Source organism: Streptomyces scopuliridis RB72 (assembly GCF_000718095.1).
Taxonomy (GTDB): domain Bacteria; phylum Actinomycetota; class Actinomycetes; order Streptomycetales; family Streptomycetaceae; genus Streptomyces; species Streptomyces scopuliridis.
Genome location: NZ_JOEI01000009.1, coordinates 346,029 through 403,146, shown reverse-complemented (window position 1 = coordinate 403,146; position 57,118 = coordinate 346,029). Strand labels below are relative to the sequence as shown.

The window sequence follows — 57,118 nt, the reverse complement described above, 5'->3', positions numbered from 1 at the left end:
GTTCCAGCCAAGTCGTTACGACGGGGCGTCGCCGGGTGATTCCCTCGTACGGGATGCCGCGAGGGAGCCATATCCCCTCGGCACGAGCCTACGCGTCCCGCTTCTTCATGACCGCGTATCCGCCCGCCAGCGCCGCCAGCACCCACAGCGCCATGATCCCGAGACCGGCCCACGGCCCGTAGGGGGCCGGACTGGAGTTCAGCGCGTTCGGGACGACCTGGGTGATCTGGCGGCCGGCCTGGTCGGGGAAGTACCGGGCGACCTCCTTGGCGCCGGGAACGGCCGCCAGGATCTGCGAGACCAGGAAGAAGAACGGCATCAGGATGCCGAGCGAGAGGATCGAGCTGCGCAGCATCGCCGCGATCCCCATCGAGAAGAGCGCGATCAGCGTCATGTACAGCCCGCTGCCGGTCACCGCGCGCAGCACGTTCGGCTCGCCGATGGTCGTACCGTGCTCGCCGAGCAGCGCCTGCCCGACGAAGAACGCGAGGAATCCGGTCAGCACCGCGACCACCAGCGCCAGCACCCCGGCCACCAGGATCTTGCAGAAGAGGAACGTGCCGCGCCGGGGTACGGCGGCCAGCGAGGTGCGGATCATGCCCGAGGTGTACTCGGAGCCGACCACCAGCACCCCGAAGACCACCATCGCCAGCTGGCCGAGGACCATCCCCGAGAAGCTGGTGTACGTCGGGTCGAAGGTGGCCCGCTCCTCCGGGGAGAGATCCCCGAACTGGGAGTTCACCACCGCGGACAGCGCGGCGCCCAGGGCCACGGTCACCACGAGGGCGCTGATCAGCGTCCAGGTCGTGGAGGAGACCGTACGGATCTTGGTCCACTCCGACTGGAGGACCGCCGGTACCGATGCCATGTCAGACCCCCTCGCCCCGCCGGTCCTCGCCCGGCTGGTCCATGCCCCATCGCGGCCCCGCGTGGGCGTGATACTCCACGGACTCCGCCGTCATCCGCATGAACGCCTCTTCGAGCGAGGCGCGCTCGGAACTGAGCTCGTGCAGCACGATCCCGTGCCGCGCGGCCAGTTCCCCCAACTCCTCGGTGGACGCCCCGTCGACCTCCAGCAGGCCGCCCTCCGCCTCGACCACGGTGAACCCCTCGTCGCGCAGGGCCTCTTCGAGCCGCGCGCGCTCCGGCGAGCGCAGCCGCGCGTAACTGCGGGAGTTCTCCTGGATGAAGTCGGCCATCGACGTGTTCGCCAGCAGCCGGCCCTGGCCGATCACGATCAAATGGTCGGCGGTCAGCGCCATTTCGCTCATCAGATGGCTGGAGACGAAGACCGTGCGTCCCTCGCGGGCCAGAGCCTTCATCAGATTGCGTACCCAGTGGATGCCTTCGGGGTCCAGACCATTCACCGGTTCGTCGAACATCAGGATCTCGGGATCGCCCAGCAGCGCAGAGGCGATCCCCAGCCGCTGCCCCATTCCGAGGGAGAAACCCTTCGGCTTCTTCTTCGCGACGGCACTCAGCCCGACCATGTCCAGCACCTCGGTCACCCGGCTCGCCGGGATGCGATTGCTCTGCGCCAGACAGAGGAGATTGTTGTACGCGGTGCGCCCGCCGTGCATCGCCCTGGCCTCCAGCAGCGCCCCGATGTGCTTGAGCGGCTCCGCCAGCTCGCGGTAGTGCCTGCCGTCGATCCGCACCGAACCGCTGGTCGGGTTGTCCAGATCGAGCATCATCCGCATCGTGGTCGACTTGCCCGCGCCGTTGGGGCCCAGAAAGCCCGTCACCACCCCCGGTCTCACCTGGAAGGAGAGCTGATCGACCGCCACCGTGCGGCCGAAGCGTTTGGTGAGCCCGTGGACCTCGATCATGCGGACCAACCTAAGACGGCACAAAGCCCCCCGCCACCGGAGTGGCGAGGGGCGTTGCGCGATCGTTGTCCGATCGGAAAGCGGTCTCCGACCGGGCGGTCGCCCTGGGTCAGCGGGACTGCTGGGCCGGGACGCCGCGCGAGATCGGCTCGTCGTCGGCCGGGGTGCCGGCGGCGGCCACCGCGGCACCGGTCAGCGTGGCCAGCATCTCGCGGACGTTGGTCAGCTGGGCGTTGATCGAGTCGCGGCGGTTGGTGAGCGCCGCCAGCTCGCGCTCCGACTCGCTGCGGATCCGGTCGGCCTTGGCGTTCGCGTCCGCCACGATGTCCTCGGACTGACGCTGGGCCGTCTCGACGGTCTGACGCGCCCGGCGCTCCGCGTCCGTACGCAGCTTCTCGGCCTCCAGACGCAGCTGCTCGGCGCGGTGCTCGATCTCGGCCAGACGCTTCTCGGCCTTCGCCTGACGCGACGCCAGATCGCGCTCCGACTGCTCACGCCGCTTGGCGAGGTTCGTCTCGAAGTCCGCGGCGGCCTGGGCGGCCTTGGCGCGGGTCTCCTCGAAGAGCGCGTCGGCCTCCTCGCGCTTGGACTGCGCGTCCTTCTGCGCCTCCGAGCGCAGCGTAGCGGCGTCACCCTTCGCCTTCTCGACGATACGGACGCCCTCGTCCTCGGCCTTGGCCTTGCGCTCCGAGGCGAACGACTCGGCGTCGTTGCGCACCTGCTGCGCCGCCGACTCGGCCAGCTCGCGGTGCTGTTCGGCCGCGCGGCGGGCCTCCTCGCGCAGGTCCTTCGCCTCCTCCTCGGCGAGGCGGAGGATCTTCTCGACGCGGGCGCCGAGGCCGGCGTACGACGGCTCCGCGTCGCTGACCTGGGCCTGGGCGTTCTGCGTTTCGAGGTGGAGCTCCTCGATGCGCTTTTCCAGAGAGGTGATGCGGGCCAGGGCACTGTCACGGTCGGCGACGAGTTTGGTAATGCGGTCGTCCACCTGACCGCGGTCGTAACCACGCCGCACGAGCTCGAAGCCGAATGGGGAGGAAGTGTCGCTCATGGGGTTCCTGTCGAATGAGACCGGTGAGGTGATAGGGGGAATCCTAGGGGCCGAAGCGGCGTGTCATCGAGCTGATGCAGGTTTGATATGGAGAATGTCCAGCCTTTTGAGTGGCAAGTGCGTCTCCGGGCCATGTCGGCCGCGTCACGGCACTAGCTGTCGGAAGATTTTCCACTCGAACGGGTGGTCCCCGCCGCCGCACCCGCCTTGACGGGGTTGTCCTTCGCGGGCACGGCAGGTGCCTCGAACGATTCCAGCGCTTCGAGCACGTCCTGAACACGGGAGATCTCGGCCTGGATGTCCTCCCGTCTGCGGACCAGCACATCGAGTTCGCGCTTGCCGTCGTCGACCGTCTGTTTGGCCTGCTGGGCGGCGTCCGCACGCAACTTCTCGGCTTCCCTGATGAGTTCGGCCTTCTTCAGCTCGGCTTCCTTGAGCAGCCCCTCGGCCTTCTTCACGGCGGCGATCCGGACCTTGCTCGCCTCCGAATTGGCCTCGGCCACCAGCGTCTTGGCCTTCGCATCGGCCTCCGCGCGCTGCTCGTTGGCCGCCTTCATCAGATTGTCGACGCGCTCTCCCGCGGTTCTCAGCTGCTCGGACGTCTCGCGCCTGGCCCGCTCGTGCAGTTGCTCGATCTCGCCCTCGACACGCACGCGCAGCTCCTCGGCCCGGTCCCGGACGGCCGTCGCGTCCCGGCGCGCGCCGACGAGCAGTTCGTCCGCGTCCGTACGGGCCCTCTCCACCAGGGAGTTGCCCTCGACGGTCGCCCCCGCGGTGATACGGCCCGCCTCCTTGCGGGCGGCCCCCACCATCGTATCGGCCTGCGTCTCGGCCTCGGTGGCGGCCCGAAGCGCCTCTTCCCGGGCCTTGTTGATGAGCTGGTCAGCCTGTTCGGCGGCGTCCGAGCGGCGCTTGGCCGCGTCCTTGCGCGCCTCGTCCAGGAGCCAGTCCGTCTCCTCCTGGGCCTCGTTCCTGAGCCGTTCCGAGGCGGCCTCGGTCTCCCGCTTGAACTGCTCGGCCTCGGCCCGCAGCCGCTCGGCGGCCTGCTGCGCGGCGCCCACCGTCTCGGCGGCCTCCGCGCGCATCCGCTCGGCCTCGCTGGTGGCCTCGCCGATGAGCCGGTCGGCCTGGCCCGCGGCGTCGCCGCGCATCCGGTTGGCGTCCTCGCGGGCCTCGGCACGGGCGCGGGCCGCGTCCTGCTCCGCCGAGGCGAGCGAGTCCGACGCCTCGGTCCGTACCCGCTGCGCGTACTCGGCGGTGTCGGCACGCAGCCGCTCCGCCTCCGCGATCGCCTCGCCGACGGTGCGTTCGGCGAGCGCCTGCGCGGCGTCCGCCTCCTCCTGGGCCCGCAGCCGGATCCGGTTGGCGTCCTCGGTGGCGCGCTCCCGCTCGGCGTACGCGTCCGCGCGTACCCGGTCGGCCTCCTCCCGCGCCTCCGTCTTCGTCCGCTCCGCCGCGTGCTCGGCGGCGGCCCGCAGTCCGGCGATCTCCTGCTCGGCCTGGTCCTGGAGACCGGCGACGGAGTCCCGTACCTGCTGGGCGGTCTGCTCGGCGGCGGCCACCAGTTCCGTGGCGCGGTAGTCCGCCTCCGAGACCAGCCGCTGCGCCTCGGTCTGCGCCTCCTCGACCCGGTTGCGGGCCGAGGCGAGCAGTTCCTCGCTCTGCTCGCGGGCCCGCTCGCGCTCCTGGTCCGCCTCCGCGCGGGCGGCTGTCAGCGTCTGCTCGGCCTCGCGGCGGCGGCGGGTCGCCTCCTCCTGCGCGGCGGCGAGCGCCTCGGCGGCCTCGGTGCCCACCCGCTCGGCCGCGGCGGCGGCCTCGCTCCTGATCCGGTCGGCGCTCTCCTGCGCCTCGTTCTTGAGCCGCTCCGCCTCCGTGGCGGCCTCGGAGCGCAGCCGTACGGCCGCGGTCTCCGCCTCGGCGCGGGACTGCGAGGCGTCGGCGGCGGCCTCGTCACGCAGCCGCTCCGCCTCCTGCTCGGCCTGCGCCTGGAGCGTACGGATCCGCTCGGCGGCCTCGGCACGCAGCCGGTCGGTCTCCTCGGCGGCCTCCCGCCGGATCCGCTCGCTCTCGGCGCGGGCGTCGGTGAGCGCCTCCTCGGCGGAGGACAGCCGCTGTTCGGCCTCCGTGTGCAGCCGCGTCAGCTCGCCGGCGGCCTCGGCCTTACGGGACTCGACGCCCCGCTCGGTCTCCTCGCGCAGCTCGGCCGCGGCCTGTTCGGCGGCGGCCTTGGTGGCCTCGGCCTGCTCCTCGCCCTCGGCGCGCAGCCGGTCGGCCTCGGCGCGGGTGCGCTCCAGGGTCTCCTCGGCCTGCCGGCGCAGCGTCGTGGCGCGCTCGATGGCTTCGGTGCGTACCCGCTCGCTCTCGGTGGTGGCGCCGGAGCGCAGCTCGTCGGCGTCCGCCTTGGCCTTCGTCAGCAGTTCCTCGGCGGACCTGGCCGCCTCCTCGATCTGCTGGACGGCCTCGCGGCGCGCCTCGCCGCGGATCCGCTCGCCCTCCGCGACCGCCTCGGACCGCAGCTGCTCGGCCTCGCCGCGCAGCCTGCGGGCCTCCTCCTGGAGCTCGACCGTCTTGGCGCGGTACTCCTTGGTGTCGTCCTTGGCCGCGCCCTTGAGCTGGTCGGCCTGTTCCGCCGCCTCGCCGCGCAGCCGGTCCGCCTCGGCCTCGGCCTCGCGGCGGATCCGCTCGGCCTCCTCGCTCGCGGACTTGGTGGTGGCCTTCGCGTCGGCGGACGCCTTGGTCAGCACCTCTTCGGCGGTACGGGCCGCCTTGGCCAGCTGGGCCGCGGTGTCCTCGGCGGCGACCGTACGGGCCTTCTCGGCGGCCTCCGCGACCAGCTTCTCGGCCTGCGCGCGGGCGTCGGCGAGCGCCTGCTCGGCCTCTTCCTTGGTGGCCTCGGCCTCCTTCGTCGCCTCGCCGACCAGCCGCGCGATCTCCGACTTGGCGGTACGCGTGCGCTGCTCGTTCTGCGACTCGGCGGCGGCCAGCCGCTTGACGGCGGTCTCCTTGGCCTCCGCGGCGACCTTCTCCGCCTCGGCGCGGGCCTCCCGCAGCCGCTCCTGCGCCTCCTGCATCCGCTGCTCGGCCGCGCGGCCCAGCTCGGCGGCCTGCTGGCGGGCCTGGTCGGCCTCGGCGGTCGTGGACGTACGCAGCTGCTCGGCGTGGGTGGTGGCCTCCTGCGCCTGCGAGGAGGCGGCGTTCAGCAGCCGCTCGGCGTCCCTGCGGGCCCGCAGCAGGATCGCTTCCGCTTCCGAACGGGCGGCCTCGGAATCGGCGCCCAGCCGCCGCCGCGCCTCCTCGGTGACCCGGGCGGCCTCCGCGCGGGCGGCGGCCAGGGACTGCTCCGCCTCGGCGCGGGACTCGTCGAGCAGCCGCCGGGCCTGGGATTCGGTACGGGCACGCAGCTGCTCGGCCCAGGCGACGTTCTCGTTGACATGCGACTCGACGGTCTGCCGGCGCTCCGCCAGCTCCTGGTCGAGCCGCTGCCTGCGCTGGACGGCCTCGGCGTGCAGCTCGGCCTGGAGCCTGGCCTGGTGCTCGGCGTGCTCCTGGAGGATGCGCTGCGTCTGGGCGCGCGCGTCCCGCAGCTCGCGCTCGGCGTCCGCGCGCATCTGCTCCGCCTGCATCTGGGCGTTGCGCAGGTGCTGTTCGGCCTGATAGCCGAGGTCCCCGCTGTCGTACGACGAGGGACGGGTCGCCAGCGTACGGCGCGCCTCGTGGAGCTTGGCGCGCAAGACCTCGACCTGGTAACCGAGGTCCTCGGCGTGCTGGACGGCCTTCTCCCGCGCGGTCTTCAGCCGGTCCATCTCGGCTTCGAACCGCGAGAGGTGGTCGTCGTCAGCTCGGTGGCTCTCCTGGCGTTCGTAGCCCCGCACTGCGCGGTCCCATCCGTCCCCTGGTCGCAACTGCCCAATTGAGCACCGTTCGCGGCGAACGGCCCCCCGGGGAATGGTGACAGATCTACGGCAGGGGCGCGGCCCCGGCCCGGCCCCGGCCCGGAGCGCCCCACTCTACCGGGCCGGGAATCCTTAAGGTCAGTGCTCCGGGCGGGAGGTGACCAGTTCTGTGAGTACGCCGTGGCAGTCCTTGGGGTGGAGGAACGTGATGCGGGAGCCCATGGAGCCGGTGCGCGGCTCGTCGTACAGAACGCGTACGCCCTTGTCACGGACCGACTGGGCGTCACCGTCGACATCCGCCGTACCGAACGCGATGTGGTGAACGCCCTCGCCGTTCTTCGCCAGCCATTTCCCGACGGCCGAATCCTCCCGGATGGATTCGAGGAGCTGGAGGTACGAAGCCCCGCCGTCGGACGTCTCGTTGATCTTGAGCATGGCCTCCCGGACGCCCTGCTCCTCGTTGACCTCGGTGTGGAAGACCTCGAAGCCGTAGGTCGCCCGGTAGAACTCGACGGTCTTGTCGAGGTCGAAGCAGGCGATTCCGATGTGGTCGATTCGCGTCAGCATGGGGACAGTGCAGCGGTACCGCGGTGATTACGCAACGTGCGCGCGATCACACGCGCTGCCTGATGACCCACGGGAGAACCGCTCAGTACATTGAAAGTAAACCCTCGTTCACTCCTCAGCTGTACGCAAAGGGGATCGCGTCTCATGTCGGATACGAACACCACCACGTCTGTGATCGTCGCGGGCGCCCGCACCCCCATGGGGCGGCTCCTGGGCTCGCTGAAGTCCTTCTCCGGCGCGGAGCTGGGCGGCTTCGCGATCAAGGCGGCGCTGGACCGGGCCGGGATCAGCGGCGACCAGGTGCAGTACGTGATCATGGGCCAGGTGCTGCAGGCCGGGGCAGGGCAGATCCCGGCACGTCAGGCCGCGGTCAAGGGCGGCATCCCGATGAGCGTCCCCGCGCTCACCGTCAACAAGGTCTGTCTCTCCGGACTCGACGCGATCGCGCTGGCCGACCAGCTGATCCGCGCCGGCGAGTTCGAGGTGGTGGTCGCGGGCGGCCAGGAGTCGATGACCAACGCCCCGCATCTGCTCCCCAAGTCCCGTGAGGGCTACAAGTACGGAGCGATGGAGATGCTCGACTCCATGGCGTACGACGGACTGACCGACTCGTTCGAGGAGATCGCCATGGGCGCCTCGACGGAGAAGCACAACACCCGGCTGGGCATCGCGCGCGCCCCGCAGGACGAGTTCGGCGCCCTCTCCCACCAGCGGGCCGCGGCGGCCCAGAAGAACGGGGTCTTCGAGGCCGAGATCACCCCCATCGAGATCCCGCAGCGCAAGGGCGATCCGGTGCTGTTCGCGCAGGACGAGGGCATCCGCGCCGAGACGACTGTGGAGTCCCTGGCCAGGCTGCGGCCCGCGTTCGCCAAGGACGGCACGATCACGGCCGGCACGTCCTCGCAGATCTCCGACGGCGCGGCGGCGGTCGTGGTGATGAGCAAGGCCAAGGCCCAGGAGCTGGGCCTTGAGTGGATCGCGGAGATCGGCGCGCACGGCAATGTGGCGGGCCCGGACAACTCGCTCCAGTCCCAGCCGTCGCACGCGATCCAGCACGCCCTGAAGAAGGAGGGCCTCGGCGTCGAGGACCTCGACCTCATTGAGATCAACGAGGCGTTCGCGGCCGTCGCGGTGCAGTCAATGAAGGACCTCGGGGTTTCCCCGGAAAAGGTGAATGTGAACGGCGGCGCGATCGCCCTCGGACACCCCATCGGCATGTCCGGCGCCCGGCTCGTCCTCCATCTCGCGCTGGAGCTTAAGCGGCGCGGCGGCGGGACCGGCGCGGCGGCGCTGTGCGGCGGCGGCGGCCAGGGCGACGCGCTGATCGTGCGCGTGGCCAAGTAGGAACCGAGCGGGACGAAGCGGTACCGGTGCGGATACCGACCGAAGGAACGGAGCTGTGATGCAGGACGTCCCCGAGCTGGTGGCTCAGGCACGGGAGGGCCGGCCGCGGGCCGTGGCCCGGCTGATCTCACTGGTCGAGGGGGCGTCCCCGCAGCTGCGCGAGGTGATGGCCGCGCTGGCACCGCTCGCGGGCAACGCGTACGTCATCGGCGTGACCGGATCGCCCGGTGTCGGCAAGTCGACCTCGACCTCCGCGCTGGTCTCCGCGTACCGCAAGGCGGGCAAGCGGGTCGCGGTCCTGGCCGTCGACCCCTCGTCCCCCTTCTCCGGCGGAGCGCTGCTCGGTGACCGCGTCCGGATGTCCGAGCACGCCTCCGACCCCGGTGTCTATATCCGCTCCATGGCCACCCGCGGCCATCTCGGCGGCCTGGCCTGGGCCGCCCCGCAGGCGATCCGGGTGCTGGACGCGGCGGGCTGTGACGTGATCCTGGTGGAGACCGTCGGGGTCGGCCAGTCGGAGGTCGAGATCGCCTCCCAGGCCGACACCTCCGTGGTGCTGCTCGCGCCCGGCATGGGCGACGGCATCCAGGCGGCGAAGGCCGGGATCCTGGAGATCGGCGATGTGTACGTGGTCAACAAGGCGGACCGCGACGGCGCCGACGCGACGGCCCGTGAGCTCAACCACATGCTGGGCCTCGGCGAATCCCGGGGCCCCGGCGACTGGCGGCCGCCCATCATCAAGACCGTCGCCGCGCGGGGCGAGGGCATCGACGAGGTGGTGGAGGCCCTGGAGAAGCACCGTGCCTGGCTGGAGGAGCACGACGCCCTCACCCGGCGCCGCGCCCGCCGCGCCGCCCATGAGGTGGAGACCATCGCTGTCACCACGCTGCGCGAGCGCATCGGCGATCTGCACGGCGACCGGCGGCTCGGCGCGCTGGCGGAGCGGATCGTGGCGGGGGAGCTGGACCCGTACACGGCGGCGGACGAACTGGTGGCGGGGCTGACGGACGGGGCGTGACGGGCGGGGCCCGACGCACCGGACCGCCCGGCCGTGGTGGCCGGGCGGAGTGCGGGTGAGCGTCTGTGGGCTCAGTCGTCGTAACGGTCGTCGCGGCCGTCGTCGTCACCGTGGTCGTCCCGGCTGTCGTCGTCGCGGTCCACGGTGACCTTGCCGGTCTTGGCGTGGACGTTCAGCTCGTGCGTACGGCCGTCCTCGCCCCGGACGTCGATCTCCCAGCGGCCGTTGTGGTCGTCGTCGATCTCGGCGGAGGTCACCGTCCCGGGTACGGAGGCGAGGGCGGCGGCCATCGCGCGGTGGACATCCACGGAGGCGGCGCGCAGCGCGGCACGGTCGTCGCGGTGGTCGTCGTCCCCGTCGTCGTCGCGGTCGACCCGTACCGTGCCTGTGGCGGCGTCGACCCGCAGTTCGTGCCGGCGGCTGTCCTTGCCGAACAGGTCGATCTCCCAGTGGCGTTCGCCGTCGTCGTCCCGCTCGACGGAGGCCACGGCGCCCGGGTACTCCTTCAGGGCCGCGGCGGCGGCCTCGCTCGCGGTCAGGCCCGTACCGCTCCCGGCGGCCGGCTGCCGCTTCACCGTGGAGTCCTTCCCCCTGTCCTGGGAGTCGTCCTGGGAGTCGTCCAGGATGTCGTTCCCGGAGTCGTCCGAGCCCGTCCCCAGCTGCGCGACCGGTGCCGGCGGCGTCGCCGTACCCGTGGTTCCCCGGCTGTCGTCGCCTCCCATGGCGACCGCCGTGTAGGTGCCGCCGCCGATCAGTGCCGCCGCGGTGATGGCTGCGATGACGAGATTGCGCTTCATGAGGGGTCCTCCCCGAGTCGGTCCGTCTCCGTGTGGAACGACTTCAATGTGGCGGAGGGAAGCTGAAGCCAGCCTGAAGCCACCTGAAGTGATCTTCAGGTTCCGTTTGGGAAGCTGAGGCCATGCGCTTGTTGATCGTGGAGGACGAGAAGCGGCTCGCGGTGTCGCTCGCCAAGGGGCTGAGAGCCGAGGGCTTCGCCGTCGATGTCGTCCACGACGGCCTCGAAGGGCTGCACCGGGCGGGCGAGGGCGTGTACGACCTGGTCGTACTCGACATCATGCTGCCCGGCATGAACGGCTACCGCGTCTGCGCCGCCCTGCGCGCGGCCGGTCATGACGTACCGATCCTGATGCTCACCGCGAAGGACGGCGAGTACGACGAGGCGGAGGGGCTGGACACCGGCGCCGACGACTATCTGACCAAGCCGTTCTCGTATCTCGTGCTCGTCGCGCGGGTCAAGGCCCTGCTGCGCCGCCGTGGTTCGGCCGGCGCCTCGCCCGTGCTGCGGATCGGCGGTCTCAGCGTCGACACCGCCGCCCGCCGGGTCTTCCGGGACGGGACCGAAGTGGCGCTCACCGCCAAGGAGTTCGCCGTCCTGGAACAGCTGGCGGTCCGGGCCGGGGAGGTGGTCGGCAAGCCCGAGATCCTGGAGCACGTCTGGGACTTCGCCTATGACGGCGACCCCAACATCATCGAGGTCTACATCAGCGCCCTGCGGCGCAAGCTCGGCGCCCCGGCCATCCAGACGGTGCGCGGCGCCGGGTACCGGCTGGTCGCGTCATGAGCGCGGGCGGACGCCGGTTCGCGTCCTCCGTACGGGCCAGGGCCTCGCTCGGCGCGACGGCCGTCGTGGCGGTCGCGCTGGTGGCCGCCGGGATCGCGGTCGTCCTCTCGCTCCGCTCGAACCTCACCGGCCAGGCGAACCGGAGTGCCGACGCGGCGGCGCGCGAAGTCGCCCTGGACATCGCCTCCCTGGTGCCCGACCAGTCGTCGTACGCGGGGCTCGACCTGCCGGACGACGTGGAGCACCCCGTCCAGGTGACCGACGAGGCCGGCCGGCTGCTCATAGCGAGCGAGGACCTCCAGCGGATCAGCGGTACGGGGGTGTCCGCGGTGACCCCTGCGAAGAGCCCCGCCCCGGGGGGCACCGCCGCGCCCGGTGACGACGATGACGACCACGGATCCGGCGACGACCACGGGGGCGACGACAAGGGCGGCGACGACAGCGGTGGCGACGACGACCCCGCGGTCGGCGAGATCAGCGACCGCACCTCCTACACCGACGGCGGCGCGACGGTCGACGGCAAGACCGGTGACTACCGCTTCGCCAAGGTCGAGGTGACCGACCGCGCGGGCGAGACGGTCGTCGTCCACGCGGGCGCCTCGCTCGCGGACCGGCAGACCGCGGTCAACACGACCACCGTCTCCATGCTGCTGGGGCTCCCCGTCCTGCTGCTGGTCGTCGGGGGAGTGACCTGGCTGGTGACCCGGCGGGCGTTCCGGCCCGTGGAGGGCATCCGGCGCGAGATGGCGGCCATCACCGCCTCGACGGATCTCTCCCGGCGGGTGCCCGAGCCCGCCTCGGACGACGAGGTGGCCAGGCTGGCCCGTACGACCAACGAGACCCTCACCGCGCTGGAGGCCGCCGTCGAGCGGCAGCGCCGCTTTGTCGCGGACGCCTCGCACGAACTGCGCAGCCCCATCGCCTCGCTCCGTACCCAGCTCGAAGTGGGCGACGCCCACCCGGAGTTGCTGGATGTGCCGGGCGCGGTCGCGGACACCGTACGGCTCCAGCAGCTCGCCGCGGATCTGCTGCTGCTGGCCCGGCTGGACGCGGGGGAGCGGCCGGGCCGGGCGCGGTTCGACCTGGGCGCGTTGGTGCGCGAGGAGGTCTCGCAGCGGGCCACGGACCGTATCCCGGTCACGCTCGATGTCCGGCCGGGGCTCGAAGTCGCGGGTTCACGTGGTCAGTTGGCCCGGGTGCTGGGCAATCTGCTCGACAACGCCCAGCGTCACGCGCTCGCGTCGGTCACCGCGTCCGTGTACCGGGCGGGCGGTCAGGTGGTGCTCGCGGTCGCCGACGACGGCTCCGGGGTGCCGGAGGCGGAGCGCGAGCGGATCTTCGAGCGGTTCGTACGGCTCGACGACGCGCGCAGCCGTGACGACGGCGGCGCCGGTCTCGGGCTGGCCATCGCGCGCGATGTGGCCGCGCGCCATGACGGCACGCTCACGGTGGGCCGGGCTCCGGAGGGCGGCGCCCAGTTCGAGCTGCGCCTGCCCGGGGCGGACGGCGCGAACACCACCGGCGCCTGAGCCGGGCAGCGCGGCGGCCGGGCCCTCGACCGGGGCCCGGCGGCCACCCCCGTATCAGCCGTATCAGCTCCTGCCGCGCCGTCCGCGCAACTGCTCGGCCACCGGCGTCAGCGACGCCCGCAGCTCCGCCAGCGCCTCGGGCGTGAGCAGATCGATGAAGTGCTTCCGTACGGACGCGACATGGTGCGGCGCGACCTTCTGCATGGTCTCCATCCCCTGGTCCGTCAGGACCGCGTAGAGCCCGCGCCGGTCGGACTCGCAGTTCTCGCGGCGGACCAGCCCCGCGGTCTCCATCCTGGTGATCTGATGGGAGAGCCGGCTCTTGGACTGGAGCGTGGTGGCCGCGAGGTCACTCATCCGCATGCGCCGTTCCGCCGACTCCGAGAGATACACCAGGATCTCGTAGTCGTTCATGGTCAGGCCGAACGGCTGAAGGTCTTTCTCCAGCTGGTGCGTCAGCAGTTTGTTGACATCCAGATGGGTGCGCCAGGCGCACTGCTCCGCGTCGGTCAGCCAGCGGGTTGCGGTCTCGGTCTCCATGTATGGATTCTACCTAAGAAGTTGAAATCTGTACGAAGCCTCCGGGTGTGACACCGCGCACCCGATCACCCGCCAGGGGCGCAGGCGTTCGACGTCACACTCCGCAGACTACCGCTCACAGCCCGAAGCGACGCTGGAGATCGCCGAGCTGCCCCGGCATCCGGGGCGTGGACCCCTGTGACCCCTGATGTCCGGAGTGTCCCGAGGGGGCGCCGCCCGGCACCCCGGGCTCCGAGGTGACCGCGCCCAACGGCTGTTCGGCCAGCAGGAGTTCCGTCGACTGCAACAGCACCGTCCCGGCCCCGACGAACTCGAACTGATGCTCCTCGCCCGACGTACCGCCGATCCCCGTCAACGACCGGATCCCGCCCAGCACTCCGGACATATACCCATGATCGTAGTGGTGGCAGGGGGACGGGCAGTCCGCCCAGCCCACCAGCGCCTGCGGATCCACCCGCAGGGGTGGCTCCATGAAGACCACGGGCCCGTTGGACGCCGCCACGAACTTCCCCGTACCGATCAGCGTCAGAAAGCCCGGCACGATCGACTGCTTCAGTGCCAGCGTGGGCTGGTACGCCAGCAGATTCCCGGACCGGATCGTCAGATTGCCGTCCTCCAGGTCGAACGAGTTGACGTCGAAGGCGCGGTCGGCGAGCAGCATCTTGCCGCTGCCCTCCGCCACCACCCAGTCACTGGCGTGCAGCGGTGAGTGGAAGCTCGTGCGCACCAGCCGCTCGAACCGGCCGTGGCCGATGCCGTCGAAGTTGATCTGCCCGTAGTAGGCGATCATCTTCCCCTTCTGCAGGAACCACTGGCTCCCCTTCAACTCCACACAGAAGGTGTACGCGTTGACGTTGTCGTCGCTCGGCAGCGTCATCGGGTCATGGATCACGGGCGCGCTCACAGCTTCTCCTCCGACGCCTGGACGTACACCGCGCCACTGCCGCTCAGCTCCAGCTGGAACGCCTCGCCGGAGCCGCGCCCGACCATGTCGCGCCAGCCGAGCGCCGTGGACAGCTTGTTCCGTACGTCGCCGTGATGCGCGACATACGCCTGCGGGTCCACATGGACCTCCCGGCCGGGGGCGATGGGCACCTCGATCACCCCGCCGTGCGCCATCACCGCGACCGCGCCATGACCCTTGAGCGTGGTGGTGAACAGGCCCTGGCCGGTCACCTGTCCGCGCACCATGCCCATGACCCCGCCCTGCGAGCCCATGAACATCGTGCCCTGCTGGAGGGTCCCGTCGAAGGCGAGCAGCCGGTCCGCCTCCACATACAGGGTGTCGCCCGCCAGATTGATGACCTGGATGTGATGCCCGCCATGGCCGAACATCACCGTGCCGCTCCCTTCGACCGTCATCAGCGGGGTCGCCTCATTGGCGACCCGCCGTCCGATCATGGACATCAGACCGCCCTGGCCGCCCTGGATGTTGGGGGTGAAGCCGACCTCGCCGCGGTACGCGAGCATCGCGCCGCGCTGGCTGAACATCTTCTGGCCGGGCAGGACCGTCGCCTCGACCATCTTCGAGTTGATCTCACGGAACGGCATCAGACATCGCCCCCGATCGTGTTCCGCTCGCTGGGCTGTACGTAGACGAGCCCGTCGCCCTCGAAGCGGATCTGGAAGGCCTCACCCGAGCCCTCGCCCATGAACGTACGGAATTTGACGCCGGACTGGAACTTCTGCTGGAGGTTGCCCTGGTGCGCGATATACGCGCCGGGGTCGACGAAGAGCGGGTACTGCGGTGTCACCCGCAGGATCACCGCCTCGCCGTCCGACATGATCGCGGCCTGGCCCATGCCCTCGACGGTGGTCGTGAACAGGCCATTGCCGGACGCCCCGCCCCGCAGCCCCGTGAACGATGTGCCGGTGCGCAGCCCCGCGTCCGTGCACAGCAGATTGCTCGCCTCGACGAAGAGCTTGTCGCCGTGCAGCGAGACAAGGCTGATCTCGCTCGCGCGGTCGGCGAAATAGCAGGTGCCCTGGCCCTTCACCTCCATCACGGTCATCTGTTCGCCGGTGAGCCGGCGGGTCACCATCCCCCGCAGACCCTCACCGCCGCCGGTCATCTTCTTGAACGTCATCCGGCCGTCGTACGCGACCATCGAGCCGTTCTTCGCCTTGACGGCGTCGCCGGTCATGTCGACGGCGAGCACCTTGCTGCCTTGCAGTCGGAACTGAGCCACGGATCGAAGGTAACGGGCGGCACCGACAGCGAACAGGGCCCATGGCCGGACCCTGATAACGGTCGGGCAAAGCCGTGCTGCCACAATGAGAGCGCGCTTGTGCACACATTCACAAGATCACGTCTGCCCCCGATGCCGAAGGTGCCTCCTCGTGGACATCAAGACCGCCTCCTCCCTCCATCGCCTCCGTCTGGTCTCCGCCCCGGAGGCCGTGTCGTTCCTGCTGCTCCTCGTCTGCTCGGTGCTCAAGCGCACGACGGACTTCAACGCGGTCCCCGTGATGGGCGCCGTCCACGGCCTGCTCTTCGTGCTGTACGTGGTCTTCTGGCTGGACGCCTGGAACCGCACCAAGTGGTCCTTCGGCACCGCGGCCCTCTACTTCGTCCTCTCCGTCCTGCCGGCCGGCGGTTTCTTCGCCGAGCGCAAGCTCAAGCGCGCCGCCGACGACGCGGTCATCGCCTCCCGCGCGCGCCGCGAGGGTACGGTGAGCGCATGATCGTCGCCTTCTCGGTGAGCCCGCTGGGCGTGGGCGAGGACGTCGGGGAGTACGTCGCCGACGCCGTCCGTGTCGTCCGCGAGTCCGGGCTGCCCAACCGTACGGACGCCATGTTCACCTCGGTCGAGGGGGAGTGGGACGAGGTGATGGACGTGGTGAAGCGGGCCGTCGCCGCGGTCGAGGCACGCGCCGGACGGGTCTCGCTCGTCCTCAAGGCCGACATCCGGCCGGGGGTCACGGACGGTCTCACCTCGAAGGTCGAGACGGTGGAGCGCTACCTCGCCGGCTGAGCCGTACGCGTTAACCTCCGCACCGAGTACCGCTCGCACGGCCGCCTCCAGTCGACACGCCGGTAAATGTCCCTTTCTGTGGGGATATCAATCTGGTGCGACAGCTGGAGGCATCCGTGCGGCCGGACGGTTCCGAGTACGACTACGACGTCCACAGCTGCCTGGCCGGCCCGCTCAGGGAACCGGACCTGGCCGTTGCCTACCGGGTGCGCTACCGGAGTCTGCTCGCGCGGGAACCCCACCGAATAAGAGCCGTCCTGCTGATGGCCCTGGCGCCGCTGCTCTCCGGCGCCCTGCTGGTCTATCTGGTCTGGCCCACCCACCGCACCGAGCGCGACGGCGGCGACCGCTGGCTGGTGGTCCTCGACCACGTGATGCTCGGCTCGATCGGGCTCATCGCCCTCTTCATGCTCGTCAACGTCACGTCGGTCGCCCACGCCACGATGGTCGCCAGGGACCCCATACCCGTCCCCGCCGAACCGGGCACCCGCGTCGCGTTCCTCACCACGTACGTCCCGGGCAAGGAACCGCTCACCATGGTGCGGGCCACGCTCGAAGGAGCCGTACGGCTGCGCCACAGCGGCCCGCTCGACATCTGGCTGCTGGACGAGGGCGACGACAGCGCGGCCAGGGCGCTCTGCGAGGAGCTGGGGGTCCGCCACTTCACCCGGCACGGCATACCGGAGTGGAACCGCCGGCGGGGCGTGCACAAGGCGCGCACCAAGCACGGCAACTACAACGCCTGGCTCGCCATGCACGGCGAGGACTACGACTTCTTCGCCTCCGTCGACACCGACCACGTCCCGCTCCCGAACTTCCTGGAGCGGATGATGGGCTACTTCCGGGACCCGGACACGGCCTTCGTCGTCGGCCCCCAGGTGTACGGCAATTACAGCTCGCCGGTCACCAAGGCCGCCGAGTCCCAGCAGTTCCTGTTCCACGCGCTGATCCAGCGGGCCGGCAACCGCTACCACGCCCCGATGTTCGTCGGTACGAACAATGTCGTCCGGGTCAGGGCGGTCCTCCAGATCGGCGGGCTGTACGACTCGATCACCGAGGACATGGCCACCGGGTTCGAGCTGCACCGCACCAGGAACCCCGTCACCGGCCGGTTCTGGCGCTCCGTCTACACCCCCGACGTACTGGCCGTGGGCGAGGGCCCCGCCTCCTGGACCGACTTCTTCACCCAGCAGCTGCGCTGGTCGCGGGGGACGTACGAAACGCTGCTCAAGCAGTACTGGAAGGCGCCGTTGCGGGTGCCGCCGGGACGGCTGCTCAGCTACACGCTGATGCTCGTCTACTACCCGATGACCGCCGTCAACTGGTTCCTCGGCATTCTCAGCTGCGTTCTCTTCCTCTGGTTCGGCGCCTCCGGCACCCAGGTCTCGTCCTCGGTCCTGCTGATGCTCTACAGCGACGCCGCCGCCCTCCAGATAGGGCTCTATCTCTGGAACCGGCGGCACAATGTCTCGCCCCACGAGCCGCGCGGCTCGGGCGGTCTCGCCGGAATGGCGATGTCCGCGCTCTCCGCGCCGGTCTATCTGAGGTCGCTGATCTCGGCGCTGCTCCGCACCCGCGGCCGCTTCGTGGTCACCCCCAAGGGCGGCCGGGCGAGCCCCGACCGGCTGCTGACCTTCCGGCTCCATCTCTTCTGGGCCGCCGTGCTGATCGCCTCGCTCGTCGCGTCGGTGGTCCTCGGCCACACCCACGCGGCGATGCGCACCTGGGCGGTCCTGGCGCTGGCGATCGCGCTCGCACCGGTCGGCGTCTGGGTCCGGACGCTGCTGGCCGGGCGCGCCGGCGGCGACGCCGTACAAGCCTCCGTACGTACCTCTGTGGACGCCACCGAGGACCCGGACCTGGACCTGGACGCGGACTTCGACCTGGACCCGGACCTGGACTTCGACCTGGACATGGACCTGGACCCGGACCCGGACTTGGACCCCGAGTTGGAGCCCGAGCCCGCGTTCGCCGCGGCGGTCGTGACGGCCGTAGCGCCTGTGACCACGACAGGAGGGAGCTGACCCATGCCCCAGCGGTACCGGCCGCGCCACAGGCCGTCGGAGAAGTTCAAGAAGACCCTGCTCGGCGGCGGGGCGCTGGTGGTGCTGGCCGCCCTCAACGCCCCCGCGGCCCTCACCTTCGCCGAGGAGAGGTATCACGCGTACAAGATCGCGCAGCCGGGCTACAAACGGCAGTACGGCTCCTGGGAGATCCTCGACGTCCCGAAGGAATTCCGTACGAACGCGATCCACGCGGCCCTGCTGCACACCGGCAAGGTGCTGATCATCGCCGGCTCCGGCAACAACCAGAAGAAGTTCGACGAGGGGTCGTTCGACACGATCCTCTGGAACCCGGCCGACAACTCCTTCAAGAAGATCCCCACTCCGGAGGACTTCTTCTGCTCGGGCCACTCCCAGCTCCCCGACGGACGGCTGCTGGTGGCGGGCGGCACGGCGCGCTACGAGGTCCTCGACGGCGAGGTGAAGCGGGCCGGCGGCCGGATGCGGGTCAAGAACGAGAACCCGGACCGCGCCCACACCTTCAAGAAGGGCACCCGCTTCCGCTCCCCCTCGGGCGTCGAGTTCATCAGCAAGTTCGATGTCACCGTGCCCAGGGCGAAGAAGGAACTCAAGGTCGGGTACGGGCAGGGCGGCCGGATGCTGCCCTGGCGTACGAAGGTGACGGCCGGCGAGGCGCGGGTGTTCGTGGAGGCGGCCGAGACGGGCCCGCGCGGGCTGACCACCCAGGCCGCGCAGTACGAGATCGTCGGGCTCACCGGCAAGGACGCGGACGATCTCTATGGCCTCGCGCAGAAACTCACCACGGAGAAGCAGGACTTCCAGGGCATCAGATCCGCGTACGAGTTCGACCCCAGGGCCGAGAAGTACATCCCGGTGGATCCGATGAAGGAAGCCCGCTGGTACCCCACGCTGGTGACCCTCGACGACGGGAAGGTGCTCGCCGTCTCCGGCCTCGACGATGTCGGCGCCGTACTCACCGGGGACAACGAGCTCTACGACCCGGAGACCAAGGAGTGGTCCAAGGGCCCCACCCGCTACTTCCCGACGTATCCCGCGCTCTTCCTCACCAAGGGCGGCAAGCTCTTCTACTCGGGCTCCAACGCGGGGTACGGGCCCGCCGAGAAGGGCCGGCGGCCGGGGATCTGGGACCTCACGAAGAACACCTTCACCGAGGTCGGCGGGCTCACCGATCCGGACCAGACGGAGACCTCGGCCTCCCTGATGCTGCCGCCGGCCCAGGACCAGCGGGTGATGCTGCTCGGCGGCGGGGGCGTCGGTGAGTCCTCCAAGGCCACCAGCCGTACGGCGATCGTCGACCTCACACAGGACAGCCCGGCCTTCCAGGAAGGGCCCAGGCTGCCGAAGGGGACGCGTTATCTGAGCAGTGTGCTGCTCCCGGACGACACGGTGTTCACCACCGGCGGCTCCTCCGACTACCGAGGGCGCAGCGCCAGCGACATCCTCAAGGCGCAGTTCTACGAGCCGAGGACCAGTACCTTCCGGCCGGCCGCCGACCCGACCGTGGGGCGCAACTACCACTCGGAGGCGCTGCTGCTGCCGGACGGCCGTGTGGTCACCTTCGGCTCCGACCCGCTCTTCCGCGACGCCGACAACACCAAGCTCGGGACCTTCGAACAGCGTGTGGAGATCTATACGCCGCCCTATCTCCAGGGTGACGGGGTCGGTGAGAACAGACCCGCGCTGGGGGAGGGGCCGCAGGAGGTCGACCGGACCGGCCGGGCCACTTTCCGCGCCGCCCGTCCCGACCGGATCGCGAAGGCGAGGCTGATGCGGCCGAGCGCCGTGACACACACGACGGATGTCGAGCAGCGCTCCATCGAGCTGGCACTCACCAAGACCAAGGACGCGGTGACGGTCGAGGTGCCGAAGGACCGGGCGCTGGTACCACCCGGCTGGTACATGCTCTTCGTCACCGACTCCGCCGGTATCCCGTCCGAGGCGAAGTGGATCCGGGTGGAGTGAGCCCGCGAAGATCGGCCGGACAGGACCTAGGCGGTCGTGTCCTTGCTTCTGCGGGCGAGGCCCAGCGCGTAGTCGGGCCACCAGGTGCCGGCCGCCGGGCCGCCGCGGCAGGGGCCGTCCGAGTCGCCGGGGCGCTTGATCCAGAGATAGGCGTCCAGCAGCTCGTTGCCGGTGTTCGTGGTCGGCGGCGAGCCGAGCGCCCGGCCCGGCGGGTTGCACCACGCCTCGTCCCGGTCGCCCCGCAGCGGGCCCGCGCCGTTCCTGCTGGTGTCGATGGTGAAATGGACATCGCCGAGCAGCCCGGAGAGCCGGGTGCCGTACGCCTTGACCGCGTCGTTCGTCTGGAAGTTGGACACATTGAGCGAGAAGCCGTCGGCCGAGGCGATCCCGGCCCGCCGGAGCGGCTCGGTGAGCTTGGCGGGGTCGGCGATCCAGTGCGGATTGCCGGCGTCCAAATAGACGCGGGTACGCGGCTGCCGCTTGAGCCTGCCGATGGCGTGGGTGAGCAGCTCGTACCGCTCGTCGTGGTACTCCGCCGGGGTGCAGCCGTCCGTCAGATGCGGAACGGCGTCCGGCTCCAGGATGACGATGGCCTCGGCGTTGCCGATGGCGGCGGCGAAGGAGTCGATCCAGTCGCGGTAGGACTGGGTGTCATGGGCGCCGCCCGCGGAGTAGAGCCCGCAGTCGCGGTGGGGGATGTTGTACGCGACGAAGACGGCCGTGCTCTTGGCGGCCGTCGCGCCCCGTACGGCCCTGCTGATCCCGGGCTCGGGGTTGTCACCGGCCGGCCAGTCGGCCACCGCGCGCTCGGAGATCCGCCGCAGCGCCTTCGCGTCGTCCGTACGCCCCTGCTTCTCCCACTCCCTGACCTGACGGGCCGCGTCGCTCTCCGGATCGACCCAGAAGGGCGAGGGCGCGGTGGGGGCGGCTTCGCTCCGGAGCGCGGAGGGGCCGGTCCGGCCCGCCCGCTCGGCCCGGTCGGTCCGTTCGACGGAGTCCTGGCGGGATTCGGAGGAGCAGCCGGCGGCCGTCAGCGCGAGCACCGCCGCGAGGGCGGCGGAGGCGAGTGAACACGGGCGGCGGCGCGGGGCGCGTGCGCGGCGGTGCGGCGCGTGCGGGCGGTGTGGTCTGCGGCCGGACATCCAGCCCCCTCGGAAGACGACTGGGCGACGATGGGAATGGCAAGACCGGCATATCGTTACATAATGTTCAGTCGGTCGCGCTCTGCGACACCGACAGCGCGATACCGAGCGGCGTCCGCTCGTACAGCACCTGGTGTCCGTACCGCCGCGACGTCAGCAGCCCCGCCCCGCGCAGCGCCGCAAGGTGCGCCGACACGGAGGACGGGGCCAGCCCCAGCAGTCGCGCGAGCGCCGTCGTCCCGGCCGGTTCTTCCAGCGCGCACAGCACGTCCGCCCGCGCCCGGCCCAGCAGCCGGGCCAGCGCGTCGGGCGTACGGTCCGAGGGCCGTGTCCACAGGCCGCCGATGCCGCGCACCGGATAGATCACGGCCGGCTGCCACGGCGGCAGGTAACCGCTGACGACGTTCGGCCAGCAGAACACACTCGGCATCAGGACCAGCCCGTCGCCGCCGAGGACCCGCGTATGGCTGCCGTTCGTCCCCGTGATCGTCAGTGTGGAGCCGTCCGTCCAGCCGAGCTGCGGACTCAGCTCGCCCAGCAGCCCGTGCAGCCCGTTCTCCGCCAACCGCCGCGAGTGGTACGCCACATCGGCCTCCAGCAGGGTGCGCAGCCGGGGCCAGTCGGGCTCGACCAGTTCGTGCCACACCCGCTCCAGCAGCCCGGCCAGCTTCCGCAGGGCCCGCGCCGGATCCGCCGCCAGCGCCCGGCCCTCGGGGCTCGCCGCGGCGCCCGGGGTGTCGGCGAGCGCCAGCGTGATGTCGGTCCTGACCAGCTCAGGGTCGGTGGCGCGTACGGCCGCGATCTCCTCCTCGAAGGTGGGGAGGGGGACCGACGGCGGGCGGCTGAGGAAGTCCGGGTTGTGCCCGCGCTCGGGCATCAGGAGATGCAACGGCGCGAGGTCGATCGCCGCCGCCGCGGTCCGGATCCCGCGCAGCCACGGCAGGTGGTAGCCATGCCGCTCGGGGCGCGCGAGGGTGCGTACCGCTTCCTGCGTCTCCCAGAGCGGCGAGACGGCGAACCGGCAGCGGAGCAGATCGCTCTCGTCGAAGTGGAGCTGGAACGGCATGACGCGGGCGGCCCCCTGTGCCGAAGACTCGTGGATTCCCGGCCGAAGATTCGGACTGATCCGAATGTCTGTCTCCGGCACACCAACCCCGCCAGTCTGCCTCCATGCCCAAGAACGCTTCCCGGGGTTCCCGGGGATACGGCGCCGTCTTCGCCGTCCGCGAGTTCCGGTTCGTCTTCGCCGCGCACCTCCTCTCGCTGCTCGGCGTGGTCGTCAGCGAGATCGCGCTGACCTTCCTCGTCTACGACCTCACCGGCTCCCCGCTGCTCAGCGCCCTCACCTTCGCGCTCGGCCTGCTCCCGTACCTCGTCGGCGGGACCCTCCTCGCCGGGGTCGCCGACCGCTACCCCGCCCGGCGGGTGCTGGTGGTCTGCGATCTGCTCTGCGCCGCGTGCGTCGGGGTGATGGTGCTGCCCGGCACGCCGATCGCCGGACTGCTGGCCCTGCGCTGCGTCGTCGCCGCGATCGCGCCCGTCTTCACCGGGACCAGGATGGCCGCGCTGACCGACATCCTCGGCGAGGGCGATCTGTACGTACTCGGCCGCTCCCTGCTGCGGATCGTCTCGCAGAGCGCGCAGCTCGCCGGGTTCGGGGTGGGCGGGGTGCTGCTCGCCGTCGTCCCCGCGCGGGGTGCGATCTGCGTCACCGTCGGTACGTTCCTCTGCTCGGCCGCGCTGCTGCGCTTCGGGACCCGCGACCGGCCCGCCCGCGCCACCGGACGGGAGACAGGGCGGGCCGGTGCGCTGCTGAGGGATTCGCTCGGCGGGGCCCGGCTGCTGCTCGGCGACCGGCGTACGCGGGCGCTCCTGCTGCTGTTCTGGGTGCCCCCGATGTTCGTCGTCGCGCCCGAGGCCCTGGCCGCCCCGTACGCCGACTCCCTCGGCCTGGGCCCCGCCGCGCTGGGGCTGCTGATGTGCGCGATGCCCGTGGGGCACATCGTGGCGGAGCTGTACGCCGGTACGGCGCTCTCCCCGCGCGCACGCTCCCGCGTCGTCCTGCCGGTCGCCGCCGTGGGCCTGCTGCCCCTGCTGGTGTACGGGGCCGGGCCCGGCCTCGGCTGGGCGCTGGTCGCGCTCGTCCTCGCCGGAGCGGGGGCCGCGTACGTCATCGGCCTCGACCAGTGGTTCGTCGCGGCGGTCCCCGAGGAACTGCGCGGCCGGGCGATGACGCTGCTCACGGCCGGTCTGATGACGATCCAGGGGCTCGGCATGGCCGCCGCGGGACTGGCCGCCGAGTTCCTGCCCGTGCATCAGGTCGTCGCCGGGGCGGGGGCGATCGGCACGCTCTGCTGTCTCGTTCTGGTACGGGAGGTCCACCGCACCGGGCCGCACGGACCGGAGGGGCGGGCGACGGGGCCGGACCGTACGACCGAAGTTCGAGACGGGGCAGTCCGCCAAGTGGCCTCTGGGTAGGGTCGGAGCCGTGCCGAAACCGCTCAGTCTTCCCTTCGATCCCATCGCCCGCGCCGACGAACTCTGGCAGCAGCGCTGGGGGCCCATGCCGGCCATGGCGGCGATCACCTCGATCATGCGCGCGCAGCAGATCCTGCTGGCCGGCGTGGACGCGGTGGTCAAGCCGTACGGGCTGACGTTCGCCCGGTACGAGGCGCTGGTGCTGCTCACCTTCTCCAAGGCGGGCGAGCTGCCGATGTCCAAGATCGGCGAGAGACTGATGGTCCACCCGACGTCGGTCACCAACACCGTGGACCGGCTGGTGAGATCCGGTCTGGTCGACAAGCGGCCCAATCCGAACGACGGCCGCGGCACGCTCGCGTCCATCACGGACAAGGGCCGTGAGGTGGTGGAGGCGGCCACCCGCGATCTGGTGGAGATGGACTTCGGGCTCGGGGCGTACGACGCCGAGGAGTGCGCGGAGATCTTCGCGATGCTCCGCCCGCTGCGGGTGGCGGCCAGGGACTTCGACGACGCGGGCTGAGCCTGGCGGCCTCGGCGGTCAGACATGGCATGGGCTCCCCGCAGGCGCCGGAAGGGCCCGGGATACGCTCGGGGCCATGAAACAAAGCGTGCTGTCCCGCTACCGGGTGATGGCGTACGTCACCGCCGTATGGCTGCTGGTCTTCACCGTGGCGATCATCCTGAAGTACGGATTCGACACCGGCGACACGATGCTGATCTCCCAGATCCACGGTGTGCTGTTCATCGTGTACGTGGTCTTCGCCTTCGACCTGGGCACCAAGGCGAAGTGGCCCTTCGGCAAGCTGCTGTGGGTGCTGGCCGCGGGCTGTATCCCGGTCGCGTCGTTCTTCGTCGAGCCGAAGATCACCCGCGAGGCCCGGCCGCTGGTCACGGACCGCGAGCCCGCCACCGCCTAGACCCTGTCTTAGGTCCGCCAGGTCCCGCCGCGGCGCCGCCCGCACGAGGTGTGGGCGGTTTGGCGTCGACATTTACTTGGACGTCCTAGTAAATTTGAAGGCATGGACGCCATGGAGGAGGGCCGCCTGCGCTGGCAGGCCCGGTACGACAAGGCCCGCAAGCGCGACGCGGACTTCAGCACGCTCTCCGGTGATCCGGTGGAGCCGGTCTACGGGCCCCGGCCCGGGGACACCTATGAGGGCTTCGAGCGGATCGGCTGGCCTGGGGAGTACCCCTTCACCCGGGGGCTGCACCCCACCGGCTACCGCGGCCGGACCTGGACCATCCGCCAGTTCGCCGGATTCGGCAACGCCCAGCAGACCAATGAGCGCTACAAGACGATCCTGGCCAACGGCGGCGGCGGGCTCTCGGTCGCCTTCGACATGCCGACGCTGATGGGCCGCGACTCCGACGACCCGCGCTCGCTGGGCGAGGTCGGCCACTGCGGGGTCGCCATCGACTCCGCCGCCGACATGGAGATCCTCTTCGGTGACATCCCGCTCGGGGATGTCACCACCTCGATGACCATCAGCGGCCCCGCGGTCCCGGTCTTCTGCATGTATCTGGTCGCGGCGGAACGCCAGGGCGTCGATCCGGCCGTCCTCAACGGCACGCTCCAGACGGACATCTTCAAGGAGTACATCGCGCAGAAGGAGTGGCTCTTCCAGCCCGAGCCTCATCTGCGTCTGATCGGCGATCTGATGGAGCACTGCGCCGCCTCCATCCCCGCGTACAAGCCGCTCTCGGTCTCCGGCTACCACATCCGCGAGGCCGGGGCGACGGCCGCGCAGGAGCTCGCGTACACCCTCGCGGACGGTTTCGGCTATGTGGAGCTGGGGCTGAGCCGGGGGCTGGACGTGGACACCTTCGCGCCCGGTCTCTCCTTCTTCTTCGACGCCCATCTCGACTTCTTCGAGGAGATCGCCAAGTTCCGCGCGGCCCGCCGGATCTGGGCGCGCTGGATGAAGGAGGTGTACGGAGCGCGGACCGACAAGGCGCAGTGGCTGCGCTTCCACACCCAGACGGCGGGCGTCTCGCTCACCGCGCAGCAGCCGTACAACAACGTCGTACGGACGGCGGTGGAGGCGCTGGCGGCCGTCCTCGGCGGCACGAACTCCCTGCACACGAACGCGCTGGACGAGACCCTCGCCCTGCCGAGCGAGCAGGCCGCCGAGATCGCGCTCCGTACCCAGCAGGTGCTGATGGAGGAGACGGGCGTCGCCAATGTGGCCGACCCGCTCGGCGGCTCCTGGTTCATCGAGCAGCTGACGGACCGGATCGAGGCCGACGCCGAGAAGATCTTCGAGCAGATCAAGGAGCGCGGTCTGCGGGCCCACCCGGACGGACAGCACCCGATCGGGCCCGTCACCTCCGGCATTCTGCGCGGCATCGAGGACGGCTGGTTCACCGGCGAGATCGCCGAGTCCGCGTTCCGGTATCAGCGGTCGCTGGAGAAGGGCGACAAGCGGGTCGTGGGCGTCAATGTCCACCATGGCTCGGTCACCGGCGATCTGGAGATCCTGCGGGTCAGCCATGAGGTCGAGCGCGACCAGGTCCAGGTCCTGGCCGAGCGCAGGGGCGCCCGGGACGACGCCCGGGTCCGTACGGCCCTGGAGGCCATGCTGAGCGCCGCCCGCGACGGCTCGAACATGATCGCGCCGATGCTGGAGGCGGTACGGGCCGAGGCGACGCTCGGCGAGATCTGCGGCGTGCTGCGCGACGAGTGGGGCACGTACACGGAGCCGCCCGGCTTCTAGGGGCTTCGCGCAGGGCCGACGGCCGTCCCCGGTGAGGGGGCGGCCGTTTGCCATTCCCTACGCCCCGCTTCCTTATGCGCGAATACCTCTGAGTGAGAGCTAAAATGGGGACATGGCCACGCAGGAGTTCCCCGACTCGCTCGCCGTCGTCCTCGCGGGCGTCCAGCGGATGATCCGGCGGCGGCTGCGCGAGGGCTTCCCCGCGCCGCCGCTGCGCGGCGCGCAGATCGAGCTGTTGCGGCTGGTCGCGGTCCGTCCGGGGATCCGGGTGTCGGACGCCGCCAAGGAGCTGTATCTCGCCGGCAACTCGGTCTCCACCCTGGTCAATCAGCTCAGCCGGGCCGGCTATCTCCTCCGTGAGACCGACCCGGACGACCGGCGCTCGGCGCGGCTGCTGCCCACCGAGGCGGCCGGGGCGCGGCTGAGCGAATGGGAGGCCCGCCGGCGCGCGCTCATGCGCGAGCAGGTGGAGCATCTGTCGGACGAGGACCGCGCGGCGCTGGCGGCGGCCCTTCCGGCGCTGCGCAGGCTCGCCGGGAACCTGCACGAGGGAGGAGCGGGGAGCGAGGCAGCGGGGGGACAGAGAGTGGAGGGACCATGACCGACACACCGTTCACCGGCACACCGTTCACCGGCCCGGACGGCGCCCAGCCGGACGGCGCCGGACCCGTGGATTCCGCCGGGCCCGACGCCGTCAGCTGTCGCGGACTGGACTACGCGTTCGGCGAGACCAAGGCCGTGCAGGACCTCGATCTCTCCGTCGGCGCGGGCGAGGTCTTCGGGCTGCTCGGTCCGAACGGCGCGGGCAAGACCACCGCGATCCGCTGCATCACCACGCTGCTGCCCGTCCCGGCGGGCATGGTGCGGGTGTTCGGGCACGACGCGGCGAAGGAGAAGATGGCGGTACGCCGCCTGCTGGGTTACGTACCCCAGCAGTTGTCCGCCGACGCCGCGCTGACGGGCCGCGAGAACGTGACGCTGTTCGCCCGCGTCTTCGACGTCCCGCGCCGCGAGCGGTCCGAACGTGTCGCGCAGGCGCTGGCGGCCGTCGATCTGACCGGCGCGGCCGACCGAATGGCCAAGACGTACTCCGGCGGCATGATCCGCCGGCTCGAACTCGCCCAGGCGCTGGTCAGCGCGCCGCGACTGCTCATGCTCGACGAGCCGACGATCGGCCTCGACCCGATCGCCCGTACCAGCGTCTGGGAGCACATCAACGCCGTACGGCAGGCCACGGGCATGACCGTGCTGGTGACCACGCACTACATGGACGAGGCCGATCAGTACTGCGACCGCGTCGCGCTGATGCACCACGGGCGGATTCACGCGCTCGGGACCCCCGGCGAGCTGAGGGCCGAGCTGCGCGAGCGCCGGGCGGCTTCGGGGACGCCGGCTGCGTCGGGCGCGTCACGCGCTTCGGTGGAGAAGGGCGCCCTGCCGACGCTGGAGGACGTCTTCAGGGATGTGGCAGGCAGCGGCCTCGACGAGGAGGGAGGCGACTTCCGAGATGTCAGGAGCACCCGCCGCACCGCGTCCCGCGTCGGCTGAGAAGACCGGCCCCGGCGGGCTGGAACTGCTGCTCCAGCCGCCCCGCGCCCGTACCGGCTGGCGTGTGCTGCCCGCCAGGGTCGTGGCGATGTGCGTGGTCGAGCTGCAGAAGCTCCGCCACGACCGGACCGAGCTGTACACGCGGGCCGTTCAGCCCGCGCTCTGGCTGCTGATCTTCGGTGAGACCTTCACGCGGATCAAGGCCATCCCCACGGGCGGCATTCCGTATATCGACTTTCTCGCGCCCGGCATCATCGCCCAGTCCGCGATGTTCATCGCGATCTTCTACGGCATCATGATCATCTGGGAACGGGACGCCGGCATTCTGACCAAACTGCTGGTCACCCCGACCCCGAGAGCCGCGCTCATCAGCGGCAAGGCGTTCGCCTCCGGGGTGAAGGCGCTGATCCAGGCGGTGGTGGTGATCGTCATCGCCGCGGCCCTGGGCGTCGGTCTGACCTGGAACCCGCTGCGGCTGCTCGGGGTGGCCGTCGTGGTGGTCCTCGGCTCGGCGTTCTTCTCCTGTCTGTCGATGACGATCGCGGGGATCGTGCTGACACGCGACCGGCTGATGGGTATCGGCCAGGCCATCACCATGCCGCTCTTCTTCGCCTCGAACGCCCTGTATCCGGTGGCGATCATGCCCGGCTGGCTCCAGGTGGTCAGCAAGATCAACCCGCTGAGCTATCAAGTCGACGCGCTGCGCGGGCTGTTGCTCGGTACGCCGTCCCATCTGCCGCTCGACTTCGGGGTGCTGCTGGTGGCGGCGGTGCTGGGCATCGCGGCGGCCTCGTCGCTGCTGGGACGGCTGGCGCGATGACGCGGCACGCGTACGGTGACCGGACTCGGCTCCGTGCGGCGGTCAGCTCTGCACGGAGGCCAGACCGCCGAGCAGCAGGGCCGTGAACGTACGCGCCCACTCCTCGTCGACCGGCTCCGCGCTGACCAGGGTGCGGTGCACCACCGCGCCGGCGATCACATCGAAGATCAGATCCGCGGTACGGGCCGCCTTCGCGGTGTCCGGCTCGCGGGGGAGTTCACCGCGGGTCTGCGCGCGCTCGCGGCCCAGCAGCACCAGCCGCTTCTGGCGGTCCACGATCGAGGTGCGGATACGGGCCCGCAGCGCCTCGTCCCGGGTGGACTCCGCGACCACCGCCATCAGGGCCGTCTTGGTCTCGGGCCGTTCCAGCAGCGCCGCGAACTGGATCACCACGCCCTCGACATCGGCCGCCAGGCTGCCCCGGTCAGGCAGCTCCAGCTCGTCGAAGAGGACCGCGACCGCGTCCACGACCAGCTCGCTCTTGGCCGGCCAGCGCCGGTAGAGCGTGGTCTTGGCGACGCCGGCCCGGGTCGCCACCTCGCCCATCGTCAGCTTGGACCACCCCAGCTCACCCAGCGCGGCCCGGGTCGCCTCCAGGATGGCGGAGTCGGCCTCGGCGCTGCGGGGGCGCCCCTTTCGACTGCACATGACGGCGACCATACCGGCCGGTAGGGCGTGTGCTGTGAGTCAGTTCACCGGATGGATCTTCCCTGTCGCACCGCCCGGAAGTTACGCTACGGGTCGTAGCGAAAGCGGAGACCGGCGCGCCCGTCACGCGGCGGTGCGCGTACCGCTTTTCAGAAGTGTGCGCGGAGGGGGGAGGATGTACTCATGCAGCCTAGGAACATGTCCATGAGCGGCGTCGTCGACCTCGCCGCGGTGAAGGCGGCCGGTGAGGCCAAGGCGAAGGCGGAGCAGGCCCGCGCCGAGGCGGCCCGTCAGGGCGGCGCCGGTGCCGTACCCCCCTCCAGCCTGGTGATCGACGTCGATGAGGCGGGCTTCGAGCGCGATGTCCTCCAGCGTTCCACCGAGGTCCCGGTCGTCATCGACTTCTGGGCCGAGTGGTGCGAGCCGTGCAAGCAGCTCAGCCCGGTGCTGGAGCGGCTGGCGCGCGAGTACAACGGCCGGTTCGTCCTCGCCAAGATCGATGTCGACGCCAATCAGATGCTGATGCAGCAGTTCGGGATCCAGGGCATCCCCGCGGTCTTCGCGGTGGTGGCGGGACAGGCGCTGCCGCTCTTCCAGGGCGCGGCCCCCGAGACCCAGATCCGGCAGACCCTGGACCAGTTGATCCAGGTCGGCGAGGAGCGCTTCGGGCTCACCGGCATCGCGGTCGACCCCGGCGCGGAGACGGACGCGGCGGACGGCGCCGAGCAAGAGGTCACCGAACCGGTCGGACCGTACGACGCCCTGCTGGAAGCGGCCGTACGCGCGCTGGACGCCAATGACTTCGCCGGCGCCTCGCAGGCGTACCGCGACGTGCTGGCCGACGACCCCGGCAACTCGGAGGCCAGGCTCGGCCTCGCCCAGGCCGAACTGCTCGCGCGCGTACAGGACATGGACCAGGCGCGGGTGCGCAAGGACGCGGCGGACAAGCCCGGCGATGTGCAGGCGCAGATCGCCGCGGCCGACCTCGATCTGGTCGGCGGACATGTGGAGGACGCCTTCGGCCGGCTGGTCGAGGCCGTGCGCCGGACGGCCGGGGACGACCGGGAGGCGGCGCGGGTGCGGCTGCTGGAGCTGTTCGAAGTGATCGGCGGGGACGACCCCAGGGTGACGGCGGCGCGGTCGGCGCTGGCACGGGTTCTTTTCTGACGCGTTGAGGTAGTTGAGGTATTCGCCGCTTTCCCGGCCGCCGACTCCGCGGTGTGCCCGGGGATTTGGCGGCACAGTGGTGGCAGTGGCCGCGCTTTACCAAAACTTGGTAAAAGCGGCTGCTGTTACTCGCAGTAAATCGACCCCCTTGTTCTGTCCCGCTATGAGTGACAATCGCCGCTTCTGCCGCACCGTCGGGTCGCACCCTGTGTGGCCGCTCGATACCGGCGGGTCGCCCGCTGGTTATCGGGCCGTTACTAGCCAGTAACGAACCCCCTTGTGTCCCGGGCGCGAATGCACCACGATCGGCGACGCTCGGTCCAATTCCGCACCAGCACGGCAGCCAGCCGCGCCGTCGGTCCTGGGTCCCCACCGAGCGGACCGGCGGCAGCGTCCGCCGGCCCGGACAGGGGGGTTCCTGCCTATCCGGCAGGGCCTGTCCAGAGGTTGCGCGAAGGCGTGGCCAGTGGTTGTCGCTCGGGGGTGATCGCCGGTGGTTCCGGACGCGGTTGGCGCCTCGGGCACGGGCGCTCTCCTTCCCGAGGACGTAGCACTTCTCCCATCCCAGGACGGGCTCCCACCCGATCCGGAGATGTACGTCCGAGAAGGAGGACATTCATGGAGTCCCAAGTTCGTGGCGGTACCAGATGGAGGCGGTTCGCCGTCGTCATGGTGCCGAGCGTGGCCGCGACGGCGGCGATAGGTGTCGCGCTCGCACAGGGGGCGCTGGCCGCGTCGTTCAGCGTGTCGGGGCAGAGTTTCAAGGTGAAGGCCGACAAGCTGGTCGGCCAGAACTTCGTGCAGTACGGCGGCGTTGCCGAGGGCGTTGACTCCAAGGGGAACAAGGCCACGCACCCGGTGGCCGTCTCCGGGTTCAAGACCGCCCAGATCACCAACATGTGCCAGTCCGTGGTCACTCCGCTGCCGCTGCTCGGCACCAGTGTGACGCTGGTGCTCAAGGCCGGTGACAAGGGCACGAAGATCAAGGCGGAGAACCTCTACCTCGACGTCGAATCGCTCGACGCCGACGCGGAGTTCAAGAACATCGACATCGGTGTGGCGGCCGGCTCCACCAAGGCTCCCGGTATCCAGCCGGGGACGAAGGCGGACCCGAACGGCTTCGCCCAGCAGGCCGATGAGGCCATTCTGAGGAACGTGAAGCAGACCGCGTGGGCGACCACCGCGGGCACGTTCAAGCTTCCTGACCTCAATCTGAGGCTCAAGGTCGGTGACCCCCAGAAATACGAGTGCTACTAGTGCCGCGACCGGCAATGTTTGCGCTTAGCAAACATTTTGCCGGGAGGGGCACCGGGGCATGCCGGGTGGGTCGGGCGGTCCCCGGACTGTTCGGCCCGCTCGTCCCCCTGTCTTTGATCGCAATACCGCATACCGCTTTCCAGGGAGCTGTTTTCCATGAGCGCCGAGTCCACAGGTTCCCGCGGATTCACCTACTGGCGGCTTCGGTTCCGCGCCTGGCGTGGCGCCCGGCCGTTCTGGGCGGGCCTGTTCACTCTTCTCGGCGGACTGCCGATCGCCTATTTCCCCTACGCCCAGCTCCATCTCGGCAACCTGACACTGGCCATGTCCACCACGGCCGGCGCGGGTTCGCTGATCATCGGCGTACTGCTGGTGACCCTGGGCCTGACGATGTGGTTCCAGAGCATCGTCCGGGTCTTCGCCGGTGTCGCCGCCATTCTGCTGGCGCTGGTATCGATCCCGGTCTCCAACATCGGCGGCTTCCTGCTGGGCTTCCTGCTCGCCATGCTCGGCGGCGCGCTCTCGATCTCCTGGGCACCCGACAAGTGGGTCAGGCCGGCCGCCGAGCTCGACACCCCCCACGAGGCACCGGAGCCCGACCGCGACGGTGACCCCTTCTTCCCCGGTCCGCGCGACGGGGAGGACCCGAACGTGACGGATACGACTGCCCATGCCAACGGCGGGAGGAACAGTGCGGGGTGACAGCACGCAGCGAGTCGAGGCCGGAGGCGATGATTCCCGGGTGAGAAGAGGGCCGCGTCACGCGGCCCCCAGAAAATCGCTCCTGACCAAGCTTCAGATACCCGCCGGCAAGGCGATGGCGCTGGCGGCGATGCCGACGGCCGTCTTCGTGGGCATGGGGCTCACGCCCCGGCTCGCACTGGCCGACGACAGCAAGGACATCCCCTTCGCGCCGGGGCCGTGCGTGACCCGCTCGGACGAGCCGTCCGCGTCGGCGTCCGAGTCGCCCACTTCCACGCCGTCCGCGTCGGAGTCGGCGTCGCCGGAGCCGGGCGAGTCACCGTCGGCGTCGGGGACACCGGAGCCGACGGCGAGCGGGAGTCCGGCGCCGGGGCACGAGGATTCAGGTTCCTCGGACTCCGGTGCCGCGGATTCCAAGGAGCCCGCCGACGCGTCATCCGGACCGGCGGCGACCCCGGCCCCCACGAAGTCCGAGAACCCTCTGGACCCGCTGGGGCTGGGAGACGCGCTGGGAGACCTGCTCGGCGTACCGGACAAGGACGCGACGAGCAGTCCGGCGCCGAGCGCCTCCGCCACGGAGAAGCCGGACGCCGGACCGTCCACGAAGCCGACGTCCGAGCCGGCGAGTTCCGGGCCGGACAGCACCGCGGACGGTTCCGCGGACGGCGAGGGCACGGGCGACGGGCCGGCCGACAAGGCGGTCGACGGCGCCAAGGACGCCATCAAGGAGGCGGCGGACAAGGTCGGCGCCGAGGTCGAGGAGCTGGACGAGAACGCCAAGGGTCTCGACGCCCGTAAGGACGACGACATCCCGGCGGGCGCGGACGGCAAGGAACCCTTCCCGTGCCCGACGGCCGACCCCGAGGCCCTGGCCGCGGCCAAGGAGGAGCAGGGCATCCCGCTCCTGCCCGACGACCCGTGGACGCTGCGCAGTTCACTGCTGACCCTGCGGGGCCTGGACTACAAGGGCATCGTCGAGGTGAGGACGAGCGGCGGCAAGGTCAAGAAGGCGCTGAAGTTCACCTCCACCTCGCTGGACATCAAGGACCTGCACCAGACGGTCGTCTACCCCGAGGGCAGGACGGCCCATGTGCAGGCACGCGAAGGCTCCACGTCCACGATCCGTAACGGTGAGGTGACGATGTACACGGAACGGCTGAAGGGCAATCTCTTCGGCCTCATCCCGATCACCTTCAGCCCGGAGACCCCGCCCCCGCTGAACGTCCCGTTCGCCTTCTTCACCGACGTCGAGGTGACCCAGGCGGGCCAGTTCGGCGGCACGCTCACGGTCCCCGGCCTCCAGAACTACCTCACGAACTGACACGGACCCCCGGGAGCCGCGGGAAAGACTGTGGCCCGCACCGATCCCCCTCGATCCGAGGGGCGGTGCGGGCCATGGTCGTTCAGGGGCCGGAGCGACGGTGTCGTCAGTCGCGGCCACCGCCGCCCAAGTGGTGGACGCGGACCATGTTCGTGGTGCCCGGGACGCCGGGAGGGGAGCCGGCCGTGATGATCATGGCGTCGCCCTCGCTGTAGCGCTGGAGCTTCAGCAGCTCCTCGTCCACCAGCTCGACCATCTCGTCCGTGCTGCTCACCCAGCGCACGATGAAGGACTCCACGCCCCAGCTCAGGGTCAGCTGGTTGCGGGTCGACTCGTCCGTCGTGAAGGCCAGGATCGGCTGGGCCGCGCGGTAGCGGGAGAGACGGCGGGCCGTGTCGCCGGACTGGGTGAAGGCGACCAGCGCCTTGCCGCCCAGGAAGTCCGCGATCTCACAGGCGGCGCGGGCCACCGAACCGCCCTGGGTACGCGGCTTCTTGCCCGGGACCAGCGGCTGGAGGCCCTTGGAGAGCAGCTCCTCCTCGGCGGCGACCACGATCTTCGACATCGTCTTGACCGTCTCGACCGGGTACGCGCCCACCGAGGACTCGGCGGAGAGCATGACCGCGTCCGCGCCGTCCAGGATCGCGTTCGCGACATCGGACGCCTCGGCGCGGGTGGGGCGGGAGTTGGTGATCATCGACTCCATCATCTGGGTCGCCACGATCACCGGCTTGGCGTTGCGGCGGCACAGCTCGATCAGCCGCTTCTGCACCATCGGGACCTTTTCGAGCGGGTACTCGACGGCCAGGTCGCCCCGCGCCACCATGACGCTGTCGAAGGCCGCGACCACGGCCTCCATGTTGGCGACCGCCTGCGGCTTCTCGACCTTGGCGATGACGGGGACCCGGCGGCCCTCCTCGTCCATGATCTTGTGGACGTCCAGCACGTCGTGCGCGTCCCGGACGAACGAGAGCGCGACCATGTCGCAGCCCATCCGCAGACCGAAGCGCAGGTCCTCGATGTCCTTCTCGGACAGGGCCGGGACATTGACCGCCGCGCCCGGCAGGTTGATGCCCTTGTGGTCGGAGATCACCCCGCCCTCGATGACGATGGACTTGACCTGCGGGCCGTCGACCTCGACCACCCGCAGCTCGACGTTGCCGTCGTTGATCAGGATCTGGTCGCCCTTGGAGACATCGCCGGGCAGGCCCTTGTAGGTGGTGCCGCAGATCGACTTGTCGCCGGCGACATCCTCGGTGGTGATGGTGAACTCGTCACCGCGCACCAGCTCGACCGGGCCCTCGGCGAAGGTCTCCAGACGGATCTTGGGGCCCTGGAGGTCGACGAGGACACCCACGGCGCGGCCGGTGTCCTTGGCCGCCTTCCGCACGCGGTTGTACCGCTCCTGGTGCTCCGGGTGGCTTCCGTGGCTCATGTTGAGTCGGGCCACGTTCATACCGGCCTCGATGAGCGACTTCAGCTGCTCGTACGAGTCGACGGCGGGGCCCAGTGTGCAGACGATTTTGGAACGGCGCATGAGGCGGATCCTATCGGTTTGTTTCGATGCGGAATATTCCGTCTGGTGGAAAGTACAAATGGGCGGGTGGCCGCTCAGGCGTCGATCGTTCGATCCTCGCCGACCAGTGCGAAGGTCTGCCGAGCGATCTCCAGCTCCTCGTCCGTCGGGACCACGGCCACCACGGTCCCCGCGGACTCCGGCGAGATGATCCGCGGCTCGTCGGAACGTACGGTATTGCGCTCCGCGTCCACCGCCAGGCCCAGACTCTCCAGACCTGCGACGGCAGCTTCCCGCACCGGTGCCGCGTTCTCACCCACACCCGCCGTGAAGACCACCGCGTCCACCCGGCCGAGCACCGCGGTATAGGCGCCGATGTACTTCTTCAACCGGTGGATATAGATGTCGAATGCGAGCGCCGCCCGCTCGTCGCCCTCGTCAACCCTGCGCCGGATCTCCCGCATATCGTTGTCCCCGCAGAGGCCGACCAGACCGCTCTTCTTGTTCAGAAGTTCATCGATCTCGTCAACGGACATTCCGGCCACACGCTTCAGATGGAACGTGACCGCGGGATCGATGTCCCCGGAACGCGTCCCCATCACCAGCCCCTCCAGCGGAGTCAGCCCCATCGAGGTGTCCACGCACCGCCCGCCCTCGACGGCGGACGCCGACGCGCCGTTGCCGAGATGCAGGACGATCACATTCACCTCGGACGGATCCTTGCCGAGCAACTCGGCGGTCTTCCGGGAGACATACGCGTGCGACGTGCCGTGGAAGCCGTAGCGGCGGATACGGTGCGCGTCGGCCGTCGCCGTGTCGATCGCGTACCGCGCGGCGTGCTCCGGCATCGTCGTGTGGAACGCGGTGTCGAAGACCGCGACCTGCGGCAGATCGGGACGGAGTTGCCGCGCCGTACGGATACCGGTCAGGTTCGCCGGATTGTGCAGCGGCGCCACCGGCACCAGCCGCTCGATCTCCTTCAGCACGGCGTCGTCGACGACCGTCGGCTCGCTGAACTTCAGCCCGCCGTGGACGACCCGGTGGCCGATGGCAGCCAGATCGGGGGAGTCGATCCCCAGCCCGTCGCGCGCCAGTTCCTCCGCGACGGCCTCCAGCGCCGCCGCGTGGTCGGCGATCCTCCCCGTACGCTCACGCTTCCCGCCGAGCCCCTCGGCCAGCGGGGTGTGCACCAGCCGTGAGGTCTCCTCACCGATGCGCTCGACCAGGCCGGCCGCGAGCCGGGAGCTGTCCCGCATCTCCAGCAGCTGGTACTTCACCGACGAGGAACCGGAGTTGAGGACAAGGACTCGGGTGGCGGGGGTGTGCGCGGTCACGGGCTGTCGGCCTTCTGTCGTCGTCATGGAGTCGTGGTCATCGTCATCGCGGGAGGCGGCGGGGCTCACGCGCCCTCGCCCTGCGCCTGGATCGCCGTGATCGCCACCGTATTCACGATGTCCTGCACGAGAGCCCCGCGCGACAGGTCATTGACCGGCTTGCGCAGTCCCTGGAGCACCGGGCCGACGGCCACGGCGCCGGCCGAGCGCTGCACGGCCTTGTAGGTGTTGTTACCGGTGTTCAGGTCCGGGAAGATCAGCACCGTCGCCCGGCCCGCCACCTCCGACTCGGGCAGCTTGGTCGCCGCGACGGACGGCTCGACCGCCGCGTCGTACTGGATCGGCCCCTCGATCCGCAGATCCGGCCGCGCCCCGCGCACCAGCTCCGTGGCCTCGCGCACCTTGTCGACATCCGCGCCCGAGCCCGACGTACCCGTGGAGTACGAGAGCATCGCGATCCGCGGCTCGACCCCGAAGCGGGCGGCGGTGGCGGCGGACTGGACGGCGATGTCCGAGAGCTGCGCCGCGTCCGGGTCCGGGTTCACCGCGCAGTCGCCGTACACCAGCACCTTGTCGGCGAGGCACATGAAGAAGACCGACGAGACGATGGAGGCGTCCGTCCGGGTCTTGATGATCTCGAAGGCTGGGCGGATGGTCGCGGCCGTCGAGTGCACGGAGCCGGAGACCATGCCGTCGGCCAGCCCCTCCCGCACCATCAGCGTGCCGAAGTAGTTGACGTCCGCCACCACGTCGTACGCAAGCTCCACCGACACGCCCTTGTGGGCCCGCAGTTCCGCGTACCGCTCGGCGAAGCGCTGACGCAGCTCGGAGGTGGCCGGATCGATCAGCTGCGTCGCGGAGAGATCGATACCGAGGTCGGCCGCCTTCTTCCGGATGACGTCCGTGTCGCCGAGGAGCGTCAGCTCGCACACATCGCGGCGCAGCAGCACATCGGCGGCGCGCAGCACCCGCTCCTCGGTGCCCTCGGGCAGTACGACACGACGGCGGTGCGCGCGGGCCTGCTCCAGCAGTTCGTGCTCGAACATCATCGGTGTCACCCGGCCGCTGCGGGCCACCGACATCCGGGCCAGCAGCGCGGCGGTGTCCACATGCCGCTCGAACAGACCCAGCGCGGTCTCCGCCTTGCGGGGCGTCGCGGCGTTCAACTTCCCCTCCAGGCCGAAGAGTTCGGCGGCGGTGGGGAAGGAGCGGCCGGGCACCGAGACCACCGGCGTACCGGGCGCGAGCCGCGCGGCCAGGGTCAGTATGGAGTCCCCGGGCCGCTCGTCGAGCGTGAGCAGCACCCCCGCTATGGGCGGCGTGCCCGCGGAGTGGGCGGCGAGCGCCCCCACGACCAGATCGGCGCGGTCCCCAGGGGTGACCACCATGCAGCCGGGGGTCAGCGCGCCCAGGAAGTTCGGCAGCATCGCGCCACCGAAGACGAAGTCCAGCGCGTCCCTGGCCAGACCCGAATCGTCCCCGAGCAGCACCGTGCCCCCCAGCGCCGCGGTGATCTGCGCGACCGTCGGGGCCGCGAGCGCCGGCTCGTCCGGCAGCACGTAGCAGGGGACCGGGAGCTGCGCCGCCAGTCCTTCGGCGATCGCCTCGCGGTCCTCGGCGGCCACGCGGTTGACGACCATGGTCAGCACATCGCAGCCCAGCACCTCGTACGCGCGGTGGGCGTTGCGCGCCTCGGCCCGTACGGACTCGGCCGTCTGCCCCTTGCCGCCCACCACGGGTATCACGGACGCGCCGAACTCGTTGGCGAGCCGGGCGTTGAGCGAGAGCTCGTCGGGCAGCTGCGTCGCCGCGAAGTCCGTACCGAGCACGAGCACCACCTCGTACTCCCGAGCCACCCGGTGGAACCGCTCGACGAGCCGCGAGACCAACTCGTCGGTGCCCCGCTCGGCCTGGAGCGCGGACGCCTCGTGATAGTCGAGCCCGTACACCGTCGCCGGATCCTGTGATAGCCGGTAGCGGGCCCGCAACAGATCGAAGAGCCGGTCAGGACCGTCATGGACCAGCGGACGGAAGACCCCCACCCGGTCCACCTGGCGGGTCAGTAGCTCCATGACTCCCAGCTCCACGACCTGGCGGCCGTCCCCGCGGTCGATCCCGGTCACGTACACGCTGCGTGTCACGCGTGCTCTCCCGTCCCTGCTCAGGGGACGTCCCACCCCGACGGGGCGGCCCCGCGGGCCGTTAGGAGGTCCCGGCTCCTGTGAACAACAATTCCCGTTAGGGTGGCAATGCCCTCTTGACAATACCTCCGGGGGTGGTTAGGTCGCCCGGGGAGTACGAGACACCGTCCGACGCCGGAAAACCCCAGGTCGGACCCGTCCCGCCCGCCGAACGGACCCCCTGACCGGGTATCCGGGCACCGCCCGGCGAAACCGCCGGAGCCGCGATCGCCGCCCGAGCGGTCGGCACGTGGCCCCGATCACGCATGGGAGGATCGGACCGCTCACGCCCGGGGCTCTCCTTTCCCGGACAAGCACAGCACTGGCGAGCACTAGCGAGCAGGAGACACAGCACGATGCGTATCGGAGTTCTCACCGCAGGCGGCGACTGTCCGGGCCTCAACGCAGTGATCCGTTCGGTCGTGCACCGGGCCATGACCGGGCACGGAGATGAGGTCATCGGCTTCGAGGACGGCTTCAAGGGGCTGCTCGACGGCCACTTCCGGCCACTGGACCTGAACGCCGTCAGCGGCATCCTGGCCCGTGGCGGTACGATCCTCGGCTCGGCCAGGCTGGAGCGCGGCCGGCTCCGCGAAGCGGCGGAGAACTGCGCCGAGTTGGCCCGCCGGTACGGCATCGACGCGCTCATCCCCATCGGCGGCGAGGGCACGCTGACCGCGGCGCGGCTGCTCTCCGACGCCGGGATGCCCGTCGTCGGCGTCCCCAAGACCATCGATAACGATATCTACTCCACGGACCGCACCTTCGGCTTCGACACCGCGGTGACGGTCGCCACGGAGGCGATCGACCGGCTCAAGACCACCGCCGAGTCCCACCAGCGGGTCATGGTCGTCGAGGTCATGGGCCGGCACGCGGGCTGGATCGCGCTGGAGTCCGGGATGGCGGGCGGCGCGCACGGGATCTGTCTGCCGGAGCGGCCCTTCGAGGTCGACAGCCTGGTCAAGATGGTCGAGGCGAGGTTCTCGCGCGGCAAGAAGTTCGCGGTCATCTGCGTCGCGGAGGGCGCGCATCCGGCGCAGGACTCCATGGAGTACGGCAAGGGCGAGATCGACCAGTTCGGCCACGAGCGCTTCCGGGGCATCGGCAACGTACTGGCGGCGGAGCTGGAGCGCCGCCTCGGCAAGGAGGCCAGGCCGGTCATCCTGGGCCACGTCCAGCGCGGGGGTACGCCGACGGCGTACGACAGGGTGCTGGCGACACGGTTCGGCTGGCACGCGGTGGAGGCGGCGCACCGGGGGGAGTTCGGGCGGATGACGGCGCTGCGGGGGACGGCGGTGGAGATGGTGCCGCTGGCGGAGGCGGTGACGCAGCTGAAGACGGTGCCGGAGAACAGGATGTTCGAGGCGGAGTCGGTGTTCTGAGGGTGCGTTGTGCGGCGGGGCCGGGCAGCAGCCCTGACGATGGGTTCGGGCGGTCACGCGCCACAAATCACGCTTTAGTGTCCCGGACACGACCCCTGCGCGCCCCCCTTCACCGCCCGCACAAGCGACGGGTCCGTGCGCGGGGTGACCGCACCATCCCGCACCGGCCCACTCGGTGCGTGTCCGGACGTAAAGCGTCGCAGCTCGCGCGGAGCGCGGTGAGGAAAGCAGTCCGGACACGGACCTCCGGAGGCCCCGGCACCCGGCACCAGCGACGCACCCGCACCCCCGCCGGACGGCGCACCGCCCCGGCACCCGGCACCGCGACGCACGTACCTGTACCCCCGCCGGACGGCGCACCGCACCACGACCCCCCGCCGGACGGCGCACCGCACCACGACCCCCCGCCGGACGGCGCACCGCACCCCGTACCCCCGCCGGACGGCGCACCGCACCACGACCCCCCGCCGGGAGGCGCACCGCACCACGACCCCCCGCCGGGAGGCGACCCGTCACCCCTTCACCGCGCCACCCAGCGCAAACCCTCCCCCCAGCCGCCGCGAGATCAGCACGTACAGGATCAGTACCGGCGCCGAGTACAAGATCGAGAACGCCGCCAGCTGACCGTAGATCACCGACCCGTAGTTCCCGAAGAACGTGAAGATCGAGACGGACGCGGGCAGTTGGTCCGGGGTCAGCAGCAGCATGAACGGGACGAAGAAGTTCCCCCACAGTTGGATGAAGGTGTAGATCGTCACCACGGTCACCCCCGGCCCCATCAACGGCAGCACCACCCGCGTCAGCGTCTGGAAGTTCGACGCCCCGTCCGTCCAGGCCGCCTCTTCGAGGACCGTCGGTACCCCGTCCATGAAGTTCTTCATCAGCCAGATGGAGAAAGGCAGTTGGGACGTGGCGAGGAAGAGGGACGTGCCGTACGTGGTGTCGATGAGGTCGACCTGGACGAACAGTCCGTACACCGGAACCATGATCGCCGTGATCGGGAGGCAGGTCGTGAACAGGATCGTCAGTAAGTACGGCCGGTTGAAGCGCGAGCGGTAGCGGGAGAGCGGGTACGCCGCGAGCGCCGCGCAGACCACGGTCAGGATCGTCGCGCTGCCGCACAGCAGCAGGCTGTTGAGCATCGGCGTGAAGGTGATCTCGTCGGTCAGGACCGCGGTGAAGTTGTCGCCGGTGAGCGACGAGGGCGCCCGTACGCGGAGATCCGCGTCGGCGTCGACCGAGGCGAGGGCCAGCCAGAGCAGCGGCAGGGCGAACGCGGCCGCGGTCAGGAGGAGCGCGGCGTCCGCCGAGAGGCGGGCGCGGGCGCGTCGGTTCAGCACGTCAGACCTCCACCCTCATCAGGCGCAGATAGACGAGGGAGAAGAGCGAGCCGACCAGCAGAAGGAGCAGCGCGACCGCCGTTCCGTAGCCGATCAGGCTCTTCTGGAACGCCTGGTCGTACATGAAGACCGGGAGGGTCTGGCTGCGGTTGCCGGGGCCGCCGCGCGTCATCGCCCAGATCAGGCCGAAGACGGAGAGGGTGGAGAGCGTGTTGAGCATCAGGTTCGTGCCGATGGAGCGGCGGATCATCGGCAGGGTGATGTGCCAGAGCCTGCGCGCCCCGCTCGCGCCGTCGACCTGCGCCGCCTCCGTGATGTCCTTGGGGATCTCGGAGAGCGCGGCGGAGTAGATCAGCATGGAGAACGCCGTGCCGCGCCAGACATTGGCGAAGGACACCGCCAGGATCGGCAGGGTGTACAGCCAGTTCTGGGAGGGGAGTTGGAGCCAGTCCAGGATCGCGTTGAGCGTGCCCTCGCGGCGGAAGAAGGCGTAGAGCAGGAACGCCGCGACGATCTCCGGCAGTACCCACGCGGCGATGACGAGGGCGCCGGTGAGCGTGCGGACCGGCCGGGACGCGGCCCGCATCAGGCCGGCGAGCGCGAGTCCCAGGGTGTTCTGGCCGACGATGGAGGAGACGAAGGTGAAGACCAGCGTCAGCCAGACGGCGTTACGGAAGTTCTCGTCGGCGAAGGCCCGGCGGAAGTTCGCCAGGCCCACGAAGTCCGAGGAGGACGAGCCGGTCAGCTGGGTGTTGGTGAAGGCGATCCAGACGCAGTAGGCGATAGGGCCGGCCAGGAAGAGCACCAGCAGCAGCGTGGCGGGAGCCAGCGGGACCCAGCGCCACAGCCGGCCCTGCTGACGGCCCGCGTGCGCGGTGCTCACCTGCTGACCACCGCGCCGTCGGTGAGGGTCTTCAGCTGGTCGTCGTACTCCTTCGCGGCCTGTTCGGGCGAGCCGTCACCTGTCGTCACCGTCTCCATCGCCTCGCCGATCGCCGTGGAGACCTGCGGATAGACGGGCAGCGCCGGGCGGTAGTGCGTGAACTCGACCAGCCCGGTGAAGAACTCGATGCCCGGCATGGACTTGAGGTAGCGCGGATCGGCCGCCACGTCTTTGCGTACGGCGATCTGCGCGCCGACGATGTCCCACTCGACCGCGTTCTCCTTGGTCTGCTGGGTCTTGATGAACTCCCAGGCGAGATCGGGATTCTTGGCCTTCGACGGGATCGCCCACGTCCAGCCGCCCGACATCGACACCTTGCCCGGTGCCTGCCCGTGCTGCGTCGGCATCGGTGTCTGCGCGAGATCCTTCGACCAGTCCGGCCACTCCTTGGGGCCCTTGTTGATCCAGTTCTGGCCCATCCAGGATCCGTCGAGGGAGATCGCCAGCTTCCCGTCCGGGAACCACTCCGTGGCGACGCGCGTACCGACGTTGGGGTCGAGGGCGTCGGAGACATCGGGGCCGAGCTTCTCGCCGTACACCGTCCGTACGAAGCCCAGCGCGTCCTGGAAACCCTTGCCGCCGGCCACCCATTTCTTGGCGGACGCGTCGTAGAGCGGATCGGCGCCCGTGCCGTACAGCAGCATCTCGAAGCCCTGCATCACGGCGGCTTCGCCGGGGCCCTTGCCGGTGTAGACGTTCAGCGGGATGACCCCGGGGACCTCGCGCTTGACGGTACGGGCCGCGTCCAGGATCTCCGCCCAGTTCTTGGGCTGCCAGTCGGCGGGCAGGCCCGCCTTCGCGAAGATCTCCTTGTTGAACCAGAGGCCGCGGGTGTCGGTGCCGTCGGGGACCCCGTACGTCTTGCCGTCCTCCGCCTTGGCCGCCGACTTCGCCGTGTCCACGAACTGGTCCCAGTCGGCCCACTTCGACAGGTAGTCGTCCAGCGGGCGCAGATAGCCGGCCTTGATGTCGGAGTTGATCCGGAAGGTGTCCTCGTAGACCAGGTCCGGGGCGGTCTTCGGGGAGCGCATCATCTGCTGCGCCTTGGTGGCGTAGTCGTTGTCCGGGGCCTGGATCGGGATGAGTTCGACCTTCTTGCCCGGATGCGCCTTCTCGAACTGCTGCTTCACGGACTCCAGATAGTTGTCCTTGAAGCGGATCTTGTTGTCCGTGGAGCGGTTGTAGGCGACCTTGACGGTGTCGGGATCGCTGCCTGAGCCGCCGCCGCACGCCGTGAGCGAACCGGCGGCGAGCACGGCGACGAGGACCAGCGGGGCGGTGGGGCGCACGGGCACGACCTCCTCTGAGCCACAGTGGGCTGCCCGGCGACCGTAGGACTGGGCCATTACCAAGGTCAATCCCCGTGCAGGGTCCATTAGTTGGCGCCCCGGCGTACGGCCGCAGGGGTGGCCGTCGGTACGGCTCGCCCGGATCGCGGGCCGGTCAGCGGGCCGAGGGGAGCCAGCGGTACTGCAACTCGGGGCGTCCGACCTGGCCGTACTGGGGACTGCGCTGCGCCCGCCCGTTGGTGACCAGATGTTCCAGATAGCGGCGCGCGGTGATCCGGGAGATCCCCACCTTGGCCCCGGCCTCGGTGGCGGTCAGACCCGTGGCCGACGCGCGCAGCGTACGGGTCACCGCCTCCAGCGTCGGGGCGCTGAGTCCCTTCGGCAGCGAGGAGGGCTGCGGCGCCCGCAGCGCGCCGAGCGCCCGGTCCACCTCCTCCTGGCCGCTCGCCTCACCGGCCGCCGCCCGGAACTCGGCGTACCGGACGAGCCGGTCGCGAAGCGTCGCGAAGGTGAAGGGTTTCAGTACGTACTGGACGACCCCGAGCGACACGCCTTCCCGTACCACCGCGAGATCGCGCGCCGAGGTGACCGCGATGACATCCGCGTGGTGCCCGCCGGCCCGCAGGCTGCGCAGGAGCTGGAGGCCGTGCCCGTCCGGGAGGTACAGGTCGAGGAGGATCAGATCGATGTCCGTACGCTCCAGCAGCCGGCCGGCCTCCACCCGGGAGTGGGCGACGCCCGCGACGGCGAAGCCGGGCACCCGGCCGACGTACAGCTGATGGGCGTCCGCCGCGACCGGATCGTCCTCGACCACGAGGACACGGATCGCCGTATCACCGGGGCCTCTGGGACCGGCTGGGTCGGCGGGACCTGCCGGTCCCGTGGGGCCGGCGCTCACCGGGCCGCCTCCAACCCGTCGTGGGCGGTTCTGGCGGGGACCGGCCGGCCGGCCAGCGGCAGCCGTACGGTGAACTCCGCGCCGCCCTCCGGCCCCTCCGCGAGCTTCACCGTCCCGTTCGCGCGGTGCACCGCCTGCCGTACGAGCGCCAGGCCGAGGCCGCGCCCGGGACCCCGGGTCGACCAGCCGCGCCGGAACACCTCGTCCATGTCTCCGGGAGCCACCCCGGCTCCGGTGTCCCGTACGCCCAGCAGCAGCTCGCCGTCCTCCACCAGCGCCGTCACGGTGATCCGCGCGCCCTCGCCGCCCTGCGCCGCGTCCATCGCGTTGTCGATCAGATTGCCCAGGATGGTCACCAGATCGCGCGCCGGCAGCGTCGAGGGGAGGACGCCGTCGTCGATCCGGCTGTCCTCGGCGAGCTCCAGCTCCACACCGCGTTCATTGGCCTGCGCCGCCTTCCCCAGCAGCAGGGCCGCGAGGACCGGCTCACCGACCGCGCCCACCACCCGGTCCGTGAGCGCCTGTGCCAGCTCAAGCTCCGCCGTGGCGAACTCCACCGCCTGCTCCACCCGTCCCAGTTCGATCAGCGACACCACCGTGTGCAGCCGGTTGGCCGCTTCGTGCGCCTGTGAGCGCAGGGCCTGGGTGAAGCCCCGCTCCGAGTCCAACTCGCCCGACAACGCCTGGAGTTCGGTGTGGTCGCGCAAGGTGACGACCGTACCGCGCTGCTCCCCGCCGACCACCGGTCGCGTGTTCACGACCACGATCCGGTCGGCGGTCATATGCACCTCGTCCACCCGCGGTTCCGAGGCCAGCAGCGCGCCGGTGAGCGGTACGGGCAGCCCCAGCTCGGCGATGGGACGGCCCACAGCGGAATCGTCCAGACCGAGCAGCTCGCGCCCGCCGTCGTTCATGAGCGCGATCCTGCGCCCGCCGTCGAGCATCAGGAGCCCCTCGCTCACGGCGTGCAGCGCCGCCTCGTGGTAGTCGTGCATCCGGCTCAGCTCCGCCGCGTTCATCCCGTGGGTGTGCCGGCGCAGCCGCGCGTTGATCACATACGTACCCAGTCCGCCGAGCGCCAGCGCCGCGCCCGCCGCCAGGGCAAGCACTCTGACCTGCTCGGTGACCTCGCTGGAGATCCGGTCCACGGTGATCCCGACGCTGACCAGACCGGTGATCCGGTCGCCGTCCCGTACCGGAGTGACCGCCCGGACCGAAGGGCCGAGCGTGCCGGTGTACGTCTCGGTGAAGGTCTCCCCGCGCAGCGCCGGCGCCGTACGGCCCAGGAAGGGCATCCCGATCTGCGCCGGGTCGGGGTGCGTCCAGCGGATCCCCTCCGGGTTCATGATCGTGATGAAGTCGATGCCGGTGTCCAGCCGTACGCGCTCCGCGTACGGCTGGAGTGCGGCGCTCGGATCGGGGGTACGGATGGCCTCCCGTACCGACGGCGAGTCGGCGAGCGCGTGCGCCGTGGCCAGAACTTGCTTGCGCGCGGTCTCGTCCGTATGGGCGCGACCGGTGACGAACGCGAAGAGCGCGCAGCCCGCGACGACGGCCGCGACCAGCACGACCTGCATCGCGAAGAGCTGGGCGGCGAGACTGCGGGGGCGCGGCAGATGCATGAAACAAGAATGCCTGGCCGGATTCATATGAACGAAATGAACGTAAGGGTGACCGGCGTCACACGGTGGTGGATAGTCACCGGGACCCCTCGGACAGGGACGGGGGATTCGCAGGAGACGAGTCGAGGAGGACCCGTGGCCGCAAGGCGGGACCGTACCCACTATCTGTACATCGCGGTGATCGTCGCCGTCGCGCTCGGCATTCTGGTGGGCTTCACGGCTCCTGGTGTGGCCGTCGAACTGAAGCCGATCGGTACCGGCTTCGTGAACCTCATCAAGATGATGATCTCGCCCGTGATCTTCTGCACGATCGTGCTGGGGGTCGGGTCGGTCAGGAAGGCCGCCAAGGTCGGCGCGGTCGGCGGGCTCGCCCTCGGCTACTTCATGGTGATGTCGACCGTCGCCCTGGCCATCGGCCTGGTCGTCGGAAACATCCTGGAGCCCGGTTCGGGCCTCCACCTCACCCAGGCCGCCCGTGACGCGGGCGCCGCCCAGGCGAGCGGTGCGAGCGAGTCCACCGCGGACTTCCTGCTCGGCATCATCCCCACGACGATCGTCTCGGCGTTCACCGAGGGCTCGGTCCTCCAGACGCTGATGGTCGCGCTGCTGGCGGGCTTCGCGCTCCAGGCCATGGGCTCCGCGGGCGAGCCGGTGCTGCGCGGTATCGGTCACATCCAGCGCCTGGTCTTCCGGATGCTCGCGATGATCATGTGGGCCGCGCCGGTGGGTGCCTTCGGCGCCATCGCGGCGGTGGTCGGCGAGACCGGCCTCGACGCGCTGAAGTCGCTCGCGATCATCATGATCGGCTTCTATGTCACCTGTGCGCTCTTCGTCTTCCTCGTCCTCGGCGCGCTGCTGCGGCTGATCGCGGGCGTGAACATCTTCTCGCTGCTGAAGTACCTGGGCCGCGAGTTCCTGCTGATTCTCTCGACCTCCTCCTCCGAGTCGGCACTGCCGCGGCTCATCGCGAAGATGGAGCACCTGGGTATCAGCAAGCCCGTCGTCGGCATCACCGTCCCGACCGGCTACTCCTTCAACCTGGACGGCACGGCCATCTATCTGACGATGGCCTCGCTCTTCATCGCCGAGGGCATGGGCAACCCGCTCTCGATCGGTGAGCAGGTCTCGCTGCTCCTCTTCATGATCATCGCGTCCAAGGGCGCGGCGGGTGTCACCGGCGCGGGTCTGGCGACGCTGGCCGGCGGCCTCCAGTCGCACCGCCCCGAGCTGGTCGACGGTGTGGGTCTGATCGTCGGTATCGACCGCTTCATGAGCGAGGCGCGTGCCATGACGAACTTCGCGGGCAACGCGGTCGCCACGGTCCTGATCGGTACGTGGACCAAGGAGATCGACAAGGGCCGCGTGGACGAGGTGCTGGCCGGAAACATCCCGTTCGACGAGAAGACCCTGGTGGACGACCACGGTCCGGCCGCCGAGGCGGGGGACGGGACGCAGGACGTGCCCGAGCCGCGCAGCATGGAGAAGGCGGACAAGGCGGGGGTCTGATCCTCCCTCTCGCACCATGATCCCGGCCGGGGTCTCCCCCCATCACCCCGGCCCCACGAAGACCGGCCGTACGGAGACGCTTCCGTGCGGCCGGTCTGTCGTGCTCGTGTGCGTGGGGGTACGTGAGGGCCGGCCCTACCGCCACTGCGGCGCCGAGACCGCCGCCCTCGGTGCCGTCGCCTCGATCTTGGCCCTGATCTCCCGCATCACCGCGACGATCCGCCGCTCGTGCTCCTCCGTCAGGCGCGTCGTCGGCACCGAGCAGCTGACGGCGTCCGTGGCGGGTACGTCGTAGCGCAGCGCGAAGCCGAACCCGGTGATGCCCGCCATGCCCTCTTCCCGGTCGATCGCGAAGCCGCGCTCCCGTACCCGCGCCAGATCCTCGGCGAGTGACGCGCGGTCGGGGTGGGTATTAGGGGTCAGCCGCTTCAGCGGGCCCTCCGGCAGCGGCAGTCCGTCCGGGTCGCGCTCCGCGAGCAGCGCCTTGCCGAGCGCCCCGGCGTGCGCCGGCAGTCTGCGGCCGACCCGGCTGACGGGGCGCAGATACTCGTGCGACTCGCGGGTGGCGAGATAGACGACATCGCCGCCGTCAAGCCGGGCGAGGTGAATCGTCTCGCCGAGCGCGTCGGACGCCTCGTCCAGGAACGGGCGCGCGGCGCCCACGCGCGGGTCGGCGTCCAGATAGCTGGTGCCCGTGAGCAGCACCCGGATGCCGATGCCGTACAGCGATCCCGTGGTGTCCGTACGGACCCAGCCGCGGTCGATCAGCGTCTGGAGCAGGGCGTACATGCTGCTGCGCGGTACGCCCAGCTCCTCGGCGAGCTCACGCAGCCGGGCGGGCCGGTCGCCCCGGGCCGCGAGGACTTCCAGCAGCTCGACGGTGCGGGCCGCCGACTTCACTTCGCGTACGCCGCCGCTGTCGTCGGACATGGCGCAGATCGTATTCGGCCAAGCTCAAGGGCGGGGTGTACGAGCCGGCCGAGGAGATCGCCGCCGTCCGCGCCCTGGCCGAGCGCTTCCCCGGGCAGCCGCTGCGGTGACCGGCTCGCCGTAGTCTTCGGGACGTAGCCATCGCCGTCCGTGCCCCATTGCCGTCCGTGGCCCGCCGCCGTCCGTACCCCTGCCGTCCGTACCGATGTGATCGGGCACCGGTACGGACGGCAGCGGCACGGACGGGCGGTCCGGGGCTGGGGCGGCGGTCCGGGGGCGGGGGCGGGCTGCCTACCAGGCCACCGGCAGCTCGTGCGGGAAGCGCCGGATCGTCTCCGTGTCCCAGCGCAGCTCCTCGGCCGGCACGGCTAGCCGCAGCCCCGGGAAGCGGTCCACCAGCCGGCCGATGACGGCCTCCAGCTCCGCCATGGCCAGGGGAGCGGCGATACAGCGGTGCCCGCCCCAGCCGAACGTCATGTGCGGAGTGGGCGGACGGTGCGGGTCGATGACATCGGGGTCGGCGAACCGCTCCGGATCGCGGTTCGCCGTCAGATACGACACATGGACGAAGTCACCGGCCCGGATCTGTACCCCGCCCATCTCCACGTCCTCCAGGGCGACGCGCGGAATGCCCACGCCCTTGCGGAAGGGGATGTACCGGAGGAGCTCGTCCAGCACCTGCGTGAGCGACTCGGGGCGGCCGCGCACCAGGTCCATCAGCTCCGGGCGGGTGAGCAGGAGGTACGCGATATTGCTGATCTGGCAGGTCGCCGTGTCATGGCCGCTCAGCATGAGCGTCAGCGACATGACCGCCAGGTCCTTGTCGTCCAGGACGTCGTCGCCGTCCTTGGCGGCGGCCAGCGCGCTGATCAGATCGTCCCCGGGGGTGCGCCGCCGCTCGGCCACCAGCCCGCCGAAGTACTCACGCAGCTGCGCCTTGGCGTCCGCCGCTGCCTGGCGCGAGTCGGGGGCGGTGGACAGCAGCTGATGGGCGTACTCCTGCATCCGCGGCCTGTCGGGCTCCGCGATGCCCAGCAGCTCGCAGATGGTGTGCTGGGGGAGCTTGTTCGACAGATGCCCGACCAGATCGGCCGACGGCCCGTCCGCGGCCATCGCGTCGAGGAGCTGGTCGACGATGCCCTCGACGGCCGGCCGCATCCGGTCCACATGCCGCGGCGTGAACGCCTGCGAGGCCAGCCGCCGCAGCCGGCTGCTGATGGGCGGGTCCATCACATTGATCGACTCGGGGGAGACGATCGGCTCCGGGGTCATCCTGGGGTAGTTGTGGCTCATGATGCCCGCGCGGCTGAACCGGGGATCGGTCGTCACCTGCCGTACCCCGTCGAAATTCGTGACCAGCCAGGCATCCGCCTCGCCGTAGGGCAGCCGGATCCGGGTGACGGGCCCCTGGGACATGAGGTCGCCGAGCGAGGGGTCGAAGTCCAGGCCCTTGCTGAAGTCGAACGGACAGGTGGTCGTTTCCCCGATTTCGGTCATCGCGTACTCCAGGACGAGCGCGGACGTTGTGGGCGAGAGATAAGTACCTCGACCATTTCGGGGATATGCCTACTGCACGGCAAATGGGTACGAGCCGCGCCGGGCGTGCGCGGGGCGTGCGGCGGGGGCCGTTCGCGCCCCGACGGGGCGGCGAGAAGTTGCCAACGCCTCGTGTCGATGACCGGCGATTGCTTCAATTACTGAGAGGTGATTCGGGTGACTCGTGCGAGGGGAGCGTCTGCCGATGGCTGAACAGGTGAGCAGGAGCAAGGACGGTGGGGACGATGAGAAGCAGGACAAGCTGCCGGGGCAGCCGTGGACTCCACTGCCGCCACCACCTCCGGATGGTGGGTCGCCAGAAGGTGGCGGAAAGCATCGCAAGTGACACTCAGGTCTGAAAACGAGGGCCGCGCCGGTGAGGAACTGACACGGCATCTCCTCGGGACCGGAGTCCTGACGCTGGAGTGGGCCGACGCGTTCAGAGCCGTACCGCGCTCGCTGTTCCTGCCGGATCTGTTCTGGGCGTACGACATGGCGACCGGCCGTAGCGAGCCCGTCGTCAGGAGCGAAGACGCGGCCGGCTGGGAGCGGGCCGCGTATGAGGACATCCCGGTGGTCACCCAGTGGGACGACGGAGAGCACGTGGGTACCGCGCCGGGCTCGCGGGGGACCAGTTCGGCGAGCATGCCGTCGGTCGTGGCATCCATGCTGCGGGACCTGGACGTGCGTGACGGTATGCGGGTGCTGGAGGTGGGCACCGGCACCGGCTGGAACGCCGGGCTCCTCGCGCATCGTCTGGGCAACGAGAACGTGGTGAGCGTCGAGATCGACCGGGCGGTGGCGGCAGGGGCCTCGGACGCGCTGACGCGTGCCGGGCTCAGCCCACGACTGGTCGAGGGGGACGGCCGGGAGGGCTGGCCGGCCGGGGCACCGTACGACCGGGTGATCGTCACGGCGGGCGTACGGACCATCCCGACGCGATGGCTGGAGCAGACGCGGCCGGGCGGAAGCATCCTCGCGCCATGGGGTACGCACTACAGCAACCAGGACGCGCTGGTCCGGCTGACCGTCGGCGAGGACGGGCGCGGGGTCGGCCACTTCCTCCGCATGGTCGAGTTCATGAAGCTTCGCGATCAACGCCTGGACTGGAACCGGTTCGTGGAGCACGTCAAGGAGTTCCCGGGCGACGCCGACGCGTCGCGAACGTCGCGCACCTTGGCGGATCTCGGAGACCGCTACGAAACCCCGTACTTCGTCATCGGGCTCTGCGTGCCCGACTGCGCCCATGTCGTGAACGCGGCTGACTCGGGCGAAGAAGGGGACGCGAAGGCGTGGTTCTTCGACTTCCTCAGTCAGTCATGGGCGGCCGTCGTCTTCGGCCCGGGCGCGCCGGACGCCACGGTCTACCAGTCGGGCCCGCGCCGCCTCTGGGACGAAGTGGAGCAGGCCCTGTCCTGGTGGATCAGCCGGGGACGGCCCGCTGTCGACCGCTTCGGCCTGACCGTGGACCAGGACGGCACCACCCGCCCCTGGCTGGACACCCCGGTCGGTGTGCTTCCGTCGTTCGCCTGACCCCGCGCCGCGGCCGTGGGCCTGGCGCGGCTCGGCCCCCCGGGAGCTCGCTCGGGAGATGCGAGCGGTCGTACCGGAGTGGGACCGGTTGATTGTCTTGGGGCAGGATGAGCGCAGTCACCAAGAGAGGGGCCAGACATGGCTGTCATCCACCGCACCACCATGACGCCCGGCAAGCTTGAGCTTCTCGCCTCGTGGCTTCCCGCTCAGTCCTGGCACCTCGGCAGTGGGCACGAGCCGCAGCTGACCAAGGCCGGCGGCTTCCGGCTGGACGATCCGAAGGGCGAGGTGGGGATCGAGTTCATGGCCGTCACCGACGAGTCCGGGGGCGAGCCGATCACATACCACGTGCCCCTCAGCTACCGTGGGGCACCGCTCCCCGGCGCCGATCACGCGCTCATCGGCACGTCGGAGCACGGCGTGCTGGGGCGGCGTTGGATCTACGACGGAACGCACGACCCCGTGCTCGTCTCCCAGTTGCTCGCCCTCATCCTCGGCGAGGCCGAGCCGCAGGCCCAGAGCGTGAGCAACGCCCCGGACCCGTCCGTCACCGCCCACTTCGCCGAGGCCGGCCACGCGGCATCGATCAGCTCCATGGACGTGACAAACGGGCCGCACGGTACCGATGTCCGCGTGCTGAGTGGACCAGCCAGGCCGTTGACCATCCGGGTGAATCGCGTCCTGCGGCCCGAGCAGGCTGAGTCAACCACCCATGCCCCACAGGCCCTGGGGCACGTCACTGCCGACTGGCTTCTCCCGGACGGCGCAAAGACGCGCGGCCTGTACGCCGTCGTACGCGACACCGCGCCGGAATAACCAACCAGGTGGCGAGGGGCCAGGCGCGGTGACGGAACTCCACGAACTCGCCCTAGCAGCCGCGCCGGAGTGCCACGAGGATCGAGCCGCCGACGGCGGTGATCGCGACGACGTACAGGGCTTGGGCCTTGACGGGGCTCACTGGCCGCGTTCCCTCGCCGATCGGCGCAGTTGGTAGAGGACGGCGAACGAGCGCGTGGTGCCGGCGAGGGCGCGCATCAACTCGTACGCGTGCAGGGGCGGGAGCGGTGGCGCCGCGGGGCAGGAGAGGTCGAGCAGCCGGAGGGCGTCCTCGCGCAGGGCACCCACAAGTGGGCCGGGGCCGCCCAGGTCCTCGCGCAGCAGGAGTTCGAGGTTCCCGCGGAGCTTGAGGATGGTGGTGTCCACCCAGGCGCGCTCGGGGAGAGCGACCCGCAGAGCGAGGGCCGCGAGCACGGTGCGGGAGATGGTCACGATGTCGACGGGACAGCCGGTGTGGCCCTCGGCCCGCTGCTCACGACGGACATGGCGGCGCAGGGCGGTCAGGAGACGTCGGTGCGCCTCGGTGTCGGTGGCGAAGACCAGCGGGCGCGGGCGCCAGTGCGCGCCGGGGGTACGGCGAGACAACGTCATGGGGCGCACGCCTCCCGCGTGGCGACCACACACCACGTGCAGGTGCCGCGCCTGCCCCACGCCCGGTATCACCGCGCTCCAGGAACTGGTCACAAGCGCGCAATGAGAGCACCTGCCGTAGTGTCCTGCGCCGGAGATGCCTCAGCAGAATCGGGCGAGGGAGTCGAGGATCTCTTCAGCGGTCTTGGTCCAGATGAAGGGCTTGGGGTCTTCGTTCCACTGGCTGTATAGGTGACTGTGGGAGTCGCCTTCTGACCGAGTTCGCGATGTCAGTTTGTTTTGACGTCACGTGAGGGCTTGTGGTGGGAGCGTGAGGTGTGCTTCTGCCGCTGCGAGCCGGGGGTTGAGGAACAGCGGACGCGTTCGCCACCGGTCCGTATCGACCGCGAGTGCTCCGGCTGACACTGGCCACTCCGACACCGGGCGAACTCAGCGCCGTGCAGCACCAGCTCAGCGTCGGTACCTGCCGGAAGATCATGCTGAGGCCTACCGGACGTCTCCTGAGCCCTGCACAATCGCCCGTATGACGATCACCACGAGCGCCGCGCCGCCGCCCACGCACAACAGGCTCGCGCTCGCCCGGGGGTTCCTCACGGGTGGCGTGACGGGGGCGTCCCTGGCGGCCGTCGTCGTCGGGATCGCCATTTCGAACGAGCCGCTGATCGTCGGGGGCGCGTGCCTGCTCGCGGTCTACGTCCTGATCCGCTACCTCGCCGGCCTGCCGAGGCGCGCCCGGGAAGCGGAGATCCCGCCGCACCTGGCCCTCGCGATGATCGAGAGCCTGGAGGCCGTCGGGGGTGAAACGAGCGACATACCGGTGAAGTTCGACCTCACCGTCGCACCGGACGACGCACCGGCGTACCGCGTCGAGTTCACGCAGGACATCAACCTCGCCGACCTGCCCGACTACAGGCCGCGCGGCATCCTGGTCGTCCAGTACCCGCCGGACCGGCCGCTGAAGGTGAGGATCGTCAAACGACCGACACCGGACTGGGAGGAACGGGCCGCCTCGGCCCGCCTCGACTCGGCACCCGGACCGGCCCGGGCGAGCGACCCTTTGAAAGGCTGCGGTGCCACCCTGGTCGGGTTCCTCGGTTTGCTGCTCGGCGCGGCCCTGGTCGTCCTGTTGTTCCGCGCGAGCCTGTTCGACCAGGACGACTCCGACACCGCGCGGCCCTCGGTCTCCTCCTCCAGCACCTCCTCGTCGTCCACGACCACCGTGTCGTCGGCGTCCGGCACGGTGGCCCTCGGCCCCGGTCAATCCTTCCTGGACGAGGGCAGGTTGGGCCGTTCCGTCGCCGCGCTCGCCAAGGGCGAGGACAAGCAGCGGGCGCTCACCGTCGTCGTACAGGAACGCCTGCTGACGGTCGTCTTCGCCCCCACTGGCACCCAGGCGGCCCTCCGACTCGACCTGGATTCCCTGCCGTACGACCGTGTTCCGGCCCTGGTGAAGGAGGCCACGACCACGCTCGGCGTCGGCTCCCCGCGCACCTGGCAGCTCACCGCCGACCGCCTCACCGGCAGGGTGGCCCTCAGGGTCTCCGTGACCGGCTCCGAAGGCACCGCCTATCTGGAGGCGGACGGGCAGGGCAAGGTCGTACGGCGCGTCTCGGCAGGAGGCTGATCCATGGACTGGCATGTGTATCTGGTGCTGTGGTGCGGGGTGTTCGGCGCGTGGGCGCTGGTCGGATACGGGAGGTCGCTGGCCGGGATGACCCGGGCGCAGCGGACGGTCCGGGCGACGGGACGGATCGAGCGGGTGGACGAGCCCCGGCACGGAAGCTCCCCGAGCGACGGGATAGCCGTGGTCGTCTCCTTCCAGGACCCGTCCACCGGGCAGGAGTTCACCGTCACCAACGAGGGTGAGCGCGGCGAGAGGATCAGCGTGGCCTGGAAGGGCCGGGAGATCGGGGTCCACTATCCGCGCGGCAGACCCCACGCCTTCCGGTTCGCCAACCACCTCTCCGAAGGCGGGCGCGGCCTCGGCTGGGCGAACTTCGCGCTCTTCCTCGTCTACGCCGGTCTGGTCGCCGTCGCCGCGATCGACTGGGGCTGGCCGTGGGCGCTACTCGGCTTCTGCGGGCCCTGGGCCCTCTCTGGCCTGTACCACCTGCCCGGGAACATCCGCGACAGGAACCGCCGTATCGACCAACTGGCCGCCATGGCCGCCGTATCCGGCCGTGTCGTCGCCGTCCTCAAGAGTGTCACCGTCGACTCCAACGACGGCCACACCCTGACCAACCTGATGCCGGTCGTCACCTTCACCACCCTCGACGGCAGGGAGGTCACGGCCTACTGCGAGTCCGGAATCCCGGACCCCGCCGGATCACGGGGCCTGAACCTCACGATCCACTACGCCCCCGACGACCCGGCCCTCTTCGTCCTGGACGTCGAGGCCGAACGCCGCTCCTGGAAGCGGGACATGGTCGTCAACGTGGTGGGTGTGCTGGTCGTGGCGGCGGCGGCCGTGGTGGGGGTGGTCGCGCTGTGACCAGGGAGCCGGGCTATCTTCCCGCCATGGAGCCGCTGACGTTCGACTACGAGAACCTGCATCTGCGCGTGGACCGAGGGGTGTTCGAACTGTTCACCATGGGCAGATCCGAGCTCCGGGTGCCGCTGCGGTGGCTCGGGGCACTGGTGCACTACAAGAAGCCCGCCCGGCCCGGCCAGTTGTTCATCGGCACCGTACGCGATCCGAGCGCCGTGCTCTACGGCACCGACCAGGCCGCCTTCTGGTACAGCACCTCGCCCGCGTTCCGGGTACCGCCCGGCGACGAGCCGTTGTTCCGCGCGTACTTCACCGAGGTGGCCGCGCTCGCCGACCGGAGGGTGGTCTGAGATGGAAGCGCCGGAGCCGAAGGTCTTCCAGCACGACCGTCTGTACATCCAGGTCGACCGGGGGATCGTCGAGGTCTTCCGGCGCACCAACGTCATCGGGCCGTACCGCTACCCGCTGGCCTGGGTGACGGTGTACGCCGAGACACGTCGAGGGGGCCGGACCCGGCTGTGCTTCGGTACCGCCGAGGACCTGGGCGAACCGGTCTACGGGAGCGTGCCGGGCGCCGGACCGGTGTTCTTCCGGCACGAGATCCCGACCGCCGACGAGCCCCTCTACCGCGCCTTCTTCACCGAGCTCGCCCATCTGGCCGACCGCCCGATCGCCTCGTAGAGTCGAAGCCGGGCAGTCGACGGCTATGGCCCCGACTCCGGCTGCCCCAAGCACCGGCTCCCCCGTCCCGGCCCGCACAGCAACGCCGCCCCGGTGGCACCGGGAACACGACGGCTCAACTCGACGTAGGCAGAGCCCCAGTTGGCGGACGACCGGCAGGTCCGACAGCTGCGGCGCGTACGCGAACCCCGCCAGGGTGAGCAGGCCGCCCTGTACTTGCTGGTGGGGTTTTTGCGGGTGCGGGCCTTGATGCGGTGCCGTCCACGGCCACGGTCCGAAGCCCTCGATAGCACGAACCGGCCTGCCCGAGGTGGGCGACGGGCCCGGCGAGGATCTCGGACAGCCGCCGCAGCGGTGCCGCTCCTATGCGCCGTCGGGCC

51 protein-coding genes are annotated in these 57,118 nt (G+C 70.4%); 27 read left to right on the top strand and 24 right to left on the bottom strand.

What is annotated here, in order from left to right:
- Positions 1-88: 88 nt before the first annotated feature.
- The 5 genes from IF11_RS0114410 to mce form a co-directional block, all read right to left on the bottom strand.
- Positions 89-868 carry an ABC transporter permease gene (locus IF11_RS0114410; protein WP_030351966.1) on the bottom strand — a complete coding sequence of 260 codons (780 nt, stop codon included), beginning with the start codon at positions 866-868 and terminating at the stop codon, positions 89-91.
- A 1-nt stretch (position 869) separates the two neighbouring features.
- On the bottom strand, positions 870-1,829 hold the full coding sequence (locus tag IF11_RS0114405; RefSeq protein ID WP_051745888.1) for an ABC transporter ATP-binding protein: 960 nt from the start codon (positions 1,827-1,829) through the stop codon (positions 870-872).
- A 109-nt stretch (positions 1,830-1,938) separates the two neighbouring features.
- On the bottom strand, positions 1,939-2,877 hold the full coding sequence (locus IF11_RS0114400) for a coiled-coil domain-containing protein (RefSeq protein ID WP_030351964.1): 939 nt from the start codon (positions 2,875-2,877) through the stop codon (positions 1,939-1,941).
- A 152-nt stretch (positions 2,878-3,029) separates the two neighbouring features.
- Complete coding sequence (gene scy / locus IF11_RS0114395; RefSeq protein ID WP_030351963.1) at positions 3,030-6,749, bottom strand: polarized growth protein Scy; 3,720 nt, start codon at positions 6,747-6,749, stop codon at positions 3,030-3,032.
- Positions 6,750-6,908: 159 nt separating this feature from the next.
- Complete coding sequence (mce, locus tag IF11_RS0114390) at positions 6,909-7,337, bottom strand: methylmalonyl-CoA epimerase (RefSeq protein ID WP_030351962.1); 429 nt, start codon at positions 7,335-7,337, stop codon at positions 6,909-6,911.
- 144 nt (positions 7,338-7,481) lie between these two features.
- On the opposite strand from mce, the gene IF11_RS0114385 reads away from it, so the two are divergent.
- Together IF11_RS0114385 and meaB are read left to right on the top strand one after the other, a co-directional pair.
- Positions 7,482-8,681, top strand: a complete 1,200-nt coding sequence (locus IF11_RS0114385; RefSeq protein ID WP_030351961.1) for an acetyl-CoA C-acetyltransferase — start codon at positions 7,482-7,484, stop codon at positions 8,679-8,681.
- Between the two features lie 58 nt (positions 8,682-8,739).
- Positions 8,740-9,699: a methylmalonyl Co-A mutase-associated GTPase MeaB gene (meaB, locus tag IF11_RS0114380; RefSeq protein ID WP_030351960.1), complete on the top strand. Its 960-nt coding sequence runs from the start codon at positions 8,740-8,742 to the stop codon at positions 9,697-9,699.
- A 71-nt stretch (positions 9,700-9,770) separates the two neighbouring features.
- On the opposite strand, the gene IF11_RS0114375 is transcribed toward meaB, so the two are convergent.
- Positions 9,771-10,496 (bottom strand): PepSY domain-containing protein, encoded by a 726-nt coding sequence (locus tag IF11_RS0114375; RefSeq protein WP_030351959.1) that lies wholly within the window; start codon positions 10,494-10,496, stop codon positions 9,771-9,773.
- 122 nt (positions 10,497-10,618) lie between these two features.
- Between IF11_RS0114375 and IF11_RS0114370 the strand changes: the two genes are divergently transcribed.
- Positions 10,619-11,281 (top strand): response regulator transcription factor, encoded by a 663-nt coding sequence (locus IF11_RS0114370; RefSeq protein WP_030351958.1) that lies wholly within the window; start codon positions 10,619-10,621, stop codon positions 11,279-11,281.
- On the top strand, positions 11,278-12,810 hold the full coding sequence (locus tag IF11_RS0114365; protein WP_030351957.1) for a sensor histidine kinase: 1,533 nt from the start codon (positions 11,278-11,280) through the stop codon (positions 12,808-12,810). The genes IF11_RS0114370 and IF11_RS0114365 overlap by 4 nt, the downstream gene beginning before the upstream one ends.
- A 63-nt stretch (positions 12,811-12,873) precedes the next feature.
- Here the strand turns inward: IF11_RS0114365 and IF11_RS0114360 are convergent, their stop codons facing one another.
- The 4 genes from IF11_RS0114360 to IF11_RS0114345 form a co-directional block, all read right to left on the bottom strand.
- Positions 12,874-13,350 carry a MarR family winged helix-turn-helix transcriptional regulator gene (locus IF11_RS0114360; protein WP_030351956.1) on the bottom strand — a complete coding sequence of 159 codons (477 nt, stop codon included), beginning with the start codon at positions 13,348-13,350 and terminating at the stop codon, positions 12,874-12,876.
- A gap of 115 nt (positions 13,351-13,465) precedes the next feature.
- Complete coding sequence (locus IF11_RS0114355) at positions 13,466-14,254, bottom strand: AIM24 family protein (protein WP_030351955.1); 789 nt, start codon at positions 14,252-14,254, stop codon at positions 13,466-13,468.
- Complete coding sequence (locus IF11_RS0114350; RefSeq protein WP_030351954.1) at positions 14,251-14,901, bottom strand: AIM24 family protein; 651 nt, start codon at positions 14,899-14,901, stop codon at positions 14,251-14,253. The genes IF11_RS0114355 and IF11_RS0114350 overlap by 4 nt, the downstream gene beginning before the upstream one ends.
- Positions 14,901-15,494: an AIM24 family protein gene (locus IF11_RS0114345; RefSeq protein WP_037727702.1), complete on the bottom strand. Its 594-nt coding sequence runs from the start codon at positions 15,492-15,494 to the stop codon at positions 14,901-14,903. The genes IF11_RS0114350 and IF11_RS0114345 overlap by 1 nt, the downstream gene beginning before the upstream one ends.
- Positions 15,495-15,690: 196 nt before the next feature.
- On the opposite strand from IF11_RS0114345, the gene IF11_RS0114340 reads away from it, so the two are divergent.
- The 4 genes from IF11_RS0114340 (at position 15,691) to glxA (ending at position 20,332) form a co-directional block, all read left to right on the top strand.
- The gene (locus IF11_RS0114340) at positions 15,691-16,035 is read left to right on the top strand and encodes a DUF3817 domain-containing protein (protein WP_030351952.1); all 345 of its coding nucleotides are present in this window, start codon (positions 15,691-15,693) and stop codon (positions 16,033-16,035) included.
- Positions 16,032-16,325, top strand: coding sequence for an MTH1187 family thiamine-binding protein (locus tag IF11_RS0114335; RefSeq protein ID WP_030351951.1), 294 nt, complete (start codon positions 16,032-16,034; stop codon positions 16,323-16,325). Before IF11_RS0114340 ends, IF11_RS0114335 begins: the two co-directional genes overlap by 4 nt.
- A 116-nt stretch (positions 16,326-16,441) precedes the next feature.
- Positions 16,442-18,349 (top strand): glycosyltransferase family 2 protein, encoded by a 1,908-nt coding sequence (locus IF11_RS0114330; protein ID WP_078490676.1) that lies wholly within the window; start codon positions 16,442-16,444, stop codon positions 18,347-18,349.
- A 3-nt stretch (positions 18,350-18,352) separates the two neighbouring features.
- A complete protein-coding gene (gene glxA, locus IF11_RS0114325) occupies positions 18,353-20,332 on the top strand; it encodes a radical copper oxidase GlxA (protein WP_030351949.1) in 1,980 nt (659 codons plus the stop codon).
- 26 nt (positions 20,333-20,358) lie between these two features.
- Here the strand turns inward: glxA and IF11_RS0114320 are convergent, their stop codons facing one another.
- Both IF11_RS0114320 and IF11_RS0114315 read right to left on the bottom strand, forming a co-directional pair.
- Complete coding sequence (locus IF11_RS0114320) at positions 20,359-21,474, bottom strand: glycoside hydrolase family 6 protein (protein ID WP_030351948.1); 1,116 nt, start codon at positions 21,472-21,474, stop codon at positions 20,359-20,361.
- Positions 21,475-21,541: 67 nt separating this feature from the next.
- On the bottom strand, positions 21,542-22,540 hold the full coding sequence (locus IF11_RS0114315) for an ArsR/SmtB family transcription factor (protein ID WP_030351947.1): 999 nt from the start codon (positions 22,538-22,540) through the stop codon (positions 21,542-21,544).
- A gap of 104 nt (positions 22,541-22,644) precedes the next feature.
- Here IF11_RS0114315 and IF11_RS0114310 point away from each other — a divergent pair, with 104 nt between their 5' ends.
- The 7 genes from IF11_RS0114310 (at position 22,645) to IF11_RS0114280 (ending at position 29,037) form a co-directional block, all read left to right on the top strand.
- Positions 22,645-23,952: an MFS transporter gene (locus IF11_RS0114310; protein ID WP_078490675.1), complete on the top strand. Its 1,308-nt coding sequence runs from the start codon at positions 22,645-22,647 to the stop codon at positions 23,950-23,952.
- Between the two features lie 10 nt (positions 23,953-23,962).
- Positions 23,963-24,475, top strand: coding sequence for a MarR family winged helix-turn-helix transcriptional regulator (locus IF11_RS0114305; RefSeq protein ID WP_030351945.1), 513 nt, complete (start codon positions 23,963-23,965; stop codon positions 24,473-24,475).
- 76 nt (positions 24,476-24,551) lie between these two features.
- A complete protein-coding gene (locus IF11_RS0114300) occupies positions 24,552-24,872 on the top strand; it encodes a DUF3817 domain-containing protein (RefSeq protein WP_030351944.1) in 321 nt (106 codons plus the stop codon).
- Positions 24,873-24,974: 102 nt separating this feature from the next.
- On the top strand, positions 24,975-26,669 hold the full coding sequence (icmA, locus tag IF11_RS0114295) for a coenzyme B12-dependent isobutyryl-CoA mutase large subunit (protein ID WP_030351943.1): 1,695 nt from the start codon (positions 24,975-24,977) through the stop codon (positions 26,667-26,669).
- 112 nt (positions 26,670-26,781) lie between these two features.
- Positions 26,782-27,270, top strand: coding sequence for a MarR family winged helix-turn-helix transcriptional regulator (locus tag IF11_RS0114290; protein ID WP_051745887.1), 489 nt, complete (start codon positions 26,782-26,784; stop codon positions 27,268-27,270).
- Complete coding sequence (locus IF11_RS0114285; protein WP_078490674.1) at positions 27,267-28,217, top strand: ATP-binding cassette domain-containing protein; 951 nt, start codon at positions 27,267-27,269, stop codon at positions 28,215-28,217. Before IF11_RS0114290 ends, IF11_RS0114285 begins: the two co-directional genes overlap by 4 nt.
- On the top strand, positions 28,177-29,037 hold the full coding sequence (locus IF11_RS0114280; protein WP_030351940.1) for an ABC transporter permease: 861 nt from the start codon (positions 28,177-28,179) through the stop codon (positions 29,035-29,037). Before IF11_RS0114285 ends, IF11_RS0114280 begins: the two co-directional genes overlap by 41 nt.
- Before the next feature lie 42 nt (positions 29,038-29,079).
- Here the strand turns inward: IF11_RS0114280 and IF11_RS0114275 are convergent, their stop codons facing one another.
- Positions 29,080-29,685 carry a TetR/AcrR family transcriptional regulator gene (locus IF11_RS0114275; RefSeq protein ID WP_030351939.1) on the bottom strand — a complete coding sequence of 202 codons (606 nt, stop codon included), beginning with the start codon at positions 29,683-29,685 and terminating at the stop codon, positions 29,080-29,082.
- A gap of 183 nt (positions 29,686-29,868) precedes the next feature.
- Between IF11_RS0114275 and IF11_RS0114270 the strand changes: the two genes are divergently transcribed.
- The 4 genes from IF11_RS0114270 (at position 29,869) to IF11_RS0114255 (ending at position 34,132) form a co-directional block, all read left to right on the top strand.
- On the top strand, positions 29,869-30,852 hold the full coding sequence (locus tag IF11_RS0114270) for a tetratricopeptide repeat protein (RefSeq protein WP_078490673.1): 984 nt from the start codon (positions 29,869-29,871) through the stop codon (positions 30,850-30,852).
- Positions 30,853-31,470: 618 nt separating this feature from the next.
- Entirely contained in the window at positions 31,471-32,109 is a 639-nt protein-coding gene (locus IF11_RS0114265; RefSeq protein WP_030351937.1) for a DUF6230 family protein, read from the top strand.
- Between the two features lie 156 nt (positions 32,110-32,265).
- The gene (locus tag IF11_RS0114260; protein WP_030351936.1) at positions 32,266-32,811 is read left to right on the top strand and encodes a DUF6114 domain-containing protein; all 546 of its coding nucleotides are present in this window, start codon (positions 32,266-32,268) and stop codon (positions 32,809-32,811) included.
- Positions 32,801-34,132: a hypothetical protein gene (locus tag IF11_RS0114255; RefSeq protein ID WP_030351935.1), complete on the top strand. Its 1,332-nt coding sequence runs from the start codon at positions 32,801-32,803 to the stop codon at positions 34,130-34,132. Before IF11_RS0114260 ends, IF11_RS0114255 begins: the two co-directional genes overlap by 11 nt.
- Positions 34,133-34,238: 106 nt before the next feature.
- Here IF11_RS0114255 and pyk read toward each other — a convergent pair whose 3' ends face one another.
- From pyk to pta, 3 genes are all read right to left on the bottom strand, one after another.
- Complete coding sequence (pyk, locus tag IF11_RS0114250) at positions 34,239-35,669, bottom strand: pyruvate kinase (RefSeq protein ID WP_030351934.1); 1,431 nt, start codon at positions 35,667-35,669, stop codon at positions 34,239-34,241.
- Between the two features lie 74 nt (positions 35,670-35,743).
- A complete protein-coding gene (locus IF11_RS0114245) occupies positions 35,744-37,009 on the bottom strand; it encodes an acetate kinase (protein WP_051745907.1) in 1,266 nt (421 codons plus the stop codon).
- 38 nt (positions 37,010-37,047) lie between these two features.
- A complete protein-coding gene (gene pta, locus IF11_RS0114240; RefSeq protein ID WP_030351932.1) occupies positions 37,048-39,123 on the bottom strand; it encodes a phosphate acetyltransferase in 2,076 nt (691 codons plus the stop codon).
- Positions 39,124-39,518: 395 nt separating this feature from the next.
- Here pta and IF11_RS0114235 point away from each other — a divergent pair, with 395 nt between their 5' ends.
- On the top strand, positions 39,519-40,544 hold the full coding sequence (locus IF11_RS0114235; protein ID WP_030351931.1) for an ATP-dependent 6-phosphofructokinase: 1,026 nt from the start codon (positions 39,519-39,521) through the stop codon (positions 40,542-40,544).
- 512 nt (positions 40,545-41,056) lie between these two features.
- Here the strand turns inward: IF11_RS0114235 and IF11_RS0114230 are convergent.
- The 5 genes from IF11_RS0114230 to IF11_RS0114210 all read right to left on the bottom strand — a co-directional run bounded on the left by IF11_RS0114230 (position 41,057) and on the right by IF11_RS0114210 (position 46,636).
- Positions 41,057-41,884: a carbohydrate ABC transporter permease gene (locus IF11_RS0114230; RefSeq protein WP_030351930.1), complete on the bottom strand. Its 828-nt coding sequence runs from the start codon at positions 41,882-41,884 to the stop codon at positions 41,057-41,059.
- Position 41,885: 1 nt separating this feature from the next.
- Complete coding sequence (locus IF11_RS0114225; protein WP_051745886.1) at positions 41,886-42,767, bottom strand: carbohydrate ABC transporter permease; 882 nt, start codon at positions 42,765-42,767, stop codon at positions 41,886-41,888.
- Complete coding sequence (locus IF11_RS0114220) at positions 42,764-44,173, bottom strand: ABC transporter substrate-binding protein (protein WP_051745885.1); 1,410 nt, start codon at positions 44,171-44,173, stop codon at positions 42,764-42,766. The genes IF11_RS0114225 and IF11_RS0114220 overlap by 4 nt, the downstream gene beginning before the upstream one ends.
- A gap of 97 nt (positions 44,174-44,270) precedes the next feature.
- Positions 44,271-44,942: a response regulator gene (locus IF11_RS0114215; RefSeq protein ID WP_030351927.1), complete on the bottom strand. Its 672-nt coding sequence runs from the start codon at positions 44,940-44,942 to the stop codon at positions 44,271-44,273.
- Positions 44,943-45,010: 68 nt separating this feature from the next.
- Positions 45,011-46,636, bottom strand: coding sequence for a sensor histidine kinase (locus tag IF11_RS0114210; protein WP_051745884.1), 1,626 nt, complete (start codon positions 46,634-46,636; stop codon positions 45,011-45,013).
- Between the two features lie 135 nt (positions 46,637-46,771).
- Here IF11_RS0114210 and IF11_RS0114205 point away from each other — a divergent pair, with 135 nt between their 5' ends.
- Positions 46,772-48,142 carry a cation:dicarboxylate symporter family transporter gene (locus IF11_RS0114205; protein ID WP_030351925.1) on the top strand — a complete coding sequence of 457 codons (1,371 nt, stop codon included), beginning with the start codon at positions 46,772-46,774 and terminating at the stop codon, positions 48,140-48,142.
- A gap of 135 nt (positions 48,143-48,277) precedes the next feature.
- Here the strand turns inward: IF11_RS0114205 and IF11_RS0114200 are convergent, their stop codons facing one another.
- Positions 48,278-49,072, bottom strand: coding sequence for an IclR family transcriptional regulator (locus IF11_RS0114200; protein ID WP_030351924.1), 795 nt, complete (start codon positions 49,070-49,072; stop codon positions 48,278-48,280).
- A 291-nt stretch (positions 49,073-49,363) separates the two neighbouring features.
- Positions 49,364-50,569: a cytochrome P450 gene (locus tag IF11_RS0114195; RefSeq protein ID WP_030351923.1), complete on the bottom strand. Its 1,206-nt coding sequence runs from the start codon at positions 50,567-50,569 to the stop codon at positions 49,364-49,366.
- 381 nt (positions 50,570-50,950) lie between these two features.
- Here IF11_RS0114195 and IF11_RS0114190 point away from each other — a divergent pair, with 381 nt between their 5' ends.
- Positions 50,951-52,141, top strand: a complete 1,191-nt coding sequence (locus tag IF11_RS0114190; protein WP_030351922.1) for a methyltransferase domain-containing protein — start codon at positions 50,951-50,953, stop codon at positions 52,139-52,141.
- A 138-nt stretch (positions 52,142-52,279) separates the two neighbouring features.
- Positions 52,280-52,957, top strand: coding sequence for a maltokinase N-terminal cap-like domain-containing protein (locus tag IF11_RS0114185; RefSeq protein ID WP_030351921.1), 678 nt, complete (start codon positions 52,280-52,282; stop codon positions 52,955-52,957).
- A 138-nt stretch (positions 52,958-53,095) separates the two neighbouring features.
- Here the strand turns inward: IF11_RS0114185 and IF11_RS37735 are convergent, their stop codons facing one another.
- The gene (locus tag IF11_RS37735; protein WP_051745882.1) at positions 53,096-53,569 is read right to left on the bottom strand and encodes a hypothetical protein; all 474 of its coding nucleotides are present in this window, start codon (positions 53,567-53,569) and stop codon (positions 53,096-53,098) included.
- A gap of 523 nt (positions 53,570-54,092) precedes the next feature.
- On the opposite strand from IF11_RS37735, the gene IF11_RS0114170 reads away from it, so the two are divergent.
- From IF11_RS0114170 to IF11_RS0114155, 4 genes are read left to right on the top strand one after another with little or no spacing between them, the layout of a single operon-like run.
- Complete coding sequence (locus tag IF11_RS0114170; protein WP_030351919.1) at positions 54,093-55,193, top strand: hypothetical protein; 1,101 nt, start codon at positions 54,093-54,095, stop codon at positions 55,191-55,193.
- Between the two features lie 3 nt (positions 55,194-55,196).
- Positions 55,197-56,060, top strand: a complete 864-nt coding sequence (locus tag IF11_RS0114165; RefSeq protein ID WP_030351918.1) for a DUF3592 domain-containing protein — start codon at positions 55,197-55,199, stop codon at positions 56,058-56,060.
- The gene (locus IF11_RS0114160; protein ID WP_133243286.1) at positions 56,057-56,407 is read left to right on the top strand and encodes a hypothetical protein; all 351 of its coding nucleotides are present in this window, start codon (positions 56,057-56,059) and stop codon (positions 56,405-56,407) included. Before IF11_RS0114165 ends, IF11_RS0114160 begins: the two co-directional genes overlap by 4 nt.
- A 1-nt stretch (position 56,408) precedes the next feature.
- Positions 56,409-56,738: a hypothetical protein gene (locus IF11_RS0114155; RefSeq protein ID WP_030351916.1), complete on the top strand. Its 330-nt coding sequence runs from the start codon at positions 56,409-56,411 to the stop codon at positions 56,736-56,738.
- The last annotated feature ends 380 nt before the right edge of the window (positions 56,739-57,118 follow it).

Coding starts and splice junctions, on each gene's coding strand:
- IF11_RS0114410 (WP_030351966.1), bottom strand. CDS start 868: ATGGCATCGGTACCGGCGGTCCTCCAGTCGGAGTGGACCAAGATCCGT.
- IF11_RS0114405 (WP_051745888.1), bottom strand. CDS start 1,829: ATGATCGAGGTCCACGGGCTCACCAAACGCTTCGGCCGCACGGTGGCG.
- IF11_RS0114400 (WP_030351964.1), bottom strand. CDS start 2,877: ATGAGCGACACTTCCTCCCCATTCGGCTTCGAGCTCGTGCGGCGTGGT.
- mce (WP_030351962.1), bottom strand. CDS start 7,337: ATGCTGACGCGAATCGACCACATCGGAATCGCCTGCTTCGACCTCGAC.
- IF11_RS0114385 (WP_030351961.1), top strand. CDS start 7,482: ATGTCGGATACGAACACCACCACGTCTGTGATCGTCGCGGGCGCCCGC.
- meaB (WP_030351960.1), top strand. CDS start 8,740: ATGCAGGACGTCCCCGAGCTGGTGGCTCAGGCACGGGAGGGCCGGCCG.
- IF11_RS0114375 (WP_030351959.1), bottom strand. CDS start 10,496: ATGAAGCGCAATCTCGTCATCGCAGCCATCACCGCGGCGGCACTGATC.
- IF11_RS0114370 (WP_030351958.1), top strand. CDS start 10,619: ATGCGCTTGTTGATCGTGGAGGACGAGAAGCGGCTCGCGGTGTCGCTC.
- IF11_RS0114365 (WP_030351957.1), top strand. CDS start 11,278: ATGAGCGCGGGCGGACGCCGGTTCGCGTCCTCCGTACGGGCCAGGGCC.
- IF11_RS0114360 (WP_030351956.1), bottom strand. CDS start 13,350: ATGGAGACCGAGACCGCAACCCGCTGGCTGACCGACGCGGAGCAGTGC.
- IF11_RS0114350 (WP_030351954.1), bottom strand. CDS start 14,901: ATGCCGTTCCGTGAGATCAACTCGAAGATGGTCGAGGCGACGGTCCTG.
- IF11_RS0114345 (WP_037727702.1), bottom strand. CDS start 15,494: ATGACCGGCGACGCCGTCAAGGCGAAGAACGGCTCGATGGTCGCGTAC.
- IF11_RS0114335 (WP_030351951.1), top strand. CDS start 16,032: ATGATCGTCGCCTTCTCGGTGAGCCCGCTGGGCGTGGGCGAGGACGTC.
- glxA (WP_030351949.1), top strand. CDS start 18,353: ATGCCCCAGCGGTACCGGCCGCGCCACAGGCCGTCGGAGAAGTTCAAG.
- IF11_RS0114320 (WP_030351948.1), bottom strand. CDS start 21,474: ATGTCCGGCCGCAGACCACACCGCCCGCACGCGCCGCACCGCCGCGCA.
- IF11_RS0114315 (WP_030351947.1), bottom strand. CDS start 22,540: ATGCCGTTCCAGCTCCACTTCGACGAGAGCGATCTGCTCCGCTGCCGG.
- IF11_RS0114310 (WP_078490675.1), top strand. CDS start 22,645: ATGCCCAAGAACGCTTCCCGGGGTTCCCGGGGATACGGCGCCGTCTTC.
- IF11_RS0114300 (WP_030351944.1), top strand. CDS start 24,552: ATGAAACAAAGCGTGCTGTCCCGCTACCGGGTGATGGCGTACGTCACC.
- icmA (WP_030351943.1), top strand. CDS start 24,975: ATGGACGCCATGGAGGAGGGCCGCCTGCGCTGGCAGGCCCGGTACGAC.
- IF11_RS0114290 (WP_051745887.1), top strand. CDS start 26,782: ATGGCCACGCAGGAGTTCCCCGACTCGCTCGCCGTCGTCCTCGCGGGC.
- IF11_RS0114285 (WP_078490674.1), top strand. CDS start 27,267: ATGACCGACACACCGTTCACCGGCACACCGTTCACCGGCCCGGACGGC.
- IF11_RS0114280 (WP_030351940.1), top strand. CDS start 28,177: ATGTCAGGAGCACCCGCCGCACCGCGTCCCGCGTCGGCTGAGAAGACC.
- IF11_RS0114275 (WP_030351939.1), bottom strand. CDS start 29,685: ATGTGCAGTCGAAAGGGGCGCCCCCGCAGCGCCGAGGCCGACTCCGCC.
- IF11_RS0114270 (WP_078490673.1), top strand. CDS start 29,869: ATGCAGCCTAGGAACATGTCCATGAGCGGCGTCGTCGACCTCGCCGCG.
- IF11_RS0114265 (WP_030351937.1), top strand. CDS start 31,471: ATGGAGTCCCAAGTTCGTGGCGGTACCAGATGGAGGCGGTTCGCCGTC.
- IF11_RS0114260 (WP_030351936.1), top strand. CDS start 32,266: ATGAGCGCCGAGTCCACAGGTTCCCGCGGATTCACCTACTGGCGGCTT.
- pyk (WP_030351934.1), bottom strand. CDS start 35,669: ATGCGCCGTTCCAAAATCGTCTGCACACTGGGCCCCGCCGTCGACTCG.
- IF11_RS0114245 (WP_051745907.1), bottom strand. CDS start 37,009: ATGACGACGACAGAAGGCCGACAGCCCGTGACCGCGCACACCCCCGCC.
- IF11_RS0114235 (WP_030351931.1), top strand. CDS start 39,519: ATGCGTATCGGAGTTCTCACCGCAGGCGGCGACTGTCCGGGCCTCAAC.
- IF11_RS0114220 (WP_051745885.1), bottom strand. CDS start 44,173: ATGGCCCAGTCCTACGGTCGCCGGGCAGCCCACTGTGGCTCAGAGGAG.
- IF11_RS0114210 (WP_051745884.1), bottom strand. CDS start 46,636: ATGCATCTGCCGCGCCCCCGCAGTCTCGCCGCCCAGCTCTTCGCGATG.
- IF11_RS0114200 (WP_030351924.1), bottom strand. CDS start 49,072: ATGTCCGACGACAGCGGCGGCGTACGCGAAGTGAAGTCGGCGGCCCGC.
- IF11_RS0114195 (WP_030351923.1), bottom strand. CDS start 50,569: ATGACCGAAATCGGGGAAACGACCACCTGTCCGTTCGACTTCAGCAAG.
- IF11_RS0114185 (WP_030351921.1), top strand. CDS start 52,280: ATGGCTGTCATCCACCGCACCACCATGACGCCCGGCAAGCTTGAGCTT.
- IF11_RS37735 (WP_051745882.1), bottom strand. CDS start 53,569: ATGACGTTGTCTCGCCGTACCCCCGGCGCGCACTGGCGCCCGCGCCCG.
- IF11_RS0114170 (WP_030351919.1), top strand. CDS start 54,093: ATGACGATCACCACGAGCGCCGCGCCGCCGCCCACGCACAACAGGCTC.
- IF11_RS0114165 (WP_030351918.1), top strand. CDS start 55,197: ATGGACTGGCATGTGTATCTGGTGCTGTGGTGCGGGGTGTTCGGCGCG.
- IF11_RS0114155 (WP_030351916.1), top strand. CDS start 56,409: ATGGAAGCGCCGGAGCCGAAGGTCTTCCAGCACGACCGTCTGTACATC.